Source organism: Kitasatospora sp. NPDC059795 (assembly GCF_042732175.1).
Classification (GTDB): Bacteria; Actinomycetota; Actinomycetes; order Streptomycetales; family Streptomycetaceae; genus Kitasatospora.
Map to the genome: position 1 here is coordinate 258,280 of NZ_JBHWID010000010.1, position 42,985 is coordinate 301,264.

Consider the following 42,985-nt stretch of genomic DNA (forward strand, 5'->3'; position numbering starts at 1 on the left):
GCCACGGTCGCCGAGGTGCTCGCCCTGTCGGGCCCCGCGGCGGCCGAGCGGGTCGCCGCGTACTGGGCGGCCGTGGAACGGCGCACCGTCTCGCAGCGGGCGCTGGCCGAACACCTCCGCGTCCAACTCAGCGGACTGGAAGGAATCGACGAGATGTACCGCATCGAACAGCGCGAGGTCCCCGAGCAGCTGGTGCTCACCGAGCAGCGCCGGGCCAAGCCCCAGGACCTGGACGAGTGGATCCCGGCGGCCACCGCCCGGCTGGAGGCGATCGCCTCCGGGCACGGCGGGGTCGCGGCCGCACCGTTCGTGATCTACCACGGCGAGGTGAACGAGGACAACGACGGCCCGGTCGAGGTCTGCGTGCCGATCGACCCGGCCCGCGCGGAGGGCCTGACCGCCGCGCACCGGATCGAGCCCGCCCATCGGGAGGCGTACACCACCATCACCAAGGCGCAGGTGGAGTACCCGCAGATCCTGTCCGCCTACGACGCGGTCTGCGCCTGGATGGAGCAGGCGGGCACCCGGCGCACCGGCCCGGGCCGCGAGGTGTACTTCGCCGACTGGGCGAGCACCGCCCCCGCCGACGAGGTCTGCGACATCGCCTTCCCGGTCGGGGCCTGACGCCCTACAGCAGGGGCAGCTCGATCGCCGGGCAGCGGTCCATCACCATGTCCGGCCCGGCGGCCCGGGTGCGGTCGAAGGCGGCCTCGTCGACCACTCCGAGCTGGAACCAGACGGCCTTCGCGCCCTTGGCGACCGCCTGGTCGGCGACCTCGCCGGCCAGCTCGGAGTTGACGAACACGTCCACCACGTCGACCGGGAACGGGATCTCGGCGAGCGAGGCATAGCCCTGCTCGCCGAGCACCGTCTCGGCCTTCGGGTGCACCGGCACGATCCGCTTGCCGGCCCGCTGCAGCACCCGGGCCACCCCGTACGCGGCGCGCGCGGTGTTGGTGGACAGGCCGACCACGGCCCAGGTGTCGCCGGAGGAGGTGAGGATCTTCCGGACGGTGGCGTCGTCTCCGTAGCTCATGCCGGTGAGAACGAGCCGCCCCGCGCGGTCATTCCGCGAACGGCCGGCCCATCGCCCGGTACGTCCAGCCGGCGGCCCGCCAGGCCTCGCCGTTCAGCACGTTGCGGCCGTCCAGCAGACGGCGCTCGGCGACCAGCGCGCCGACCTCCGCCGGGTCCAGCTCGCGGAACTCCTGCCACTCCGTCAGGTGCAGCACCACGTGCGCACCCTGTACGGCCTCCAGGGCGGAGGACGCGTAGGACAGGCTGGGGAACATCTTGCGGGCGTTGTCCATCGCCTTCGGGTCGTACACCGTGACCTGCGCGCCCTGCAGCTGGATCTGTCCGGCCACGTTCAGCGCGGGGGAGTCCCGGATGTCGTCCGAGTTCGGCTTGAAGGCCGCGCCCAGCACCGCGACCCGGCGGCCCAGGAAGCCGCCGCCGCACTGCTCGCGGGCCAGCTCCACCATCCGGGAGCGGCGCCGCATGTTGATCGAGTCGACCTCGCGCAGGAAGGTCAGCGCCTGGTCGGCGCCCAGCTCCCCGGCCCGGGCCATGAACGCCCGGATGTCCTTGGGCAGGCAGCCGCCGCCGAAGCCCAGGCCGGCGTTCAGGAACTTGCCGCCGATCCGCTCGTCGTAGGACAGCGCCTTCGATAGCTGCACGACGTCCGCGCCGGCGCTCTCGCAGACCTCGGCCATCGCGTTGATGAACGAGATCTTGGTGGCCAGGAAGGAGTTCGCGGCGGCCTTCACCAGTTCCGCGGTCGCGAAGTCCGTCACCACGAACGGCACGCCGTCCGCGATCGGGCCCGCGTACACCTCGCGCAGCACCGGCTCGGCGCGCTCGCCGCGCACGCCGACCACCAGGCGGTCCGGGTGCAGGGTGTCGCCGACCGCGTAGCCCTCGCGCAGGAACTCCGGGTTCCAGGCCAGCTCGACCTGCTCGCCGGCCGGGGCCAGCGCCGCCAGCTTGGCGGCCAGCCGGTTCGCCGAGCCCACCGGCACGGTGGACTTGCCGACCACCAGCACCGGGCGGTCCAGGTGCGGGGCGAGCGAGTCGACCGCGGCGTCCACGTAGCTCATGTCGGCCGCGAACTCGCCCTTGCGCTGCGGGGTGTTCACGCAGATGAAGTGCACGTCGCCGAAGGCCGCGACCTCCTCCCAGGAGTCGGTGAACCGCAGCCGCCCGGTCGAGCCCTCGTGGCCCTCCACGTGCTTGAGCAGCAGCTCCGACAACCCCGGCTCGAACATCGGCACCCGGCCGGCGGCCAGCGCCGCCAGCTTGTCCCGGTCGATGTCCAGCCCGAGGACCTCGAACCCGAGCTCGGCCATGCACGCGGCATGGGTGGCGCCCAAGTAGCCGGTACCGATCACGGTGATCCGCGGAGCCACTGGCATTCCCTTCCGTTCGGGCCGTACAGGCAGTGCGACGGCCGCACGCACAGATGGTATCGGTACCGCTATCACCTGCGGGATCGGCAGATTTCACGGTTTCCCTCCGAAAGTCTGTACGGAAGGTTCACAATGCGCGCATGACTGCCGAGGACCGGCCCGACGAGGCCGACGAGGACCGGGCACCACTCAGCATCTTCGACCACGACGACGACTCCTCGGCCGAGGACCCCGACCCCGCACCGCGCCGCCGCCGGGGCCGCCGGCTGCTGCTCTGGACCCTCGCCGTGCTGCTGGTGCTGTTCGGCGGCGGCTTCGGCGCCCTGGTGTGGACCGCGAACCACTACGCGTCCTCGGTGGCCCGGATCCCGAACGCCTTCCCGACCGGCGGCGCCGCCCAGCCCACCGCCGTCCCGCACACCGGCCAGACCTTCCTGCTGGTCGGCCTGGACGCCCGCGCCGACCGGCCCACCACCGGGCAGGCCGCGAAGGCCCCGGCCTGGCAGCTCGGCGCGCAGCGCAGCGACACCATGATGCTGATGCACATCTCCGCCGACCGGAAGTCCGTCTCCGTGGTGTCCATCCCGCGCGACACCTGGGTGCCCGTCCCCGGGCACGGCAGCGCGAAGATCAACGCCGCCTACTCCTGGGGCGGGCCCGCGCTGATGGTGCAGACCGTCCAGGACCTCACGCACATCCGGATCGACCACGTCGCGGTGATCGACTGGAACGGCTTCCGCGCCCTCACCGACGCCGTCGGCGGCGTCGACATCACCATCCCCCGCACCATCGAGGCCAAGGGCGACGCCCGCGAATGGCCGGCCGGCACCCACCACATGGACGGCGCCGAGGCCCTGCTCTACGTCCGCGAACGCCACGGCCTGCCCAACGGCGACCTCGACCGCACCAAGCGCCAGCAGAACTTCCTGCGCGCGCTGATGCTCCGCACCATGAACTCCGGCACCCTCTCCAGCCCCGCCAAGCTCACCGGCCTGCTCGGCACCGTCGGCGACGTGGTCTCCGTCGACGACCGGCTCAGCAACACCGACCTCTACGACCTCGCCTGGAGCCTGCGCGGCGTCCGCCCCGACGGGGTCCACTTCATGAACGCCCCCTTCGGCGGCTTCGACTCCATCGACGGCCAGTCCGTCGTGCTGATGGACGGCGGCGCGGCCGGCCTGCTCTGGGACGCGATGCGCGGCGACCGGATGGACGAGTACCTCGCCCAGCACCGCACCAGCACCGACACCCTCGGCGACAACGTCGACTGACGAACCCGCCGAGCCTAGGATGGGCCCGCACGCATTACTGAGCGGTAACTATCGCAAGGGGACAAGCAGATGGCTGGGAACTCCGGAGCGGACTTCGACCTCTACCGGCTGGGCGAGGAGCACGAGATGCTCCGTGAGTCGGTGCGTTCGCTGGCGGAGGCGAAGATCGCCCCGTTCGCGGCGGAGGTGGACGAGGAGGGGCGGTTCCCCGTGGAGGCTCTGGAGGCGTTGCGGGGCGCCGATCTGCATGCGGTGCACGTGCCGGAGGAGTTCGGGGGTGCGGGGGCGGACGCGTTGGCGACGGTGATCGTGATCGAGGAGGTGGCGCGGGTGTGCGCGTCCTCGTCGTTGATCCCGGCGGTCAACAAGCTGGGTTCGTTGCCGGTGCAGTTGTCGGGTTCGGAGGAGTTGAAGGCGAAGTACCTGGGGGCGCTGGCGCGCGGCGAGGGGATGTTCTCGTACTGCCTGTCGGAGCCGGAGGCGGGTTCGGACGCGGCGGGGATGAAGACCCGTGCGGTGCGCGACGGCGACTTCTGGGTGCTGAACGGCGTGAAGCGGTGGATCACCAACGCGGGCGTCTCGGAGTTCTACACCGTCATGGCGGTCACGGATCCTTCGCTGCGGTCGAAGGGGATCTCGGCGTTCGTGGTGGAGAAGGGCGACGAGGGGGTGTCGTTCGGTGCGCCGGAGAAGAAGCTGGGGATCAAGGGTTCGCCGACGCGTGAGGTGTACTTCGACAACGTGCGGATCCCGGCGGACCGGATGATCGGTGCGGAGGGCACGGGGTTCGCGACGGCGATGCGGACGCTGGACCACACCCGGGTGACGATCGCCGCGCAGGCGATCGGGATCGCGCAGGGGGCGTTGGACTACGCGAAGGGGTATGTGAAGGAGCGCCGGCAGTTCGGGAAGGCGATCGCGGAGTTCCAGGGTGTGCAGTTCATGTTGGCGGACATGGCGATGAAGCTGGAGGCGGCGCGGCAGTTGACGTATGCGGCGGCGGCGAAGTCGCAGCGGGCGGACGGTGATCTGACGTTCTTCGGGGCGGCGGCGAAGTGCTTCGCGTCGGATGTGGCGATGGAGGTCACGACGGACGCGGTGCAGTTGCTGGGCGGGTACGGGTACACGCGGGACTACCCGGTGGAGCGGATGATGCGGGACGCGAAGATCACGCAGATCTACGAGGGCACGAACCAGGTCCAGCGCATCGTGATGGCCCGCAACCTGCCGTAGCCGGCGGGCGGACGGACGCGCCACCAGGGGCGCGGGGAACTGCGCGACAAGCGCTCGTCACGTCCGCAAGGTCGCGATCACGTGCAGGTCATTGTCCTGCGCAGCGAGCTTGCGGTGGGGCGACTTCCGCTTCGCGCAGTTCCCCGCGCCCCTGGTGGCGCTCTCTCCGGCTCCGTACCCCCACCTTTCGGGCCGGGGCGCCCGCCCAGATCTCGTTGGCTCCCGTGGATCGGGTGAGGACGGCGTTCGCGCCGATGATCGTGCCGGCGCCGACCGTCAGGACGCCCGACTTGCAGACGATCTTCGCGCCGGCGCAGACCACCACCCCGTCCTCCAGCACCACCCGTCGCATCGCCGATTCCTCCTGCGGCACCCACGGATCGGCCCGGCCGACGGTGACGCCGTTGTAGAGGGTGACGTTCGCGCCGAGGGTGGTGAAGGGATGCAGGACGGTGCCGAAGCCGCGGTGGAAGACGAGCAGGCCGGGGCCGATCTCGGCGGCGGCGGGGACCTCCATCCCGTACAGGGCGAGCGCTTCCTGGACGAGGCGGCCGAACAGTCGGCTTCGGCGGCGGTAGATGAGGGAGGTGACCAGCGACATGCCGGGATTCTCCCGTCCGCCGCCCCGACGGAGCGTCAGCGACGCGCGGGCGGACGGGAGTTCGAATGGGCGCTACTTCGCGTCGGGGACGGCGGTGTCGTTCTTCATCGCGTCGAAGACGGCCTTGGACTTGGCCGGGTCCCACTTGACCGCGGATTCGCCGGTGGGGGTGCGGTAGTCGGGGTTGCCGATCGGGACGGTGATGGTCTTGCCGTCGCCGCCGGTGACGCCCTTCATGGCGAGGAACATCGAGCCGAGGTCGGTGAGGCCGGCGTCGTCGTCGACGATCAGGGTGTCGAGGCCGGCCGAGGCCAGCGGGTAGAAGGTGAACGGGTCGAGCAGCGTCGCGGGGGAGGCGGCCTGCTTGGCGAGGGCGCCGAGGAACTTCTGCTGGTTGCGCATCCGGCCGAGGTCCTGGTCGGCCATCTGGTGGCGCTGCCGGACGAAGGCGAGGGCCTGCTTGCCGCTGAGGGTCTGGGTGCCGGCCTTGAGGTCGAGGCCGGAGTCCTTGTCCTTGACCGGCTGGTCGATGGTCATCTCGACGCCGCCGACGGCGTCGACCAGGCCGACGAACCCGGCGAAGCCGATCTCCGCGTAGTGGTCGATGCGCAGGCCGGTGTTGGTCTCGACGGTCTGCACCAGGAGCCGTCCGCCGCCGGCGGCGAAGGAGGCGTTGATCTTGTGGGTGGCGGCGGCGACGGACTTTCCGCTGCCGGAGGTGTCCTGGTGGGCGGGTATCTGCACCCAGGAGTCGCGCGGGATCGACATCAGGGTGTTCCCGTTGTCGCCGATGTGCAGGATCATCATCGAGTCGCTGCGCTTGCCCTCGGCGGAGCCGGTGTGGAGGTTGTCCTCCTCGGCGTCGGTGAGGCCCTCGCGGCTGTCGGAGCCGACGATCAGCCAGTTGGTGCCCTTGCCGGCCGCCGGGCGCCCGGCATAGTCGGCGAGGACGTTCTCGTGGCGGAGCTTGCCGTCCGCCCAGAAGTAGGTGCCGATGCCGGTGGCGAGCAGCGCCGCGACCAGGCCGAGCGCCGTGTATCCGATGATCTTCTTGCGTGAGCGGCGCGGCCGCGCGGGCTGCCGCCCGTCGCCCGCCGGGTCCGGCTCGGACGCGAAGGGCTGCTGCCCGTGCGGCGGTTGCCCACCGTGCGGCGGCTGGCCACCGTAGGGGGGTTGCCCACCGTGCGGCGGCTGACCGCCGTAGGGCGGTTGACCGCCGTAGGGCGGTTGACCGCCGGGGGACGGTGGTACGGCGGGGCGGGAGAGCGGGACGCCCGCGCCGCGCGGATTCAGGTTCGGCGGCAGCGGCGGCTCGGCCGCTGCCCCGCCCCGGCCGCGGGCCGTCTCGTCCTGCCCGTATGCGCCGCCCCCCGGGCGCTCCTGCCACGTGTTCATGAGGGGAAGGATGCCCGAACGGCGGGCCGCGTGGTGATCGTCCGGCTCGGCAGGGGCTCCTTGTGGCCGTTTTGATGCAGGGCCCGGACTGTCCAGTGCGGTGTTCACCAGGCGGGCACGGCCTTGACCCGGAAAAACCGGGCGTGTTTGCATGGCGGCATGGAGCAGCGGAAGGTCCTCACCCGTCGGCGGCACGTCGACCACGGTCGGGTGTCCTGCTCGCTGTGTCGCGGCTGAGTCCTCGCCGCGCATTCACCCTCACTGCGAGTCCGGCGTCCACGCCCTCGCGTTTCCCGTTTCTTCCTTTCCGGTCGCCCCTGCCCGCGGCCGTACGCACCGAGGTGACTCCATGGCTGTGATCCTGTCCGTCTCCGGCTCCCCGTCCGCGACCTCCCGCACCACCCGGCTGCTGCGCCACGTCGACCGCCGGCTGGTCCAGCAGGGCCACCGGGTGGCGGCGCTGGACGTCCGCACGCTGCCCGCCGAGGCACTGCTGACCGCCGACACCGCCGACCCGGCGATAGCCCGCGCCGTCGAACTGTTCGAGCGGGCGGACGGCGTGGTGATCGGCACGCCGGTGTACAAGGCCGCCTACTCGGGGCTGCTGAAGGCGCTGCTCGACCTGCTGCCGCAGTACGCGCTGCGCGGCAAGACGGTGCTGCCGCTGGCCACCGGCGGCTCCACCGCGCACGTGCTGGCGGTGGACTACGCGCTCCGCCCGGTGCTGAACTCGATGGGCGCCGCGCACATCACCCAGGGCTGGTTCGTGCTGGACCGGCACATCGGGGTGCGCGAGGACGGCGGCACCGAACTGGAGCGGGAGACCGAGGTGCTGCTGACCCCGGTGGTGGACGCGTTCTCCGCCGCCCTCCGGCCGCGGGCCGAACTGGCCGTCGCGAGCTGACGGTTCGTCGACCCGACGGGGCCCGGACCCTTACCCCCGGGGGCGTCAGCCCCTAGGGGAGAGGGCCCGGGCCCCGGAGCGTTTCTCCGTGACGCCGGTCGTCCCGGTGGAGGACGACCGGCCGCGGCGCGCACGGGAGGCTTGGGACATCGGGCGGACCCCGCCCCACCCCACCAAGGAGCACGCAGTGACCACGGCACCGAGCGCCGCGCACCTCTCACTCGCACCGGAGGACGGCGACGCCGCCGCCCGGGCCCGGCAGGTCACCAAGGCGTACGGCTCGGGGGAGACCCGGGTGACGGCGCTCGACTCCGTCGACGTGGACATCCAGCGCGGCCGGTTCACCGCGATCATGGGCCCGTCCGGTTCCGGCAAGTCGACCCTGATGCACTGCCTGGCCGGCCTGGACAGCGTCTCCGGGGGCCGGATCTGGATCGGCGACACCGAGATCACCGGGCTGAAGGACAAGCAGCTGACCCGGCTGCGCCGCGACAAGATCGGCTTCATCTTCCAGGCGTTCAACCTGCTGCCCACCCTGAACGCGCTGGAGAACATCACGCTGCCGATGGACATCGCCGGCCGCAAGGCCGACCGGGCGTGGCTGGAGCAGGTCATCGAGACCGTCGGCCTGTCCGGGCGGCTCAAGCACCGCCCCGGCCAGCTCTCCGGCGGCCAGCAGCAGCGCGTCGCGGTGGCCCGGGCACTGGCAGCCCGGCCGGAGATCATCTTCGGCGACGAGCCCACCGGCAACCTGGACTCCCGCTCCGGCGCGGAGGTGCTCGGCTTCCTGCGCCGCTCGGTGGACGAGCTCGGCCAGACCATCGTGATGGTGACGCACGACCCGGTGGCCGCCGGCCACGCGGACCGGGTGCTGTTCCTCGCCGACGGCGCGATCGTCGACGAGATGCACAACCCGACCGCCGACTCCGTCCTGACCCGCATGCGCCGTTTCGACGGCAAGCGCACCAGCTGAGACGGGGACGCGACGATGCTGCTCAAGACTTCGCTGCGGAGTTTCCTCGCGCACAAGTGGCGCCTGGTGCTCTCCCTGCTGGCCGTGGTGCTCTCGGTCGCCTTCGTGGCCGGCACCCTGGTCTTCTACAACACCGCCACCTCCACCTTCGACCGGCTGTTCGCCGCCACCGCCTCCGACCTGTCGGTGCGCAAGGCCCAGGACGAGCTGACCGCCAACGGCCCCGGCAAGGCCGCGACCGTCCCGGTCTCCACCCAGCAGAAGCTCGCCGCCGAACCGGGCGTCAAGGCCGCCGTCGGCAACGTCTTCGCCGCCTCCGCCACCCTGGTCGACCCGGCCACCAACAAGCTGGTCGGCCCGACCGGCGGCGCCCCCACCCTGACCGGCAACTGGACCGAGTCCCCGCGCAAGTCGGTGGACATCACCTCCGGCCACCAGCCGCAGGGCGCCGACCAGTTGATGCTGGACGCCGACACCGCCAAGAAGTCCGGCCTCGGCCTGGGCAGCAGGATCCGGGTGATCGCCGAGAGCGGCAGCCACGACTTCACCGTCTCCGGCATCGTCACCTTCCGGACCACCAACCCCGGTGCGGCGCTGGCCTTCCTGGACACCCCGACCGCCCAACGGGTGCTGCTCGGCACCGAGGCGTACACCTCCGTCGAACTGTTCGGCGACGGCACCCGCAGCGACGACGAGCTGAAGACCGCCGCGCTCGCCGACCTCGGCAGCGGCTTCGAGGCGAAGACCGCCGCCGAGCAGCAGAAGGAGAACTCCGACCAGATCGGCGGCTTCCTGAAGTTCATGAAGTGGGCGATGCTCGGCTTCGCCTTCCTGTCGGCCGCCGTCGGCATCTTCCTGATCGTCAACACCTTCTCCATGCTGGTCACCCAGCGCACCCGGGAGATCGGCCTGCTGCGCGCCATCGGCGGCAGCCGCTCGCAGGTCAACCGCTCGGTGCTGGTCGAGGGCCTGATCCTCGGCCTGATCGGCTCCACCATCGGCATCGGCGCGGGCCTCGGCCTCGCCGTCGGCATGATCCAGCTGATGCAGGCGACCGGAATGAACCTGGACTCCTCCTCGCTCCAGGTCACCTGGACCGTCCCGGTGGTCGGCTACGCCGTCGGCCTGCCCGTCACCCTGCTCGCCGCGTTCTTCCCGGCCCGCCGCGCCGCCCGGATCACCCCGATGGCCGCGCTGCTCGACCACGCCGCCCCCGCCGAACCCCGCGCCAACCGGGTCCGGGCCACGCTCGGCCTGCTGATCACCGGCGGCGGCGTCGCCGCGCTGGTGCTCGCCGCGGGCTCGCCCGGCGCCACCGGCGGCCTGCTGCTCGGCCTCGGCCTGCTGGCCACCCTGACCGGCTCGGTGGTGCTCGGCCCGCTGCTGGTGTCCGCCCTGGTCCGGCTGCTCGGCGGCCTGCTGCCCGCCCTGTTCGGCCCCGCCGGACGGCTCGCCCAGCGCAACGTGGTCCGCAACCCGCGGCGCACCGGCTCCACCGCCGCCGCGCTGATGATCGGCCTCGCCGTGGTGATCGGCGCCTCCGTGGTCACCTCCTCGATGGTCGGCTCGATGACCGACCAGATCGACCGGAGCGTCGGCGCGGACTACGTGGTCGACGGCGGCATGGGCGTCCTCACCCCCGCCATGGTGGACGCCGCCCGGCACACCAAGGGCCTCGACCACCTCACCGAACAGCGGAACGTCCCCGCCGAGCTGGCGCTGCCCGACGGCGGCACCCTGCGCACCCGGCTCGCCGTCTCGACCCCCGACTACCTGCGCGACTTCCGGCTCCCGGTGGCCTCCGGCAGCGCCGAGGCGGTCTTCGCCGGCGGCGGCGTCTCGGTCGGCCAGGACATCGCCGGCGAGCACCACGTGAAGCTCGGCGACCGGCTCGCCGTGAACTACGGCGAGGGCCGCACCCAGACCCTCACGGTGGTCGCCCTCGTCAAGACCGGCAACCAGCTGTTCGACCACCGCTTCTTCACCGACAGCACGACCGTCGCCACCGCGATGAACGGCGAACTCCCGCCCACCGGCGTGGCGTTCGGCACCGCGGCGGCCGGGGCCGACAAGGCCGCCGTGCTCGCCGACCTGCAGAAGTCGCTGGCCGAGTACCCGCAGCTGACGGTCAAGGACCAGGCCGGATACAAGGACATGGTCAAGTCGCAGTTCGACCAGCTGCTCGCCATGGTCTACGGCCTGCTCGGCCTGACGATCGTGGTCGCCGTCCTCGGCGTGGTCAACACGCTGGCGCTGTCGGTGATCGAACGCACCCGCGAGATCGGCCTGCTGCGCGCCATCGGCCTCTCCCGCCGCCAACTGCGCCGCACCGTCCGGCTGGAGTCCGTGGTGATCGCCCTGTTCGGCGCCCTGCTCGGCACCGCGCTCGGCCTGAGCTGGGGCGTCACCGCCCGCTCCGTCCTCTCCGAGCAGGGGCTGACGGTGCTGACCGTCCCCACCGGCACCGTCGTCACCGTGCTGATCGGCTCGATCCTGGTCGGCCTGATCGCCGCCCTCGTCCCGGCCTTCCGGGCGGCCCGGATGAACGTGCTGGCCGCCATCGCCACCGACTGACCCGACACCGACCGCACGGAGCCCGCCCGGAACACCTCCGGGCGGGCTCCGTCCGTCCCGGCCGATCGGTCCCGCTTCGACCCGACTCCGGGAGGCGACGTCAACCGGCGTTGCCGAAAAGGTGAGTTGACGGTTCCGGGCACCCGCTGCCGACACCGCGTCCGGGCGCTTGCGAGAATCCCCGCATGTCGCCGCACCCCCCGCCCCCGCTGCCCGCCGCGCCCGCGCTGACACTGGCCGCCGCCGACCAGTGGCGGGCCGCCCGGGTGTGGCCGCGCCTGGAGAGCCGCTGGCCGGCGCTGCTGCCGGCGGTGACCGTGCTGCTGGCGATCGCGCTCGACCGGACCCCGGAGCGGTGCGACGCGTGGCAGTCCTGCGTCACGCCGTACGCGGAGAGCGCCGCACCCGCCGTGCTGCTGGCGGAGTTCCTGGTGCTGTGGCTGCGCCCGCGCGGCAACTGGGCGGTGCCGGCCGTGGTCGGCCCGCTGCTCTGGTTCCTGCCGAACGCACTGCCCGGCCCCTGGCTGCCCACCGTCGCCTGCGCCGCGCACCTCGCGCTGGCCGGCGCGCTGTACCGGGTGGCGGCCGGCCGCCGTCGCGCCCGCGCCCAACTGGCCACGCTGATGGGCCCGTCCGTGCCCTACCCGTGGACGCTGGCGGGCGGCGACTCCCCGTTCGGCCCGCCGGTCGCGCCCCGGATCCGCCAGGTCCTGGCCGCCCTGCTCGCGGTGGGCGCGGTGGTGCTGCTGGCCGTCGGCGTGTCACGGACCGAGGAGGACCTCCGCCGGGCGGCCGGCGCCGACCAGGTGCGGGCCACCGTGCGCAGCGTCCACCCGGACGGCGACGGCGCCACCGTCGCCTACCGGCAACTGCACGGCGTCGAGGACCTCACCGCGGAGGTGGGCGGCGAGCGCACGGTCGGCGAGGACATCCCGCTGCTGGCCGACGGCACCGGCTGGACCAGGGCCGCCGACGAACGGCAGGACTCCACCTCGTGGTGGCTCGGCGTCGGCGCGGCCGGCACCTGCGCCGCCCTGCTGGCCCTGTCCGCGCACCGCACCGCCCGCGAACGCCGCCCCACCGCGGACGGCCCCGCCCTGCGGATCAGGGTCCGGTGGGACCTGAACGGCGACCTGACGGTGCTGCCCGCCGACGGCGGCGACCGCGAGCCCGGCCTGTGGCGGCTGCGCGGGGCCGACCTCGACGCCTTCTACGCGCCCGCCGACGAGGACGGCCCGGCCGAGTGGCTGCCCATCACCGCCCTGGAGACCGACGAGGACGACGACGAGGAGGAGGACGGGCCGACCGAGGCCACCGACCCCGTCGAGGCGCTGCTCTACCAGGGCCCCGACGGCGGCCGCCGTCAGCTCCTGGTGCTCCGCTCCCCGGACGAGCCGCACCTGTGGATGGCCTGGCCGACCGCCGCCCGGGCCGTCCCGCCCCGGCTGCGCCGTGGCCGCGGCGCGGCCCCGGACGGCGTGCTGGTGCAGGCCGCCGCCGTCCGCGACCTGGAACAGGACCTCGCCGACCACCCCGACCCGCACCCGGAGGAGGCCCGGGCGTTCGGCCTGCCCGTCGCGCTGCGCTGCGCCGTGGGCCCGCTCGCGGCCGTGCTGATCGGCCTCGCGATGAGCTGGACCCCCGAGGGCGGCGTGCTCGGCGGCCTGGTCCGCCCGCTGTTCCTGGGCGGGGCGACGCTGATCGGCCTCGTCAACACCTTCGCCTGGCACCTGGAGGTGGACCGCGACGGCGTCGCCTACAGCGGCGGGCTGCTGCGGCGCCGGCTGGACTGGCCGCAGGTGAAGGCGGCGGCGGTGCACCGGGGCCGGTTCACCCTGCGCGGCAGCCGCGGCGTGGACTTCGGCTTCGCGGCCTTCCCGGCCCGGATGCTGCACCGCCACTTCGGCGGCCCGTACGACCCGCAGCAGCTCGCCCGCACGGTCTCCGTGCTCGCCCGCCGCCCGGAGCGCCGCCCGCTCACCGTGCTGCCCGGGAACCCGGCCGGCCCGGCGCTGCTGGTCAACCGCCTCGCGCTGGCCGGGTACTTGGTGTGGGCGGTGGGCCAGTACCTGCTGCCCTGACCGCCGTCAGGCCGGGCAGCTGATCTCGTTGCCGCTCTCCGCCCCGGCCACCGGGCCGTTCTCCGCGGTCTCCGGCTCGGGCACGGCGGGGCCGGACGGGCCGCGGTAGTCGCTGCCGACCACCACCTGGAAGGTCGGGCCCTGGTGCGGGACCCGGACCAGTTCGGCGTCCGGCAGCGCGGCGGCCAGCACCTTCACCGACTCGTCCCAGCGCGGGTCGTAGCGGATCACCGTGCGGGTCGCGGCCGGGCCGTTGCCGGGCGCGTTGGACGGGGTGCCGGTGGTGGCGAACCCGGCCTTGCGCAGGTCCTCGTCCACCCGGTTGCCCAGGCCCTGCACGCCCGCGCCGTTCAGCACCTGCACCCGCACCTGGTCCGGAGGAACCGTTCCGGCAGCGGGCGCGGGCGCCGGCGAGGAGGCCGCCGGGGTCGGACCGGTCAGCGACCGCCCGGCCCGGACGGCGTCGAACAGCGCCTTCGCGCCCTTCTCGTCCCACAGCACGGTGGAGCCCCAGCCCGGCACCGGGTGGTCCACCGAGGACAGCGGCACCGTCGCGAAGTCCGCGTTCGACGCCGACAGGTCCTTCAACCGGCTCGCGAAATCCAGCAGTTCGGCATTGCCGAGGCCCTTGTCCACCTTCACCGACCGCAGCACGGTGTCCATCACCGAGGTCAGCTTCGCCGGGTTGAGCAGGGTGCCGCCGGAGGACGCCTGGTGCAGCAGCTGCGCCAGGAACTTCTGCTGGCGGTGCATCCGCCCCAGGTCCGAGGAGCCGTCCACGTGCCGGGCCCGGACGTAGCGCAGCGCCCCCGCGCCGTCCAGCCGGCTGGTGCCGGCCGGCAGGTCGAGACCCGAGTACTCGTCCTTCAACGGCTTGGGCGTGCACACCTGGACGCCGCCGAGGGCGTCCACGGTGGAGACGAAGCCGAGGAAGTTCACCTCGATGTAGTGGTCGATCCGCAGCCCGGTGCTCTGCTCCACGGTGCGCACCGCCAGCGGCGCCCCGCCCATCCCGTACGCGGCGTTGATCTTGCCCTTGGAGGCGGCGACCTGCTTGCCGGACACCCGGTCCTGGTGCGCGGGGATGTCGACGTACGAGTCGCGCGGCACCGAGACCACGGTGGCCCGGCCGTGGTCCGCCGACAGCTGGACGATCATCATGGTGTCGGTGCAGTGGCAGGGCTCGCCGCCCGCGTGCAGCAGGTCCTTCAGGGTGGCCTCCGGGATGCCCGCCCGGTCGTCGGTGCCGACCACCAGGAAGGTCGACGCCCCGTCGTCCGCGGGCCGGTCCGGGCCGCCGCCGATCGCGTCCACCCGCCCCAGCGAGGAGCCGACGCCGTTCAGCACCGCCCAACCCGCGCACGAACTGGCCAGCACCGAGAAGGAGAGCGCGCCCGCCGCCCACAGCCCCCAACGCCGCCGGCGCGGCGGCATCGGTCCGGGCAGACGTTCGGACTGTCGCTGAGCAGGCATTCTTCGGATGCTAGGCGCTGTGCCCCGCCGCACCCGGGCGGCGCGCCGGACCGGGGCCCACCCCGCCCGACACCGGCCGGTCCGCGCCGGTACGCTCGGGCACGATGAACATCAAGGCTGCTGAGGAGCTGCCGGCGGTCTCCGTGATCATGCCGGTGCTCGACGAGGAACGTCACCTGCGCACCGCCGTCCACCGGATCCTGGAACAGGAGTACGGCGGCGAACTGGAGGTGGTGATCGCACTCGGCCCGTCCACCGACCGGACCGACGAGATCGCCGCCGCCCTGGTCGCCGAGGACCCCCGGGTGCGCACCGTCCCCAACCCGACCGGCCGCACCCCCGCGGGCCTGAACGCCGCGATCCGCGCCAGCCGGTACCCCGTGGTGGTCCGGGTGGACGGCCACGGGCTGCTGACGCCCGGTTACATCGCCACCGCCGTCCGGCTGCTCGACGAGATGGACGCCGCCAACGTCGGCGGCATCATGCACGCCGAGGGCGAGACCGAGTGGGAGCGGGCCGTCGCCACCGCGATGACCTCGAAGATAGGCGTGGGCAACGCGGCCTTCCACACCGGCGGCCTGGCCGGCGCCGCCGACACCGTCTACCTCGGGGTGTTCCGGCGCGAGGTGCTGGAGCAGCAGGGCGGCTACAACGAGGAGTTCATCCGCGCCCAGGACTGGGAGCTGAACTACCGGATCCGGCAGGCCGGCGGGCTGGTCTGGTTCACCCCGCAGCTGAAGGTCACCTACCGGCCCCGGCCGAGCGTGCGCGCCCTCGCCAAGCAGTACAAGGACTACGGCCGCTGGCGCCGGGTCGTCACCCGCTACCACCGCGGCTCGGTCAACCTGCGCTACCTGGCCCCGCCGGCCGCCCTGCTCGGCGTGGTCGTCGGCCTGGTGCTCGGCGCCGCGCTGCACCCGGTGTTCCTGGTGCTGCCCGGCGGCTACTTCGCGGCGATCGTCGCGGGCGGCCTGGCGGAGGGCCGCGGCCTGTCCGCCAAGGCCCGGGTGCAGGTTCCGCTGGCGCTCGCCACCATGCACCTCAGCTGGGGCTTCGGCTTCCTCACCTCGCCGCGCAAGCTGGCCCGCAAGGTGATCGCCTCCACCCCGCCCGCACCGATCGACCCGGCCGCCGCCACCGGCGTCTGACGCACCGTCCAGGACGGCCCCCGGGAACGCCGGACGGGGGCCGTCCGCCCGCGCTAGGGTCGCGCCATGACGAGCAGCGACCCCAGGATCGAGGCCACCGCCGACGTCGACCCGCGCGCCGCCGTCGGCCCGGGCAGCACCGTCTGGCACCTCGCCCAGGTCCGCGAGCACGCCGAGATCGGTGCCGAGTGCATCATCGGCCGCGGCGCGTACGTCGGCCCCGGCGTGAAGCTCGGCGACCGGGTCAAACTCCAGAACCACGCCCTGGTGTACGAGCCCGCGGTGCTGGAGGACGGCGTCTTCGTCGGCCCCGCCGCCGTGCTCACCAACGACCTGTACCCGCGCTCCGTCGACCCCGACGGCCGGCTCAAGCGCGGCGACGACTGGCACGCCCGCGGCGTCACCCTCCGGCAGGGCTGCTCGATCGGCGGCCGGGCCGTGCTGGTGGCCGGCGTCACCGTCGGCCGGTGGGCGCTGGTCGCGGCCGGCGCGGTGGTGCACCGGGACGTCCCCGACTTCGCGCTGGTGGTCGGCGTGCCGGCCCGCCGGGTCAAGTGGGTCGGCCGGGCCGGCGAACCGCTGGAACCCGCGGGCGACGGCCGTTGGCGCTGCCCGCGCACCGGCGAGCAGTACACCGAGACCGCCCCCGACACTCTCGTCCCGGACGCCGAACTCCCGGCCTGAGCAGGCTACTTGGCCTTCGACGCGCACACGTTGGTGTCGTCCGCCCGGACTCGCTGGAGGTCCTTCGGGGCCTCGGTCGGCGCCGCCGACGGCCCGCCCGCCCCGACGTAGTCGGCGCCCAGCACCACCGACACGCCGCCCGGCCGGCCGCCCGCCCGGACCGCCGTCGCGGGCAGGCCGAGCGTCGCGGCCACCGCCTGCGCCCGATCCTCCCGACCCGCCGGGTAGAACACCGAACTGGCCTGGTGGACCTCCGTGTTGGCGCCGGCGGCGGACAGTGCGAAGCCCCTCGCCCGCAGCACCGAGACCGCCTTCCCGGCCTGCCCGGGCGTCCCGGTGCCGTTGCGGACCGTCACCCGCACCGTGTCCGCGTCCGCCGGCGGCTCCGGGGCACTGTCGGACGGCGACGGCGAGGGCGTCGCCGACGGCTGCTGGGCGACCTCGGTCAGCGAGCGGTCCGCGGCGATCATCGCGAACAGCTGCTGGGCGTCCCCGGGCTTGAGGACCAGCCGGTTGTTGTCCGTCGGGTCGTCGAGCACCGGCACCGTGGTGAAGGTGATGTTCCGGGCGTTCACCCGGGAGACGTCGAGCGCCAGGTCCTTCAGCCGGCCGACGTCGTTGATGGCGCTGTCCACGGTCAGCGCCTTGGTGGCGGCGTCCGCCAGGTCCCACAGCTTGCCCGGGCTGGTCAGCGTGTCGCTGCTCTTCATCTTGCGGATCATCGAGCTGATGAACTGCTGCTGAAGCGGAATGCGCGTCAGATCGCCCCCCAGGCCCACCGCGTGCCTGGTCCGGACGAACGCCAGCGCCTCCTCGCCCTGCACCACGTGCCGCCCGGCGCTCATCCGCAGGTGCGAGTACGGGTCGTCGATGGCGGTGGCCGCGCACACCTCGACACCGCCGACCGCCGTGGAGAGCGACTTCACCGCCTCGAAGTTGACCATCATGAAGTGGTCGATCCGGACGCCGGTCAGCTTCTCCACGGTCTTCCAGGTGCACCCCGGGTCCCGACCGGCCTGCCCCAGGCTGGTGTTGAACATCGCCCGCGGCTCGCCCGGGATCCGCTTCCCACCGGTCCGGCACTCCGGGACGGCCACCATCAGGTCGCGCGGGATCGACAGCACCGTCGCATTGCTGCGGTCCTTGGCGACGTGGAACAGCAGCGTGGTGTCCGCGTGCCCGGCGGACCCCTCGTCGCCGTACGCCCGGCCCAGGCCGACCCGGCTGTCGGTGCCGATCACCAGCAGGTTCAGCGCGTCGGTTGCCTGCGGGCGCTCCGACTCGTCGCCGACCTGCACCTTCACCGAGGAGATGTTCCGGTTCAGGTGCCGGTACACGTAGAACGCGCCGCCGCAGCCCGCCACCAGCAGCAGCCCCAGCGCGCCCGCCACCCAGGCCAGCACCCGCCGCCCGCGCACCACCCGGCCGCGCCGCCGCGCCGACCGGCCGCCCACCACCGCCCTGGCGCCCGCCCGGACGGACGGCCTGGCCCGCGCCGCCCGGGGGCGGCGGCCCGCGTCCAGGTCGAGCCGGAACTCGCCGGTCGCCGGGTCGAGCACCCACTGATCGGCGGGGTCGACGTCCGACTGCCCCGAGTGGTCCGAGCGGTGTCCGCTGTTCATCCGGGCCACCCTAGACGAGCCCGCCCGGCGATCCGCCCGGCTCGGAGCCGCCGTCACCCGCCGGAGCGGCGGGAAACGACAACGGCGCGCCCCACCGGGACGGTGGCGCACGCCGTAGCGGCCTGCTTGCTCAGCCGAGCCGCAGAGTCACCCGTTCGGATTCGATCCGCTGCTGCCATTGACGATCCGTCAACTCGCCGGAGTTGCGGCACAGTACGACCGACGCCCCGGCCGCCAGCGGCGCCAGCAGACCCGCCTCCAGGCCCGCCCAGTCGTCGAACGACAGCGTCGACAGAACGCGGCTCCCGCTGTCCAGACCCAGCCGCGCCACGCCCTCCCGGGCCAGTGCCACCGCCTGCTCGCCCGTCAGCTTCAGCGCCAGCCCGTCCACCGACGTCTCCAGCGCCACCGCCTGCGGATCCACCGGCGAGTACGGGGCGAACCGGTCGCCCTGGCTCGGCACCTCCGCCGCGTAGTCCAGGAACCCGTCCGGCCGCTGCGGGAACCGGCCGCCCAGCGGGCGCAGCGCCAGCGCCACCCGCTCGCCGGGGCACTCCTGCGCCGCCGCCAGACCGTCCGGACCCGACACCACCAGGTCCGCGTCCTTCGGCTCGCCGCCCGGCACCGGGACCACGCCCACCGACCAGCACGCCAGCAGCCACACCGCACTCTGCCAGTGCGCCGGCAGCAGCAGCGCCGCCCGGTCGTCCGGCGAGGCGTTCAGCTCGTCCTGCAACAGGTTGGCCGTCTTCGCCACCCAGTTGTCGAAGGTCTTCGCCGACAACTCCACCCGTTCCCCGGTCGAGTCGTCGTAGAAGGTCACCAGAGGGCGGGACGGATCGGCACCGGCCCCGGCGCGCAGGTAGGCCTGCAGCAGCTCGGCGGGGGTGCGGGCGTCGGCAGCGAAAGGCGCAGTCATGGTGCGCCCCAGCCTACGTCCTGTGTACGCCCGGACGGGAGGGTGCCCGCCCGTCCACCCGCCGCGCCGCGTTACCCTCGCAGACGCCCCCGCCACCCGCACACCCCGAGGAACCCCGATGCCGGACCGGACCCGACAGTGGCGGCCCGGGTACCCCCTCGACCTCGGCCGCACCCTCTACCCGCTGCAACGCGGCACCGGCGACCCCGCCTTCCGCCGCGACCCCGACGGCACCGTCTGGCGCGCCTCCCGCACCCCCGACGGCCCCGGCACCCTGCGCATCCGCCCCCACCACGACGAGATCACCGCCACCGCGTGGGGCCCCGGCGCGGACTGGCTGCTCCAGCAACTCCCCGCCCTGCTCGGCGCCGAGGACGACCCCGCCGGCCTCGTCCTCCCGCCCGGCCCGCTCCGCGACGCCCAACGCGCCTGCCCCGGACTCCGGTTGACCCGCACCGGCCTCGTCCTGGAATCCCTCGTCCCGGCGATCCTGGAACAGAAGGTCACCACCGGCGAGGCCTACCGCGCCTGGCGCACCCTGCTCCGCGACCACGGCGCCCCCGCCCCCGGCCCCGCCGCCGACCTCGGCATGCGGGTCGCCCCCTCCGCCCGCGACTGGTCCCTCGTCCCCAGCTGGGCCTGGCACCGCGCCGGCGTCGACCCCAAACGCTCCGCCACCGTCCAACGCGCCGTCCGCCTCGCCGCGAAGCTCGAAGCCGTCTCCGCCATGCCCTCCGCCGACGCCTTCGCCCGCCTCACCGCCGTCCCCGGCATCGGACTCTGGACCGCCGCCGAGACCCTGCAACGCAGCAACGGCGACGCGGACGCCGTCTCCGTCGGCGACTTCCACCTCCCCGACATCGTCGGCTGGGCCCTCGCCGGCCGCCCCCGCAGCGACGACGCCCAGATGCTCACCCTCCTGGAGCCCTACCGCCCCCACCGCTACCGCCTCTGCCGCATCCTCCCCCTCACCGGAGCCCGCCCCCCGAAGTACGGCCCGCGACTGACCCCGAACGATCACCGCAGACGGTGACGGGCTCCGGAGGGCGGCCCTACCTGACCCGCAGGAAGTCGTCCGCCACCCGGGGCCGACGCTCCTTCGGGGCCTCCGCCGGCCGGCCCACCGCAATGGCGCCCATGGGGTCCCACTCCGCGGGCAGGTCCAGGACGTCCCGGACGGTGTCCCGGCAGAACATCGTGGACGACACCCACGCCGACCCGTACCCCTCGCCGTTGAGGGTGACCAGCAGGTTCTGCACCGCGGCCCCCATCGCGACCGTGAACATCTCCCGCTCCGCCCCCGCCCGCCGCGCGTCCGGGTAGCTGTGGGCGCCGTCCGTCACCAGGCAGGGAACCACCAAGTACGGCGCGTCCCGCAGCACTTGACCCCGGGCCGTGCGCCGCGCGATGCGCTCCTCGGACCAGCCGTCGAGCTCCCGCAGATCCCGTTCCCACGCGCCGAGCATCGCGTCCAGCAGCCGCTCCCGGCTCTCCGCCGATTCGAGCAGCACGAACCGCCACGGAGTGGTGTGGTGCGGCGCGGGCGCGGTGAGGGCAGCCGCCACGGCACGCCGGACCGCGCCGCCGTCGACCGGCTCGGAGGTGAACGCCCGGACGGTGCGCCGCAGCGTGACGGCCTCCCGAACGGCCTCCGACGTCCCCAGCCGGAACATGTCGTCCACCGAGGGACGGACGATCGGCCGGGCCCCGTCCCCGTCCTCCGCGGTGACGAGGTGCGACAGGCCGCGCACGACGGCCACCGGCGTGCCGCTGGTCTTGCCCTTCACCAGGTCGGCCGCCGCGGCGAGTTCGTCGACGGTGGCGGTGACCGTCTGGAACAGCTCGTTGCCGTGGCTGTCGGTCCGCCCGCGGTGGTCCTCCATCGCGGGGATCCCGGCCGCCCCGATGGCGACGTCGGTGAGGCCGTTGCGCCAGGGCCGCCCGAAGGTGTCGGTGACGAGGACGGCGAGCCGACGGCCGGTGAGCTGCTGGAGCCGGGCGCGGATGCGGCGGGCCGACTCGTCCGGGTCGACCGGCAGCAGCAGGATCGTGCCGGCGGCGGTGTTGGACGCGTCGACACCGGCGGCGGCCATCACCAGGCCGTTGCGGTTCTCGACGACCCGGATCGGCCCGCGCCGGGCGACCAGCCGGACGGTCTCGGCGTCGATCGCGGCTTCCCGGTCGTCCGCGTGCAGCAGCCGCCCCTCGGCCTTGGAGACCACCTTGGAGGTGATCACCACGATGTCGCCGTCCGCGAACTCGCCCGCCTTGTGGATCAGTTCGGCGAGGTCGTCGCCCTCGCGGACCTCCGGCAGCCCGGTGACGGGCAGCACCCGCAGTTCGTCGGCGGTCACTTGGCGGCCTCGGCGACCTGGGCGGCCAGCTCCAGGGCGGCGCGGGCCATCGCGGCGGTGGCGTCGACGTCGGTCATCATCAGCGGCACGGCCCGGCAGGCGATCCCGGCGGCCTCCACCTCGGCGACCGCGCCGGCGTCCGCGCTGTCCACCAGCCAGCCGTCCAGCAGCCCGCCGTTGCCGCGCGAACCGTAGTGCTTGGCGACGGCCGCGGCCGAGGTCTCCACGCCGACGGCGGCGAGCACCTTGTCGGCCATGCCGCGCACCGGCGCGCCGCCGACGATGGGGGAGAGGCCCACCACGGGGGCGCTCGCGCGGGCCACCGCCTCCCGGATGCCCGGGACGGCGAGGACGGTGCCGATCGACACGATCGGGTTGGACGGCGGCAGCAGCACCAGGTCGGCGTCGGCGATGGCCTCCAGCACACCGGGCGCGGGCTTCGCGGTGTCCGCGCCGACCGGAACGATCGCCTCGGCGTCGACGGCGGCGTGCAGCCGCACCCAGTACTCCTGGAAGTGCACCACCCGCGGCCCGTCCGCGTCGCTGATCCGGACGTGCGTCTCGATCCGGTCGTCGCTCATCGGCAGCAGTCGCACGCCCGGCTTCCACCTGTCGCACAGCGCCTCGGTGACGGCGGACAGCGGGTAGCCCGCGGCGAGCATCTGAGTGCGGACGATGTGGGTGGCGAAGTCCCGGTCGCCGAGCCCGAACCACTCGGGGCCGACGCCGTAGGCCTTCATCTCCTCCTTGATCGACCAGGTCTCCTCGCGGCGCCCCCAGCCCTGTTCCTCGTTGATGCCGCCGCCGAGGGTGTACATCACGGTGTCCAGGTCGGGGCAGACCTTCAGCCCGTACAGATGGATGTCGTCGCCGGTGTTCCCGATCACGGTGATCTCGTCCGACGGCGAGACCGCCGCCTTCAGGCCGCGCAGGAACCTGGCCCCGCCGATCCCGCCCGCCAGTGCAGTGATTCGCATGGCCAACATCCTGCCAGCGGCTCAGTGCACCCGGTGACGCTGCTCCCGGACGGCGGCCGGGTACTGGTTCATCTCGACCAGGCCGGGCGTGTACAGGTGGACGGAGACCGCGGGCTCCAGCGCGGCGTTGACCATCTCGTGCAGGTGGCCGGTGGCGAACACCCGCAGCCCGCCCGGGGCCAGGGTGCGCGAACCCTCGCCGCCGGCCGTCAACGCGCGTTCGGTGAGTTCGCCCTGAAGGACGGTCATCACGCCGGTGGAGGGGCCGTGGTCGTGGAAGCCGCTGGACTGGCCGGGCAGCCAGCTGAGCAGCCACACCTCGTAGCCGGGGCCGGTCTCCAGCCGGGCGTACCAGCGGGTCAGCGCGTCGTAGCGGACCAGCGGCTCCCAGCGGGCGCGGTCGGCGGCGATCTCCCGGACCAGCCGGGCGTAGCCGGCGACGGTGGTGGGGTGCGCGGGCAGGTCGGTGCGGGCCAGGTGCGGGAAGGCCGTCGGGTCGCCCGCGATGGACACGTCGCTCAGACCGTCCGTCCAGCGCGGGGCGGCGACGGAGAGGGGCGGGCGCTTGCGGTCGCGGTTGCGCTTGCGGAAGCGGGGCATTCGCACGGTGTGACGTCCTCGGGTATTCGGCTGCGAGCAGGGATCAGCCGGATCCGCGAGAGCGTTCAGGGGGGACTGTCGCGCGGTCGGCCTCTGTTCCGGGGGCGGCGCGCGGTGGGACGCGTGCGCCTAGATACAGCGGAGACAGCGGCAACAACACGAGGAGTCCGCGGCAGCACCGAGGAGCGCGCGGCGGCGCTGGTCGGCGAAGAGGGCCGGGGACTCGGACATAGAGGAAAGCAGACCGCAACCGACCCTCCAGTGTCAAGGAGCCAGGTCGGACATTCGGGTCACATCGCCGTGGAACCACCGGATGGGGTGATAAACGCCCAATCGGGTTTGGATGGGAAGATCACGGGGAAGGCACGGCGTGAGATCGCCTCGGACCCGTGCGGCCGGACGCGATCGGGCGGGCTGACGGCAGATCAGGAACCATGCGCGATGTCCGGGTTGTCCGGATATGTACACTATTCGTAGTGGCTTGGTTCCGGGGAGTGAATCCTTGGCCCAATACCAGAGCTCGGCTTGACTGGGCCAGAGTGACGCAACTGTAATTTCTCTCGTGTCGTTCCGCCGCACCGGCAACGGCAACACCACGGGGACGCCAAGAGGGGCAGAGGAGGCGCGCCAGAATGAGCGAGCTCTTTGAGCTGTTGATCGGTGAGGGCATCGAGGAAGAAGAAGAGGAACTCGGCTGGCAGGAGCGCGCGTTGTGCGCCCAGACGGACCCTGAGTCGTTCTTCCCCGAAAAGGGCGGATCCACCCGGGAGGCCAAGAAGGTCTGCCTGGCGTGCGAGGTCCGCGCCGAATGCCTGGAGTACGCCCTCGCCAACGACGAGCGGTTCGGCATCTGGGGCGGCCTCTCCGAGCGCGAACGCCGCCGTCTGAAGAAGAGCGCGGTCTGACTCCCTGCAGACCTCACCCGTGTCGGCGCCTCACCAACCGGTGGGGCGCTTTGGCATTTCCCGCAACACCCGGGCCGGCAGCGCCGATACCCGCTGCACGCTCTCTTCACACCACCCGGGACAACCCGACCACCCGGAGCCGTTAGTGTGGTGCGTCATCTGCCGTCAAACCCGAACCGGTGGTCCGCGCACCCGATGACTGTCTACAGCCACCAGAGCGGCTTCTCCGCTGCCAGGCCACCCGCCTACCCGCGTCACCTGGTCACCGCGGTGATCGTGTCGCACGACGGCGCCCGCTGGCTGCCTCAGGCGCTCGCCGGGCTGCTCGGCCAGGACCGGCAGGTGCAGCGCATCCTCGCCGTCGACACCGGCTCCACCGACAACTCCCCGCAGCTGCTCGCCGACACCCTCGGCGACTGGCTCCCCGACAGCGGCCCGCAGATCCTCGGCCGCCGGGTCGGCTTCGGCCGCGCCGTCGGCGAAGCCGTCTTCAACAGCCCGCCGCTGCGCCCCGAAGACCTCTCCTACAGCCTCGACCCGTCCGGCTACGACCCGGTCACCGGCGGCTGGGACGACTTCGGCGACCCGCTCGGCGCCGAGGACGACCTCGGCCGCGGCGGACCGCGCGAGACCAAGCCGGTCGAGTGGCTCTGGCTGCTGCACGACGACTGCGAACCGCAGACCGACGCCCTGCGCCGCCTGCTCCAGGTCGCCGACTCCACCCCGACCGCCGCCGTGGTCGGCCCCAAGCTCCGTTCCTGGTACGACCGCAGGCAGTTGCTGGAGGTCGGCGTCACCATCGCCCGCTCCGGCCGCCGTTGGACCGGCCTCGACCGCCGCGAACAGGACCAGGGCCAGCACGACCAGGTCCGCCCGGTGCTCGCCGTCTCCACCGCCGGCATGCTGGTCCGCCGCGATGTCTTCGAGGAACTCGGCGGATTCGACCGGGCGTTGCCGCTGATGCGCGACGACACCGACTTCTGCTGGCGGGTCAACGCCGCCGGCCACCGGGTGGTGGTCGCCCCCGACGCCGTGCTCCGGCATGCCGAGGCCGCCAGCCGCGAACGCCGCGCCATCGACTGCGGCCCCGCCCACCCGCACCGGGTCGACAAGTCCGGCGCCGTCTACACCCTGCTCGCCAACTCCAAGGGCGCGCTGTTCCCCTACGTCCTGCTCCGGCTGATCATCGGCACCCTGCTGCGGGTGATCGTCAACCTGGTCGGCAAGGACCCCCGGCAGGCCTACGACGAGATCGCCGGCCTCGGCCACGAACTGCTGCGCCTGCCACGGCTGATGGCCGCCCGCGCGCGCCGCCGCAAGACCCGCTCGGTCGACTCGCTGGACGACCGCACCCTGTTCCCCGCCCCCGGCGCGACCGTCCGGCTCGCCGTGGAGAACGTGGTCGGCTCGCTCGGCATCGGCGGCGCCGACGAAGCGGGCGCCGGCCGGCACGGCTCCGTCGAGTCCGGCCCCGGCGAGGACGACACGGACGACCTGGTGGTCGAACAGTTCGCGCTGCTGAAGAAGTTGGTGCGGCGGCCCGCCCCGGTGCTGTTCGCCGCCCTGCTGCTGTTCTCGCTCGTCGCCTGCCGCAACCTGATCGGCTCCGGCTACCTGCAGGGCGGCGCGCTGCTGCCCGCCGGCGACGGCGCGGCCGGCCTGTGGAACATGTTCGCCGACTCCTGGCACCCCGTCGGCACCGGCTCCACCGCCACCGCCCCGCCCTACCTCGGCGTGCTGGCCATCCTCTCCTGGGCGCTGTTCGGCCACGCCGACCTGGCGATCACCCTGCTCGTGGTGCTCTCCGTGCCGCTGTCCGCGGTCGGCGCCTACCTGGTCTCCCGGCCGCTGATCGCCTCCAAGCTGGTCCGCGCCTGGGCCAGCGCCAGCTACGCGCTGCTGCCCGCCGCCACCGGCGCGCTCGCCCAGGGCCGGATCGGCACCGCGGTGCTCGCCGTGCTGCTGCCCCCGCTGGCCCGCGCCGCCGCGATCACCGCCGGTCTCGGCATCCGCAAGGAGACCGCCGCCAAGGGCGCCCGCCCCGGCTGGCGCTCCGCCTGGATGACCGTGCTGATGCTCACCGTCAGCACCGCCTTCGTCCCGCTGATCTGGGCCATAGCGGTGCCGCTCTGCGCGGCCGCGCTGGTCCACGCGGTGCTCCGCGGCGGCGCGTTCGGCTCCGGCATGCAGGCGGTGCGGCTGCTCGGCCTGCGCGTCGCGGTGATCCTCGGCGTGCCCGTGCTGGTGCTCGCCCCCTGGTCGATCGACGTCCTCACGCACCCGTCCCGGCTGCTGCTGGAGGCCGGCGTGCCCGGCTTCAGCGGCCCGGCCGCCGACCCGCTCGGCCTGGTGCTGGTCAACCCCGGCGGCGCCGGCGTCCCGCCGGTGTGGCTGTCGGCCGGCGTGGTGCTGTCCGCGCTCGCCGCGCTGCTGCGCGCCGACCGCCGCCGCGCGGTGCTCGCCGCCTGGGGCGCGGCCGCCGCCGGACTGCTCTTCTCGGTCGCCGTGGCCGGCACCGTCGTCACCCCCGCCTCCGGCGGACCCGACACCGCCGCCTGGGCCGGCCCGGCCACCCTGCTGGCCGGCGTCGCGCTGCTGGCCGCCGCCGCGATCGGCGCGGACGGCGCCAATGCCCGCGTCTCCGGCATCGCGTTCGGCTGGCGTCAGCCGGTCGCCGCGCTGGTGCTGGCCTTCGCCGTGCTGGCCCCGGTCGGCACCGCCGCCTGGTGGGCGATCGTCGGCGCCGACGGCCCGCTGCGCCGCGACACCGCCGCGCAGGTCCCGGCGTTCATCGCGGAGGCCGGCGACACCACCGACCGCTCCCGCACCCTGACGATCAACGGCGACGCCGACGGCACCGCCGTCCGCTACGCGCTGGTCCGCGGCGCCGGCCTGACCACCGGCCAGGCCGAGGGCACCGTGGACGCGGCCGCCGACCAGCAGCTCGGGCAGATCACCGCCAAGCTGCTGGCCGGCTCCGGCGGCGACCTGGCCCGCACGCTGGCCGGCTACGGCGTCAGCTACATCCAGGCCAAGGACCCGGTGCTCGGCAAGGTCCGGGACGTCCTCGACACCACCCCGGGCGTGATCCGGCTCAGCCTCGACCACGGCGTCGGCCTCTGGCAGGTCTCCGCCGTCCCCGGCAGCCGCGCCCAGATCGTCAGCCCCGGCACCGTCCCGGTGATCGTCCCGGCCGGCGACCACGACATCTGGACCAAGATCCCGGCCGGCCCGGCCGGCCGCCAGCTGCGGCTCGCCGAACAGGCCGACCCGGCCTGGGAAGCCACCCTGGACGGCAAGCCGCTCACCGCCGTCACGCTGGACGGCTGGGCGCAGGGCTTCCAACTGCCGCCCGAGGGCGGCCGACTGGAGGTCACCCGCAGCGACGGCCTTCTGCACACCGGCTGGGTCTGGGCGCAGCTCGCGCTCGGCGTGGTCGTGCTGGTGCTCGCACTGCCCGGCCGCCGCAACCACAACGACGACGACCTGCCCGAGGAGGTCGTCGCCGCCCAGGCGCTGGCCGCCGCCGCGCAGGCCCAGGCCCCCGCCCCCGGCAGCCGCCGGGCCCGCCGGCTCGCCGAACGCGGCGAGGGCGAGGACCAGGGCGCCGAACCCGGCGTCTACGCCACCGGAGTCCCGGCGCAGTCGGCCGGCGAACCCGAGCCCGCCGAGGCCTACCGGGCCGAGCCCGAGCCGTTCGCCGACCCGTACCAGGCCGACCCCTACCAGGCGAACCCGTACCAGCAGCAGGGCTACCAGTCCGACGGCTACGGCTACGACTACACCCAGCAGCAGCCGGTCGGCGCGCCCTACCAGCCCGAGACGTACGACCAGTACGGGCAGCCGCAGCAGCAGCAGCAGCCCGGCTACGGCTACGACGCCCCGCCCGCCCAGGGCTGGACCGACCCGTACGCGGCCGACGCCGGCTACCAGCAGCAGCAGAACGGGCAGCAGAACGGGCAGCAGGACGGGCAGCAGCAGGCCTGGCTGCCCGAACAGCAGCAGCCCACCACCTACTACGACCCCAACGACCCCTACGGCGGCCACCCGCAGCAGCCCGGAACGGGGAGCTGACCCGAGATGAAGAAGCCCACCCTGAAGGCCCCCAAGCTGAAGGCCCCCGGACTGAGCGCGGTCAAGGGCGGCAGCCGCACCGGCCAGTCGCTGCTGGCCGGAGCCGCCGTGCTCGGCCTGGTGTTCGGCATCGCCGAACTGCGCGCCCCCGCCTCCCCGACGGCCGGCGCGGGCGGCCAGCGCACCACCACCCAGGTGGAGCGCACCTCGCTGGTCTGCCCGATGCCGCTGCAGGGCGCCGTCGGCACGACCAACCTGACGCTGTTCAGCCCCGAGGGCGGCACCGGCGGCGCGGGCACCGGCCTGCTCGCCGACGTCACGCCCGACAACGTGCTGGCCGCGCAGAACCCCGTCCGGCCCCCCGCCGCGCCCTCCGGCGACCCGTCCGGTCAGCCCTCGGGCCAGCCGTCCGGGCAGGCGTCCGGCCAGCCCTCGGGGCAGCCCTCGGGGCAGGCGTCGGGCCAGCCGTCGGGCAGCGCCGCCAAGGGCGGCCCGCCGGTGCTGGACAGCCGGATCACGCTCGCCAAGCCCGGGGTCCCGGCCACCGGGCCCGCGGCCAACAACAGCGACGCGGGCGGCGCCTTCGCGATCGCCACCGGCAACCTCGCCCCCGGCTTCACCGTCACCCAGACCACCAGCACTGAGGGCATCGCCTCGCTGTCCGGCGTCCGCTGCGCGCCCTCCGGCACCAGCTTCTGGTTCGCCGGCGCCAGCACCGTCAACGACCGCAGCGACTACGTCACCCTGGTCAACGCCGACAGCCTGCCCGCCGTGGTCGACCTGCGGCTGTACGGCGACAAGGGCCTGATCGACAACGATCTCGCCACCGGCATCGCGATCGCCCCCGGCACCTCGCAGTCGTACGCGCTCAACGGGTACAGCAAGGGCCAGGTCGCCGACCTCGCCGTGCACGTGGTCGCCCGCAGCGGCCGGGTCGGCGTCGGCCTGCACGCCCGCGACGGCAGCAAGGGCGCGGACTGGCTGGAGCCGTCCGTCGACCCGGCCCCGACCGTCACCGTCCCGGGCATCCCCTCCGACGTCACCACCGCCCACCTGGTGGTGGCCACCGACTCCCCGGACGACGCCGACCTGAAGGTCCAACTGTCCGGCAAGAACGGCTGGTTCACGCCCGCCGGCAAGGAGTCCATCCACGTCAAGGCCGGGATGACCGCCACCCTGGACTTCCAGTTCACCGCCGACACCCGGGACGGCGCCAGCGCGATCCGGCTCACCCCGTCCGACCCCGCGCACGCCGCCCCCGTGGTCGCCGGGCTGCGGGTCGACCGGGAGAACAAGGGCAAGACCGAGTCCGCCTGGCTGGCCGGCGGCGCACCCGTCGGACCCCGGGCCTCGATCGCCGACAACCGCGGCGGACAGACCGCCCTGATGCTCACCGCCACCGACACGGACGCCAAGGTCCGGGTCACCTCCTCGGCCGGCGCGAGCGGCGGCACCCCCGCGACCAAGGAGGTGTCCGTCGCGGCGGGCACCACCGTCAGCGTGGACGGCCTCGACCCGGCCGGGGTGAACGGGCCCTACGCGATCACCGTGGAGACCCTCTCCGGCGGCCCGGTACTGGCCGCCCGCCAACTCTCCATCGGCGTCAAGGACGTCCCCACCTTCACCACCCAGCAGCTGCGCGACGACCACGCCACCGTCCAGGTGCCGCACGTCGCCGGCGACCCCGGAGTCGTGCTCAAGTGACGCACCGGCCGGGGGCCCTCGGGTCCCCGGCCCGCTCCTTGCCGCTCGGCCCCCGGCCTACTCCTCGCCGTAGCGCGGGTCGATCGCGTCCGGCGACAGCCCCAGCAGCTCCGCGACCTGCTCGATCAGGATCTCGTGGACCAGCGCGGCCCGGTCCTCCTTCGACTTGGCGCGGATCTCCACCGGCCGCCGGTAGACCAGGATCCGGCTGCGCCGCCCCTTCGCGCCGGGAATCACCCGGCCGAGCGGCACGCCGTCCGGCTCCGGCTCACCCTTGACGGGGAGCGGGACCTCCAGGACGGCGAACTCCACGTCCTCCAGCTGCGGCCAGCGCCGCATCAGCCGCTCCATCGACTCCCGGACGTAGTCGTCGAAGAGCTCCGACCTGGTCAGCGAGATGGGCACCTGCGGCGGGGCCAGTGGCCCGCGCAGGCCGCGGCCGTGCCGGTCGCGGTGCCTGCGGCGACCGGGACCGGGCGGGGACGAAGGTGTCGAGCTCTCCATAGCAGGGTCGAGCGTAGTCCCTGGATGCCCGGAAGTGGACCACCCGAGCACGCCGCGTGACGGCGCGGGGACACGCGAGCCGGGGGCGGGTCTTCGCGGCCCGGTCCCACTTGCGGTACCGTCCACCCTCGTGAGCTCTGTACGTCGTTGTTCGCGGACCGCGTGCGGCCGTCCGGCCGTGGCGACACTGACGTACGTCTACGCGGACTCCACCGCGGTGCTCGGCCCGCTCGCGACGTACGCCGAACCGCACTGCTACGACCTGTGCGCCGAGCACGCCGAGCGCCTCACCGCCCCGCGCGGCTGGGAGGTGGTCCGGCTGGCCGCCGAGACCAACCCGCTGCGGCGCAGCAGCGACGACCTGGAGGCGCTGGCCAACGCGGTGCGCGAGGCCGCCCGCCCGCCGCGCCAGAGCCCCCCGCCGGACGGCGAGGGCGGCCGCCGCGGCCACCTGCGGGTCCTGCGCTCCCCGGACAGCTGACACCGGCCCGTTCCCCGGGCCGGGTACGCTGCCCCTCAGCGGCTTCGGACGGTGCGTCCGGTATGCGCGCGCAGCACATCGCAGCACACACACGGGAGCATTCTGGTGCGGGACCTCAAGCAGCTTGTGAAGGCGTACGACGTCCGGGGCGTGGTGCCGGACCAGTGGGACGAGTCGCTGGCGTACGCCTTCGGTGCGGCCTTCGTCGAGGTGGTCGGCGGCAACGCGATCGTCGTCGGCCACGACATGCGCCCGTCCTCGCCCTCGCTGTCCCGCGCGTTCGCCGAGGGCGCCGCCTCCCGCGGCGCCGACGTGGTCGAGATCGGCCTGTGCTCCACCGACCAGCTGTACTTCGCCAGCGGCAGCCTGGACCTGCCCGGCGCGATGTTCACCGCCTCGCACAACCCCGCCCAGTACAACGGCATCAAGCTGTGCCGGGCCGGCGCCGCCCCGGTCGGCCAGGACACCGGCCTGTCCGACATCCGCGAGCTGGTCGAGTCCTGGCTGGACGAGAACGGCACGGTGCACGTCCCCGCCTCCGACGCCGCCACCGGCTCGCTGTCCGCCAAGGAGACCCTGGACGGCTACGCCGCGCACCTGCGCAAGCTGGTCGACCTGGCGGAGATCCGCCCGCTGAAGGTCGTCGTCGACGCGGGCAACGGCATGGGCGGCCACACCGTGCCCACCGTCTTCGCCGGCCTGCCGCTGGACGTCGTCCCGATGTACTTCGAGCTGGACGGCACCTTCCCCAACCACGAGGCCAACCCGCTGGACCCGGCCAACCTGGTCGACCTGCAGGCCAAGGTCCGCGAGGTCGGCGCCGACATCGGCCTGGCCTTCGACGGCGACGCCGACCGCTGCTTCGTGATCGACGAGAACGGCGACCCGGTCTCCCCGTCCGCGATCACCGCCCTGGTCGCCGAGCGCGAGATCGCCCGCGCCCAGGCCGCCGGCGAGGCGCAGCCGACCATCATCCACAACCTGATCACCTCCTGGACCGTCCCCGAGGTGGTCCGCGACCTCGGCGGCGTCCCGGTCCGCACCCGGGTCGGCCACTCGTTCATCAAGCAGGAGATGGCCGTCACCGACGCCGTCTTCGGCGGCGAGCACTCCGCGCACTACTACTTCCGCGACTTCTGGCGCGCCGACACCGGCATGCTGGCCGCCCTGCACGTGCTGGCCGCCCTCGGCGAGCAGCAGCAGCCGCTGTCTGCGCTGACCGAGCGGTACAACCGCTACGCCGCCTCCGGCGAGATCAACTCCACCGTCGCCGACCAGGCCGCCGCCACCGAGCTGGTCCGCGCCGCCTACGCCGGCCAGGAGGGCGTCACCGTCGACGAGCTGGACGGCCTCACCGTGGCCGGCCCGGACTGGTGGTTCAACCTGCGCGCCTCCAACACCGAGCCGCTGCTGCGCCTGAACGCCGAGGCCAAGGACCCGGCGAAGATGGCGGAGCTGCGCGACGGCGTCCTGGCCATCGTCCGGGCCTGACCGCCCGGTCAGCCAGCCGCTGACTTTTCCCGTGCCCCGGCCGGTAGGGTTGCCACCGGCCGGGGTACTGCTGTGTCACCGGCCGTCCGTACCGCCGCAGCCCACAGATCCGGAGCCCGACCACCATGAGCCTGCCGTCCTTCCTGCTGGAGATCCTGGTCTGCCCGGAGTGCCGCGCGCCGCTCGCCGAGGAGATCCAGGACGAGACCCACGAGCTGCGCTGCACCGGTGAGGGCTGCGGCCTGGTCTACCCGGTGCGCGACGGCATCCCGGTCCTGCTGGTGGACGAGGCCCGCCGCCCGTCCTGACCCTGCCCCGTCAGTCGCTGGAGGCCAGCCGCCATGTTCGACGACTCCCTGCTGGACGACCCGGCCGCCCTGCAGCGCGCCGACCGCCGACGTGAACTGCTGGCGCTGGCCGGGGCGGGCGCGCGGATCCGGGTCGCGCTGCGCCGCGCCGACGCGGCCGGCGTCAACTCCCTGAACCCGGAGGGTCGTCCGCGCGCCGTGCTGGTCGCCGGACACGGCGGGGTGCTGACCGCGGCGGCCGTGCTGGCCGCGCTGGCGGTGCCCAACTGCCAGGTGTGGCCGCTGCCGCCGTCCGACGCACGCCCCGCCGGGCCCGCGTTCACCGACGGAGAGACCTGGCAACTGCCCGGCTGGGCAGGCCCGTTGGACCTCGTGGTGCTGGCCAGCGCGGGCGGCCGCGAAGGCGGGATGATCAACCTCGCCGAGCAGGCCTACACCCGCGGCTGCGCGATCGCGGTGATCGCCCCCGACGGCTCGGAGCTCGCCGAGGCGGCCCTCCAGGTCCGCGGCCTGCCGCTGCCGTTCGAGCCGAGCGCGGTGGAGCCCGACGGCGCCGACGCCGAACCCGACCTGCCCGCCGAGGACCCGGCCGCGCTGTGGGCGGTGCTCGCCCCGCTGCTCACGCTGGCCGACCGGGTCGGGGTGGCCCCGCTCGCCCCCGGCTCGCTGGAGGCCGCCGCCGACCGCCTCGACGAGGTGGCGGTGCGCTGCCGCCCCGACGCCCAGGCGTACGACAACCCGGCCAAGACGCTGGCCGGCCAACTCGCCGAGACCGTCCCGCTGCTGTGGTCCGACGGCGCCGCGGCCGCGGCCGTGGGGGAGCGGTTCGCCGCCGCGCTCGCCGACCGGGCCGGCCTGCCCGCGCTGACCGCCCGCCTCCCGCAGGCGCTGACCGCGCACCGCGGCATGTTCAACGGCCGGCTGGGCGCCGGCGCCGACCCCGACGACTTCTTCCGCGACCGGGTCGACGAGCCGGTGCCGCTGCAGCTCCAGGTGCTGATGCTCCGCCACACCCCGGGCGTCGCCGAACTGGAGGCAGCGGCCTGGCCGGTGGCCCGGGCCCGCCGCCTCGCCGCCGCCCACGAGGTGCGGATCACCGAGCACGCCTCCAGCCTGGAGGACCCGCTGCAGGCGCTGGCCGAACTGATCGGCCTGACCGACTTCGCCGCCGTGTACCTGGGCCTGGCCACCCGGAACTGACACGGTATCGTCCCCTCTCGTCAACCAAGGCCCGGCAAAGTCAGGGCCCGCTGCGGAGGGAAGTACCGGGTTGAGTACCGAAGGCGGCACCAAGGCTCTGGTGGCGGCACTGTCCGCGAACCTCGGCATCGCGGTCAGCAAGTTCGTGGCGTTCGCGTTCTCCGGCTCGTCCTCGATGCTCGCCGAGGGCGTGCACTCGCTGGCCGACTCGGGCAACCAGGTGCTGCTGCTGGTCGGCGGCAAGCGCTCGCAGCGGGCCGCCACCGAGGAGCACCCGTTCGGGTACGGCCGCGAGCGGTACGTTTACGGGTTCCTGGTCTCCATCGTGCTGTTCAGCCTCGGCGGCATGTTCGCCATCTACGAGGGCTACGAGAAGATCAGCCACCCGCACGAGCTGGAGAACTGGTACTGGCCGGTCGGCGTGCTGCTGTTCGCCATCCTGCTGGAGGGCTGGTCCTTCCTCACCGCGTTCCGCGAGGCGTCCAAGGCCAAGGGCAAGCACGGCTGGGCGTCCTACATCCGCCGCGCCAAGGCCCCCGAGCTGCCCGTGGTGCTGCTGGAGGACAGCGGCGCGCTGGTCGGCCTGCTGCTGGCGCTGCTCGGCGTCAGCCTGACCGTCGCCACCGGCGACGCGGTCTGGGACGGCATCGGCACCCTGTGCATCGGCCTGCTGCTGGTGGTCATCGCGCTGGTGCTGGCCCTGGAGACCAAGTCGCTGCTGATCGGCGAGTCCGCGGACGCCGAGGTGGTGGCGAAGATCCGCGAGGCGCTGGTCGACCACGACACCGTCACCGGCGTGATCCACATGCGCACCCTGCACGTCGGCCCCGAGGAACTGCTGGTCGCCGCGAAGATCGGGGTCAACGCCGAGGACAGCGCCGCCGTGGTCGCCGAGGCGATCGACCGGGCCGAGGTCCGGGTCCGCAAGGCCGTGCCGATCGCCCGCGCGATCTACCTGGAGCCCGACATCTACTCCGAGGAGAAGGCGCTGGCCGGGCCGGACGCCGACGCGACCCCGGGCGGACCGGGCCCGAACGCCCACTGACCGCCGCCCGGGCGGTGTAGATTCGTCCGCAGTGCCAAACGTCGCTGCTGATGGCGGTCGATCGGAGCCCGCTCCGGTCGAGGGAGAGAGGTCCTCCGACGGATTGTGCCGCAGCGGAGGGCCGACACCGACCCTCTGCCGCTCAGCACACCCGTAACCAGGCCCATGCAGCGAGGAGTTCGCATGTCCACCCAGCCCGCCGGCGACTACAAGGTCGCCGACCTCTCCCTGGCTCCGTTCGGTCGCAAGGAGATCCAGCTCGCCGAGCACGAGATGCCCGGCCTGATGTCGATCCGCGCCGAGTACGCGGCCTCCCAGCCGCTGGCCGGCGCCCGCATCACCGGCTCGCTGCACATGACCGTGCAGACCGCCGTGCTGATCGAGACCCTGACCGCCCTGGGCGCCGAGGTCCGCTGGTGCTCCTGCAACATCTTCTCCACCCAGGACCACGCCGCCGCCGCCATCGCGGTCGGCCCGAACGGCACCCCCGAGGACCCGCAGGGCGTCCCCGTCTTCGCCTGGAAGGGCGAGACCCTGGAGGAGTACTGGTGGTGCACCGAGCAGGCGCTGACCTGGCCGAACGGCCAGACCCCCAACATGATCCTGGACGACGGCGGTGACGCCACCCTCCTGATCCACAAGGGCGTCGAGTTCGAGAAGGCCGGCGCCGCGCCGTCCCCCGACACCGCCGACAACGACGAGTTCCGGATCATCCTGGAGCTGCTCAACCGCACCCTGGTCGAGACCCCGCAGAAGTGGACCGAGGTCGCCGCCACCATCAAGGGCGTCACCGAGGAGACCACCACCGGCGTCCACCGCCTGTACGAGATGCACCGCGACGGCAAGCTGCTGTTCCCGGCCATCAACGTCAACGACTCGGTCACCAAGTCGAAGTTCGACAACAAGTACGGCTGCCGCCACTCGCTCATCGACGGCATCAACCGCGCCACCGACGTCCTGATCGGCGGCAAGGTCGCCGTCGTCTGCGGCTACGGCGACGTCGGCAAGGGCTGCGCCGAGTCGCTGCGCGGCCAGGGCGCGCGCGTCATCGTCACCGAGATCGACCCGATCTGCGCCCTGCAGGCCGCCATGGACGGCTACCAGGTCACCACGCTGGACGAGGTCGTCGAGATCGCCGACATCTTCGTCACCACGACCGGCAACAAGGACATCATCATGGCCTCCCACATGGCCCGGATGAAGCACCAGGCCATCGTCGGCAACATCGGCCACTTCGACAACGAGATCGACATGGCCGGCCTCGCCCAGCTCCCCGGCGTGGTGAAGACCGAGGTCAAGCCGCAGGTCCACGAGTGGCGCAAGGAGGACGGCCGCACCATCATCGTCCTGTCCGAGGGCCGCCTGCTGAACCTGGGCAACGCGACCGGCCACCCGTCGTTCGTGATGTCCAACTCCTTCGCGAACCAGACCATCGCGCAGATCGAGCTGTACGCCAAGACCGAGCAGTACCCGGTCGGCGTCTACGTCCTGCCGAAGCACCTGGACGAGAAGGTCGCCCGCCTCCACCTCGACGCCCTCGGCGTCAAGCTCACCACCCTCTCCCAGGAGCAGGCCGACTACATCGGCGTCCCGGTCGAGGGCCCGTACAAGGCGGAGCAGTACCGCTACTGACAGCCGTCAACGCCGGTGCCCGGCACCCCCGTTCACGGGGGCGCCGGGCACCGGCGCGTTCGGGGCCGCTACGGCAGCACGGCCACCGACCAGGTGCGGTCGTCCGTGCCGCGCGTCACCACCCGGGCCAGCCAGTCCACCGGATCGCTCGGCCCGGCGCCCTGCCTGCGCACCTCGGACACACACCGGCGCACCCCGTTCTCGGACGCGCAGACCGCATCCGGCGGCGCCGCCTGCCGCCCGGCCTCACCGGCGCCGTCCGGGGTCGCCGACACCGTGATCTCCAGGTTGCCGTGCTCCTGGAAGCCCACCTCGGCCGTCCACAGGTCCGCGCCGCCCACCGTGCGGTACAGCACCGCCCGGGTGACCACCGCCTCCGGCGGCATCGACGACAGCGCGACCGGCATCGCCGGCGAGTACGCCCCCACCTGCACCCCCTCGGCGATCCGCAGCGGCACCTGCTCCCGGTCCGCGTCCGACAGCCCCGTGCTGTCCACCTGGTACCAGCGCCCGTCCACCCCCTGGAACCGGAGCTGGTTGAACGACCGCGCGAACCCCGGATCGGTCGACGTGAGCCAGTACGCCTCCCGCCCGTGCACCGGCGGCGCGTCCTTCCGCACCCCGTTCCCCGGGCCCAGCAGCGGATCCACCAGCGGCGTCACCCCCACCGGGAACGCCGTCAGGGAGAACGTCGGGCCGCTCCCCATGCCCACCACCTCCACCCCGGTCGAACTCGACCGGTACTCCACCGCCGTCACCGTGTCCGGCAGCCAGCCGAACCGGGCCGGCACCGTCAGCACCGTCCGGCCGCTCACCGGCGCGGGCCGCCCCGACAGGTTCGGCGTCGGCGCCGCGGTGGTGATCCCGTCGTCGCGCCCGTACCCGGTCAGCACCGTCACCGACCCGGCCGCCAGCACCGCCGCCGCGGCCACCGCCGCCACCGTCCACGTCCGCCTGCGCCGCAGCCGACGGCCCCGCAGCACCGCCAGCGCCGGATCCACCCGCGACGGCGGCGCCGAAGCCTCCTGCTCCGCCACGACCCGCGCCATCCGCACGGACAGCTCTTCCCCGTCCCCGCTCATGCCTCCGACCTCCCCGCCGGACGAAGCAGCGCCGACCGCCGCAACGCCTCCAGCGCCCGCGAACTCTGGCTCTTCACATTGCCGTTGGAACATCCCATCGCTGCCGCCGTCTGCTCGACCGACAGGTCGCAGTAGTAGCGCAGCACCACGGTCGCCCGCTGCCGCGGCGGCAGCGCGGCCAACGCCTCCCGCAGATCCAGCGAGACCGCCAGATCCGCCTCCGGCGGCGGCGACTGCTCCGGCGGCCGCGCGGCCGGCCTGGTCCGCCGCCACCACGCGGTGCGCTGCTCCGCGAGGAACGCGTTCACCAGCACCGCCCGGGCATACCCGTCCGGGTTCTCCGCCCGGCTCACCCGGCCCCAGTGCAGGTACAGCTTGGTGATCGACTCCTGCACCAGGTCGTCCGCACGATGCCAGTCCGCGCACAACAGGTACGCGACCCTCCGCAGCCAGACCGCCCTGGAGGTCACGAACGCGGTGAACTCCTCGTCCCGCGCCAGCTCCGCCATCTCCGGCGCCCCTCCTCCCACTGGAACGACGGCACGACCGCGCCGCCGACCCCCTGATGCGGCCCGCCCCCGCAAAGGTTGCACGGCGGATGGCGAACGACCGTACGACGGCGCCCGGCACCCCCTGCGGGGATGCCGGGCGCCGTTGCGTTCACGACTGCGGCAACACGTCCGTGGTCCAGCCGCTCTCGTCCGTGCCGTGCGGCACCACCAGCGACAGCCAGTCCGCCGGATCGGCGGCGGCGTCACCGCTCGACACCTTGATCAGCCGCGCGCACCAGTGCAGCCCGTTCCCGGACGCGCACTTCTGCGAGGTGGTCACCGTGGCCAGTCCGTCGTTCGAGCTCCTCGGCGCCGAACCGTTCGGGTCGGACCCCCGCTCGCCCGGACCCACCTCGACCGTCGCGAGCCCGTAGGCCTTGTTCCGGAAGGACAGCGAGGCCGACCACCCGCCGGACCCCGACCCGCCGGACACCGGCCGCAGGAGAGTCACCCCGGCCACCTCCGTCTCCGGGGGCAGGGCGGACATCGACACCGGCAACGGCACCCGGAACGCGCCCGGCACCACACCCGCCGCCATCTGCAGCGGCAGCTGCTGACGGTCCGCGCCCTTCAGGCCGGTGGCCTTGACCTCCATCCAACGACCCTCCGCGTCCCGGAAACGCAGCCTGTCCACCGCGGCCCGCGGCCCGGCGCCGTCCACCGACAACCAGTACGCGTCCTGCCCGTTCACCTGCGGGGCGTCCCGCCGCACCGCCGACTCGCCCGACGGGAGACGCGGCTGCTCCGGCGTCACCCCGGCCGGGAACACCGACAGGTCGAACATCACGAACCCGTCCCCCGAGTCGGTCTGCGCCCGCACGGTGACCCCGTCCGGCATCGACCGGTACTCCACGGACCGGACCGTCTCGGGCAGCCAGCCGAACTTCGCCGGCGCGGTCAACACCGTCCGGCCGTCCACCGGCGCCACCGTCTTCAGCGGCCCGGGCGGCAACTGCCCCGGCTGCGCCGTCGACCAGGGCAGACTCGGCGAGAACCCGGGCGTGCCGACGATCGGACTGTCGTGCGAGCCGCCCCGCAGCCCCAGCGACGTCGCCACCACCGCCACCAGCCCGCTCACCGCGATCACCGTCAACCGCCGCGCGCCCCACGCCAGCAGCGGCGACCCCGCCGGCTCTGCCACCGGCTTCGGCCCTGCCACCGGCGCGGACCGTCCCTCGTCCTGCACCTGATCCCCGGCCATGTCTCCGACCCCCCACCTGACGGCGCTCTCCCGAGCGCCCGACTCCGCCGACGCCCGCTAACTCCGGTGCGGCCGGCCCACTTCAACCCGGCCGCGACCTACGCGGCTGTCAGATGGTAGTACCGAAACGATCTCCGCTCCGACGTCGGTGGCGACCGCTGCCGTCCGCCCCCGGCGAGGTCCGCACGTAGGCTTTCCCCCATGCCGAACGGCCGCTACTCCCTCCACGACCCGCACGACGGAACCCCGCTCGGCGAGGAACGCTTCCAATGCGCCCCCGGCCCCGCCGGCTGGCGCTACGTCGCCAAGAGCTACCGGCCCGACGGCACCGTCCTCGGCACCACCGACCTCACCCTCGACGCCCGCCACCGCCCGATCCGGGTCGAACTCCGCAGCGGCGGCTGGCAGGTGCGCGGCGGCGCACTCGACGGCGTGCACTGGGTCCGGGCCGCCACCGACCCCGACCCCGCCGCCGAAGCCACCGAAGGGACGGACCGGGCGCACGCCTTCACCGGCGACTCGCCCGCGTTCCTGATCGCCACCGCGCGGCTGCTCGACCTCGAACCCGGCGGCAGCACCCGGATCCGCCTGGTCTCCTTCACCGGCCAGGCCCTCGCCCCCCGCACCCTCGACCAGAGCTGGCAGCTGCTTACCGTCGAGGACCACCCCACCGACAGCGGGCCGCTGCCCGTCGAGCACTACCGGGTCACCGACCTCGAAACCGGCGAGCTCCGCGACGTCCACCTCACCGGGGACGTGCTGCTCTCCGCCCCCGGCATCGACCTCGAAGAGCTCGACAGTCCGCCCAACGCCCGGCGCTGACACGGGCGTTCGCGCGGGCGGTCACGCAGGCCTTCGCCCGGGCGGTCACTCAGGCGGTCACTCGGGCGGTCACTCGGGGCGGGCGAAGCCTTCGCCGTCGGCGGGAGCCTGCGCGGGCACCTGTGCGGGCGGGGCGGCGGGTGCTGCGGGCTGCGTCTGCTCCGGGATGCCGAGCACCCGCACCGGCTTTCCGTTCGGCTGCTGCGGCACGACGGCCGGCGCGGGAACCGTCTGCGGCGGCGCCGGCCGGTACGCCGTCGGAGCCCCGTAGGCCGGCGCCGCGTAGGCCGCGGCGGCAGCGTACGCCGAGGCCGCCTTCTCCCACTCGCGGCGCTGGCGCTCCATCGTCACCGCGCCCAGGTACACCATCGGCGGCAGGCCCTGCGGCACCGGCCAGCCGGTCCGTCCGGCCAGGTCCGCGGCCAGCCGGTCACCCAGACCGGTCGCCACCGGCTGATCCAACTCGTGCATGCGGCCCAGCAGTTGGCGTATCGACAGCCACAGGCCGTCCGGCACCGCGGACAGGTCCAGCGCCACCAGGTCGGCACCCAGCATGTGCATCACGTGCGGCGGCACCGGCGGAACCACGCCGTGGCTCTGCGGCACCCGCTCACGGATCACCAGCGTCCCCGCGAAGATGTCGCCCAGCCGGCGTCCCTGCGCCGAGAACAGCGACACCACCACGGCCGGCATCGCCAGCAGACCGAAGTCGATGACCCCCACCAGGCCGCGCACCAGGGCGTGCCGGAACCGGATCGGCCCGCCGTCGGTCCGCACCACCCGCAGGCCCAGCACCACCTTGCCGACCGAGCGGCCCTTCGACAGCGTCTCCGCCATCACCGGCAGCAGCACCGTGAAGAACACCATCAGCACGACCGCGATGGCGTCCGCCGCGGCCCCTTCCATCGCCGACAGCCCGAAGGCCACCATGAACCCGCCGATGAAGTACACCGTCAGGTAGACCAACGCGTCCAGCAACCGGGCCAGGCCGCGCGACGGCAGCCTCGCCGCCCGCAGCCCCAGGACGACCGCCTCACCGGTCACCAGCTCGCTCACGCCACCCACCCGTTCCGCTCCCGGGCACGCCGGACGACCCGCGCCGCGCCACCCGAACCCTCGATCAACAGCGGCAAACATACGGCCGAGCACCCCCGCGCGGTAACCCCGGGCACCGCATCCGGCATCGCCCGACACGCCGCGCTCCGCCTCTGGCATGCTGAGCCCCGCACCGCCCCGGCCGCACACCAACCAGTGCCCGCCGTCCTGCCCCACCGCGCACCCGGAGAGAGCCGCAATGGACCTGGACGTCTTCGTCGCCGCCCACCAGGCGGAATGGCAACGGTTGGAGACGCTCTGCGGCCGCCGTCGACTCACCGGCGAGGAGTCCGACGAGCTCATCACCCTCTACCAGCGCGCCACCAGCCACCTCGCCCAGGTCCAGGCCGCAGCCCCGCACCCCGGTCTGGAAGGACGCCTCACCGGACTGGTCGTCCGCGGCCGCAACGCCGTCGCCGGCGCCCGCAGCTCCTCCTGGCGCGACGCCACCCGCTACTTCACCGTCAGCTTCCCCGCCGCGCTCTACCGCGCCCGCCGCTGGTGGCTGACCATCGGCCTGGTCTTCTTCCTCCTCAGCGCCCTGGTCGCCTGGTGGATCGGCACCAACCCGGAGGTCCGCGCCGCCCTGGTCCCGCCGGACCAGCTGAACGACCTCACCAAGCCCGGCGGCGAGTACGAGGCCTATTACACCGACCACCCGTCGGCGAACTTCGCCGCCAAGGTGTGGACCAACAACGCCTGGGTCGCCGCCTACTGCCTGATATGCGCGGTGCTGCTCGGCGTCCCGGTCGTCTTCATCCTGTTCAGCAACATGCTGAACCTCGCCGTCGGCCTCGGACTGATGGCCTCCGCCGGCCGCCTCCCGCTCTTCCTCGGCCTGCTCATCCCGCACGGCCTGCTCGAACTCACCGCCGTCTTCGTCGCCGCCGGCCTCAGCCTCCGCCTCGGCTGGACCGTCATCGACCCCGGCCCCCGCACCCGCGGCGCGGCCCTCGCCGAGGAAGGCCGCGCCGTCATCGGCTCCGTCATCGGCCTCACCGTCGTCCTCCTGGTCACCGGCATCATCGAAGGCTTCGTCAGCGGCTCCGGCCTCCCCACCTGGCTCCGGGTCGGCATCGGCCTCACCGTGGAAGCCCTGTTCCTCGTCTACGCCCTCGTCCTCGGCAAGCGCGCCGCCGCCCGCGGCGAGCTCGGCGACGTCGAGGCCGCCGACCGCACCGACCTGCAGCCGACGGCCGCCTGAGCACGGCGTGCCTGGTCACGGGTGCCGTTTCAAACCTGGTAGCCTGGTGATCACCCCGAGGGACCATTGACTTGATCTCTTCGGGTCAGTAGGTTTGAACGGTTGGGCGATTGGACATACAGTCCGGTCCGGCGTAGAGTCTACGAAGTCGCCGGAACAAGGTGAGTGCCCGAAAGGGCGCAGAGCCGAGTCCAGCGAAAAACCCTGAAGCAGAGCAACGCAAAACCTTTGATAAGGTCTGCAAGCGAAGTCGAAGGAATTCCCACTCCAGCGGGAAGCGAAAATCGGAGCGAAAAACCTCTGATAAGCTGGAAACACGAAAGAACGCAGTAACATTGAAACGAATGCCCGGAGGGTCCGCAGGAATGCGGCTCGAAGGAAGCGTCCGTTCCTTGAGAACTCAACAGCGTGCCAAAAGTCAACGCCAGATATGTTGACATCCCCGGCCGGTCCTCTGGATCGGTTGGAG

36 protein-coding genes (1 of these 36 cut by a window edge) are annotated in these 42,985 nt (G+C 73.3%); 21 read left to right on the plus strand and 15 right to left on the minus strand.

The features are described from left to right. Positions 1-624: the 3' portion of a MerR family transcriptional regulator gene (locus ACFV4P_RS22140; protein ID WP_380473603.1), read on the plus strand. 210 nt of this gene lie to the left of the window's left edge; the window shows 624 of its 834 coding nt (coding positions 211-834); its start codon lies off the left edge, out of view; the stop codon is at positions 622-624. A 4-nt stretch (positions 625-628) separates the two neighbouring features. Here ACFV4P_RS22140 and ACFV4P_RS22145 read toward each other — a convergent pair whose 3' ends face one another. Both ACFV4P_RS22145 and ACFV4P_RS22150 read right to left on the minus strand, forming a co-directional pair. Beyond that, positions 629-1,036 carry a CoA-binding protein gene (locus tag ACFV4P_RS22145; RefSeq protein WP_073808171.1) on the minus strand — a complete coding sequence of 136 codons (408 nt, stop codon included), beginning with the start codon at positions 1,034-1,036 and terminating at the stop codon, positions 629-631. 28 nt (positions 1,037-1,064) lie between these two features. Further along, a complete protein-coding gene (locus tag ACFV4P_RS22150; protein ID WP_073808172.1) occupies positions 1,065-2,408 on the minus strand; it encodes a UDP-glucose/GDP-mannose dehydrogenase family protein in 1,344 nt (447 codons plus the stop codon). A 140-nt stretch (positions 2,409-2,548) separates the two neighbouring features. Here ACFV4P_RS22150 and ACFV4P_RS22155 point away from each other — a divergent pair, with 140 nt between their 5' ends. Further along, positions 2,549-3,679: an LCP family protein gene (locus ACFV4P_RS22155; RefSeq protein WP_380473537.1), complete on the plus strand. Its 1,131-nt coding sequence runs from the start codon at positions 2,549-2,551 to the stop codon at positions 3,677-3,679. Positions 3,680-3,748: 69 nt separating this feature from the next. Further along, positions 3,749-4,912 carry an acyl-CoA dehydrogenase family protein gene (locus tag ACFV4P_RS22160; protein WP_380473539.1) on the plus strand — a complete coding sequence of 388 codons (1,164 nt, stop codon included), beginning with the start codon at positions 3,749-3,751 and terminating at the stop codon, positions 4,910-4,912. Between the two features lie 88 nt (positions 4,913-5,000). On the opposite strand, the gene ACFV4P_RS22165 is transcribed toward ACFV4P_RS22160, so the two are convergent. Together ACFV4P_RS22165 and ACFV4P_RS22170 are read right to left on the minus strand one after the other, a co-directional pair. Then, on the minus strand, positions 5,001-5,513 hold the full coding sequence (locus tag ACFV4P_RS22165) for a serine O-acetyltransferase (protein WP_380473541.1): 513 nt from the start codon (positions 5,511-5,513) through the stop codon (positions 5,001-5,003). A 72-nt stretch (positions 5,514-5,585) separates the two neighbouring features. Continuing rightward, complete coding sequence (locus ACFV4P_RS22170; RefSeq protein WP_380473543.1) at positions 5,586-6,908, minus strand: LCP family protein; 1,323 nt, start codon at positions 6,906-6,908, stop codon at positions 5,586-5,588. Positions 6,909-7,257: 349 nt separating this feature from the next. Here ACFV4P_RS22170 and ssuE point away from each other — a divergent pair, with 349 nt between their 5' ends. The 4 genes from ssuE to ACFV4P_RS22190 all read left to right on the plus strand — a co-directional run bounded on the left by ssuE (position 7,258) and on the right by ACFV4P_RS22190 (position 13,440). After that, positions 7,258-7,812 carry an NADPH-dependent FMN reductase gene (ssuE, locus tag ACFV4P_RS22175; RefSeq protein WP_073808180.1) on the plus strand — a complete coding sequence of 185 codons (555 nt, stop codon included), beginning with the start codon at positions 7,258-7,260 and terminating at the stop codon, positions 7,810-7,812. 187 nt (positions 7,813-7,999) lie between these two features. Further along, the gene (locus ACFV4P_RS22180; protein ID WP_380473545.1) at positions 8,000-8,785 is read left to right on the plus strand and encodes an ABC transporter ATP-binding protein; all 786 of its coding nucleotides are present in this window, start codon (positions 8,000-8,002) and stop codon (positions 8,783-8,785) included. Positions 8,786-8,800: 15 nt separating this feature from the next. After that, positions 8,801-11,359, plus strand: a complete 2,559-nt coding sequence (locus ACFV4P_RS22185; RefSeq protein WP_380473547.1) for an ABC transporter permease — start codon at positions 8,801-8,803, stop codon at positions 11,357-11,359. A 185-nt stretch (positions 11,360-11,544) separates the two neighbouring features. Further along, complete coding sequence (locus ACFV4P_RS22190) at positions 11,545-13,440, plus strand: hypothetical protein (RefSeq protein WP_380473549.1); 1,896 nt, start codon at positions 11,545-11,547, stop codon at positions 13,438-13,440. Positions 13,441-13,446: 6 nt separating this feature from the next. Here the strand turns inward: ACFV4P_RS22190 and ACFV4P_RS22195 are convergent, their stop codons facing one another. Then, entirely contained in the window at positions 13,447-14,913 is a 1,467-nt protein-coding gene (locus ACFV4P_RS22195; protein ID WP_380473551.1) for an LCP family protein, read from the minus strand. Between the two features lie 104 nt (positions 14,914-15,017). Between ACFV4P_RS22195 and ACFV4P_RS22200 the strand changes: the two genes are divergently transcribed. Both ACFV4P_RS22200 and ACFV4P_RS22205 read left to right on the plus strand, forming a co-directional pair. Continuing rightward, a complete protein-coding gene (locus ACFV4P_RS22200; protein ID WP_380473553.1) occupies positions 15,018-16,061 on the plus strand; it encodes a glycosyltransferase family 2 protein in 1,044 nt (347 codons plus the stop codon). Positions 16,062-16,127: 66 nt separating this feature from the next. Continuing rightward, a complete protein-coding gene (locus ACFV4P_RS22205; RefSeq protein WP_073808189.1) occupies positions 16,128-16,745 on the plus strand; it encodes an acyltransferase in 618 nt (205 codons plus the stop codon). 5 nt (positions 16,746-16,750) lie between these two features. Here the strand turns inward: ACFV4P_RS22205 and ACFV4P_RS22210 are convergent, their stop codons facing one another. Together ACFV4P_RS22210 and ACFV4P_RS22215 are read right to left on the minus strand one after the other, a co-directional pair. Then, positions 16,751-18,367: an LCP family protein gene (locus ACFV4P_RS22210; RefSeq protein ID WP_380473555.1), complete on the minus strand. Its 1,617-nt coding sequence runs from the start codon at positions 18,365-18,367 to the stop codon at positions 16,751-16,753. Between the two features lie 130 nt (positions 18,368-18,497). Continuing rightward, positions 18,498-19,286 (minus strand): TIGR03089 family protein, encoded by a 789-nt coding sequence (locus ACFV4P_RS22215; RefSeq protein ID WP_380473556.1) that lies wholly within the window; start codon positions 19,284-19,286, stop codon positions 18,498-18,500. Between the two features lie 118 nt (positions 19,287-19,404). Between ACFV4P_RS22215 and ACFV4P_RS22220 the strand changes: the two genes are divergently transcribed. Next, the gene (locus ACFV4P_RS22220) at positions 19,405-20,319 is read left to right on the plus strand and encodes a DNA-3-methyladenine glycosylase family protein (protein ID WP_380473558.1); all 915 of its coding nucleotides are present in this window, start codon (positions 19,405-19,407) and stop codon (positions 20,317-20,319) included. Positions 20,320-20,338: 19 nt separating this feature from the next. On the opposite strand, the gene ACFV4P_RS22225 is transcribed toward ACFV4P_RS22220, so the two are convergent. Genes ACFV4P_RS22225 through ACFV4P_RS22235 form a run of 3 tightly spaced genes read right to left on the minus strand, consistent with a single transcriptional unit; the run spans position 20,339 to position 23,223 of the window. Beyond that, a complete protein-coding gene (locus ACFV4P_RS22225) occupies positions 20,339-21,640 on the minus strand; it encodes a coenzyme F420-0:L-glutamate ligase (protein ID WP_380473560.1) in 1,302 nt (433 codons plus the stop codon). After that, positions 21,637-22,617 (minus strand): 2-phospho-L-lactate transferase, encoded by a 981-nt coding sequence (gene cofD, locus ACFV4P_RS22230; RefSeq protein WP_380473562.1) that lies wholly within the window; start codon positions 22,615-22,617, stop codon positions 21,637-21,639. The genes ACFV4P_RS22225 and cofD overlap by 4 nt, the downstream gene beginning before the upstream one ends. 21 nt (positions 22,618-22,638) lie before the next feature. Next, positions 22,639-23,223 (minus strand): cysteine dioxygenase, encoded by a 585-nt coding sequence (locus ACFV4P_RS22235; RefSeq protein ID WP_380473564.1) that lies wholly within the window; start codon positions 23,221-23,223, stop codon positions 22,639-22,641. A 626-nt stretch (positions 23,224-23,849) separates the two neighbouring features. Here ACFV4P_RS22235 and ACFV4P_RS22240 point away from each other — a divergent pair. From ACFV4P_RS22240 to ACFV4P_RS22250, 3 genes are all read left to right on the plus strand, one after another. Next, positions 23,850-24,122, plus strand: coding sequence for a WhiB family transcriptional regulator (locus tag ACFV4P_RS22240; protein ID WP_033255587.1), 273 nt, complete (start codon positions 23,850-23,852; stop codon positions 24,120-24,122). A gap of 195 nt (positions 24,123-24,317) precedes the next feature. Further along, complete coding sequence (locus ACFV4P_RS22245; protein WP_380473566.1) at positions 24,318-28,196, plus strand: glycosyltransferase; 3,879 nt, start codon at positions 24,318-24,320, stop codon at positions 28,194-28,196. A gap of 6 nt (positions 28,197-28,202) precedes the next feature. Beyond that, positions 28,203-29,900 carry a DUF5719 family protein gene (locus ACFV4P_RS22250; RefSeq protein ID WP_380473568.1) on the plus strand — a complete coding sequence of 566 codons (1,698 nt, stop codon included), beginning with the start codon at positions 28,203-28,205 and terminating at the stop codon, positions 29,898-29,900. Positions 29,901-29,957: 57 nt separating this feature from the next. Here the strand turns inward: ACFV4P_RS22250 and ACFV4P_RS22255 are convergent, their stop codons facing one another. Further along, the gene (locus ACFV4P_RS22255; RefSeq protein ID WP_073808198.1) at positions 29,958-30,404 is read right to left on the minus strand and encodes a metallopeptidase family protein; all 447 of its coding nucleotides are present in this window, start codon (positions 30,402-30,404) and stop codon (positions 29,958-29,960) included. A 34-nt stretch (positions 30,405-30,438) separates the two neighbouring features. Between ACFV4P_RS22255 and ACFV4P_RS22260 the strand changes: the two genes are divergently transcribed. From ACFV4P_RS22260 to ahcY, 6 genes are all read left to right on the plus strand, one after another. Beyond that, positions 30,439-30,885, plus strand: a complete 447-nt coding sequence (locus tag ACFV4P_RS22260) for a DUF3499 domain-containing protein (RefSeq protein WP_380473570.1) — start codon at positions 30,439-30,441, stop codon at positions 30,883-30,885. A 102-nt stretch (positions 30,886-30,987) separates the two neighbouring features. Beyond that, the gene (locus ACFV4P_RS22265; RefSeq protein WP_380473605.1) at positions 30,988-32,376 is read left to right on the plus strand and encodes a phosphomannomutase/phosphoglucomutase; all 1,389 of its coding nucleotides are present in this window, start codon (positions 30,988-30,990) and stop codon (positions 32,374-32,376) included. A gap of 125 nt (positions 32,377-32,501) precedes the next feature. Then, the gene (locus ACFV4P_RS22270; RefSeq protein WP_073808201.1) at positions 32,502-32,684 is read left to right on the plus strand and encodes a Trm112 family protein; all 183 of its coding nucleotides are present in this window, start codon (positions 32,502-32,504) and stop codon (positions 32,682-32,684) included. Positions 32,685-32,717: 33 nt separating this feature from the next. Beyond that, entirely contained in the window at positions 32,718-33,884 is a 1,167-nt protein-coding gene (locus tag ACFV4P_RS22275) for an SIS domain-containing protein (RefSeq protein WP_073808202.1), read from the plus strand. A 70-nt stretch (positions 33,885-33,954) separates the two neighbouring features. Continuing rightward, positions 33,955-34,929: a cation diffusion facilitator family transporter gene (locus ACFV4P_RS22280; RefSeq protein ID WP_380473573.1), complete on the plus strand. Its 975-nt coding sequence runs from the start codon at positions 33,955-33,957 to the stop codon at positions 34,927-34,929. Positions 34,930-35,112: 183 nt separating this feature from the next. Next, positions 35,113-36,561, plus strand: coding sequence for an adenosylhomocysteinase (ahcY, locus tag ACFV4P_RS22285; protein WP_380473575.1), 1,449 nt, complete (start codon positions 35,113-35,115; stop codon positions 36,559-36,561). A gap of 68 nt (positions 36,562-36,629) precedes the next feature. On the opposite strand, the gene ACFV4P_RS22290 is transcribed toward ahcY, so the two are convergent. From ACFV4P_RS22290 to ACFV4P_RS22300, 3 genes are all read right to left on the minus strand, one after another. Continuing rightward, positions 36,630-37,643, minus strand: a complete 1,014-nt coding sequence (locus tag ACFV4P_RS22290; protein WP_380473577.1) for a hypothetical protein — start codon at positions 37,641-37,643, stop codon at positions 36,630-36,632. Then, positions 37,640-38,152: a SigE family RNA polymerase sigma factor gene (locus tag ACFV4P_RS22295; protein ID WP_380473579.1), complete on the minus strand. Its 513-nt coding sequence runs from the start codon at positions 38,150-38,152 to the stop codon at positions 37,640-37,642. Before ACFV4P_RS22295 ends, ACFV4P_RS22290 begins: the two co-directional genes overlap by 4 nt. A gap of 151 nt (positions 38,153-38,303) precedes the next feature. Next, a complete protein-coding gene (locus tag ACFV4P_RS22300) occupies positions 38,304-39,395 on the minus strand; it encodes a hypothetical protein (RefSeq protein WP_380473581.1) in 1,092 nt (363 codons plus the stop codon). Positions 39,396-39,596: 201 nt separating this feature from the next. On the opposite strand from ACFV4P_RS22300, the gene ACFV4P_RS22305 reads away from it, so the two are divergent. Beyond that, entirely contained in the window at positions 39,597-40,217 is a 621-nt protein-coding gene (locus tag ACFV4P_RS22305; RefSeq protein WP_380473583.1) for a hypothetical protein, read from the plus strand. 69 nt (positions 40,218-40,286) lie between these two features. Here ACFV4P_RS22305 and ACFV4P_RS22310 read toward each other — a convergent pair whose 3' ends face one another. Continuing rightward, positions 40,287-41,273: an RDD family protein gene (locus ACFV4P_RS22310; protein WP_380473585.1), complete on the minus strand. Its 987-nt coding sequence runs from the start codon at positions 41,271-41,273 to the stop codon at positions 40,287-40,289. 238 nt (positions 41,274-41,511) lie between these two features. Between ACFV4P_RS22310 and ACFV4P_RS22315 the strand changes: the two genes are divergently transcribed. After that, positions 41,512-42,516, plus strand: a complete 1,005-nt coding sequence (locus ACFV4P_RS22315; protein ID WP_380473587.1) for a stage II sporulation protein M — start codon at positions 41,512-41,514, stop codon at positions 42,514-42,516. Positions 42,517-42,985: the final 469 nt, after the last annotated feature.

Coding starts and splice junctions, on each gene's coding strand:
- ACFV4P_RS22145 (WP_073808171.1), bottom strand. CDS start 1,036: ATGAGCTACGGAGACGACGCCACCGTCCGGAAGATCCTCACCTCCTCC.
- ACFV4P_RS22155 (WP_380473537.1), top strand. CDS start 2,549: ATGACTGCCGAGGACCGGCCCGACGAGGCCGACGAGGACCGGGCACCA.
- ACFV4P_RS22160 (WP_380473539.1), top strand. CDS start 3,749: ATGGCTGGGAACTCCGGAGCGGACTTCGACCTCTACCGGCTGGGCGAG.
- ACFV4P_RS22165 (WP_380473541.1), bottom strand. CDS start 5,513: ATGTCGCTGGTCACCTCCCTCATCTACCGCCGCCGAAGCCGACTGTTC.
- ACFV4P_RS22170 (WP_380473543.1), bottom strand. CDS start 6,908: ATGAACACGTGGCAGGAGCGCCCGGGGGGCGGCGCATACGGGCAGGAC.
- ssuE (WP_073808180.1), top strand. CDS start 7,258: ATGGCTGTGATCCTGTCCGTCTCCGGCTCCCCGTCCGCGACCTCCCGC.
- ACFV4P_RS22185 (WP_380473547.1), top strand. CDS start 8,801: ATGCTGCTCAAGACTTCGCTGCGGAGTTTCCTCGCGCACAAGTGGCGC.
- ACFV4P_RS22190 (WP_380473549.1), top strand. CDS start 11,545: ATGTCGCCGCACCCCCCGCCCCCGCTGCCCGCCGCGCCCGCGCTGACA.
- ACFV4P_RS22195 (WP_380473551.1), bottom strand. CDS start 14,913: ATGCCTGCTCAGCGACAGTCCGAACGTCTGCCCGGACCGATGCCGCCG.
- ACFV4P_RS22200 (WP_380473553.1), top strand. CDS start 15,018: ATGAACATCAAGGCTGCTGAGGAGCTGCCGGCGGTCTCCGTGATCATG.
- ACFV4P_RS22205 (WP_073808189.1), top strand. CDS start 16,128: ATGACGAGCAGCGACCCCAGGATCGAGGCCACCGCCGACGTCGACCCG.
- ACFV4P_RS22210 (WP_380473555.1), bottom strand. CDS start 18,367: ATGAACAGCGGACACCGCTCGGACCACTCGGGGCAGTCGGACGTCGAC.
- ACFV4P_RS22215 (WP_380473556.1), bottom strand. CDS start 19,286: ATGACTGCGCCTTTCGCTGCCGACGCCCGCACCCCCGCCGAGCTGCTG.
- ACFV4P_RS22220 (WP_380473558.1), top strand. CDS start 19,405: ATGCCGGACCGGACCCGACAGTGGCGGCCCGGGTACCCCCTCGACCTC.
- cofD (WP_380473562.1), bottom strand. CDS start 22,617: ATGCGAATCACTGCACTGGCGGGCGGGATCGGCGGGGCCAGGTTCCTG.
- ACFV4P_RS22240 (WP_033255587.1), top strand. CDS start 23,850: ATGAGCGAGCTCTTTGAGCTGTTGATCGGTGAGGGCATCGAGGAAGAA.
- ACFV4P_RS22245 (WP_380473566.1), top strand. CDS start 24,318: ATGACTGTCTACAGCCACCAGAGCGGCTTCTCCGCTGCCAGGCCACCC.
- ACFV4P_RS22250 (WP_380473568.1), top strand. CDS start 28,203: ATGAAGAAGCCCACCCTGAAGGCCCCCAAGCTGAAGGCCCCCGGACTG.
- ACFV4P_RS22255 (WP_073808198.1), bottom strand. CDS start 30,404: ATGGAGAGCTCGACACCTTCGTCCCCGCCCGGTCCCGGTCGCCGCAGG.
- ACFV4P_RS22270 (WP_073808201.1), top strand. CDS start 32,502: ATGAGCCTGCCGTCCTTCCTGCTGGAGATCCTGGTCTGCCCGGAGTGC.
- ACFV4P_RS22275 (WP_073808202.1), top strand. CDS start 32,718: ATGTTCGACGACTCCCTGCTGGACGACCCGGCCGCCCTGCAGCGCGCC.
- ahcY (WP_380473575.1), top strand. CDS start 35,113: ATGTCCACCCAGCCCGCCGGCGACTACAAGGTCGCCGACCTCTCCCTG.
- ACFV4P_RS22290 (WP_380473577.1), bottom strand. CDS start 37,643: ATGAGCGGGGACGGGGAAGAGCTGTCCGTGCGGATGGCGCGGGTCGTG.
- ACFV4P_RS22295 (WP_380473579.1), bottom strand. CDS start 38,152: ATGGCGGAGCTGGCGCGGGACGAGGAGTTCACCGCGTTCGTGACCTCC.
- ACFV4P_RS22300 (WP_380473581.1), bottom strand. CDS start 39,395: ATGGCCGGGGATCAGGTGCAGGACGAGGGACGGTCCGCGCCGGTGGCA.
- ACFV4P_RS22305 (WP_380473583.1), top strand. CDS start 39,597: ATGCCGAACGGCCGCTACTCCCTCCACGACCCGCACGACGGAACCCCG.
- ACFV4P_RS22315 (WP_380473587.1), top strand. CDS start 41,512: ATGGACCTGGACGTCTTCGTCGCCGCCCACCAGGCGGAATGGCAACGG.